Annotated in this window: 50 protein-coding genes and 1 tRNA gene (1 of these 51 cut by a window edge); 13 read left to right on the plus strand and 38 right to left on the minus strand. The window is 39.7% G+C overall.

What is annotated here, in order from left to right; all coding sequences use genetic code 11:
- The 6 genes from ABP870_RS02640 to ABP870_RS02665 form a co-directional block, all read right to left on the minus strand.
- Window positions 1-1,508 carry the 5' portion of an ABC transporter permease/substrate-binding protein gene (locus tag ABP870_RS02640; protein WP_350013940.1) on the minus strand. The gene continues 19 nt to the left of window position 1, outside the view, so 1,508 of the gene's 1,527 nt are visible here — the first part of the coding sequence; its start codon is at window positions 1,506-1,508; the stop codon falls past the left edge of the window.
- A complete protein-coding gene (locus ABP870_RS02645) occupies window positions 1,501-2,229 on the minus strand; it encodes an ABC transporter ATP-binding protein (RefSeq protein WP_350013941.1) in 729 nt (242 codons plus the stop codon). The genes ABP870_RS02640 and ABP870_RS02645 overlap by 8 nt, the downstream gene beginning before the upstream one ends.
- Window positions 2,222-2,677, minus strand: coding sequence for a MarR family winged helix-turn-helix transcriptional regulator (locus tag ABP870_RS02650; RefSeq protein WP_350013942.1), 456 nt, complete (start codon window positions 2,675-2,677; stop codon window positions 2,222-2,224). The genes ABP870_RS02645 and ABP870_RS02650 overlap by 8 nt, the downstream gene beginning before the upstream one ends.
- A 906-nt stretch (window positions 2,678-3,583) precedes the next feature.
- Window positions 3,584-3,901 carry a thioredoxin gene (trxA, locus tag ABP870_RS02655; RefSeq protein ID WP_062711674.1) on the minus strand — a complete coding sequence of 106 codons (318 nt, stop codon included), beginning with the start codon at window positions 3,899-3,901 and terminating at the stop codon, window positions 3,584-3,586.
- 110 nt (window positions 3,902-4,011) lie between these two features.
- The gene (locus ABP870_RS02660) at window positions 4,012-5,049 is read right to left on the minus strand and encodes an oxidoreductase (RefSeq protein ID WP_350013943.1); all 1,038 of its coding nucleotides are present in this window, start codon (window positions 5,047-5,049) and stop codon (window positions 4,012-4,014) included.
- Window positions 5,050-5,996: 947 nt separating this feature from the next.
- Entirely contained in the window at window positions 5,997-6,839 is an 843-nt protein-coding gene (locus ABP870_RS02665) for an undecaprenyl-diphosphate phosphatase (RefSeq protein ID WP_350013944.1), read from the minus strand.
- A gap of 181 nt (window positions 6,840-7,020) precedes the next feature.
- Here ABP870_RS02665 and ABP870_RS02670 point away from each other — a divergent pair, with 181 nt between their 5' ends.
- The 3 genes from ABP870_RS02670 (at window position 7,021) to ABP870_RS02680 (ending at window position 9,879) form a co-directional block, all read left to right on the plus strand.
- Window positions 7,021-8,589 carry an ABC transporter substrate-binding protein/permease gene (locus ABP870_RS02670; RefSeq protein WP_350013945.1) on the plus strand — a complete coding sequence of 523 codons (1,569 nt, stop codon included), beginning with the start codon at window positions 7,021-7,023 and terminating at the stop codon, window positions 8,587-8,589.
- The gene (locus ABP870_RS02675) at window positions 8,582-9,322 is read left to right on the plus strand and encodes an amino acid ABC transporter ATP-binding protein (RefSeq protein WP_350013946.1); all 741 of its coding nucleotides are present in this window, start codon (window positions 8,582-8,584) and stop codon (window positions 9,320-9,322) included. The genes ABP870_RS02670 and ABP870_RS02675 overlap by 8 nt, the downstream gene beginning before the upstream one ends.
- A gap of 437 nt (window positions 9,323-9,759) precedes the next feature.
- On the plus strand, window positions 9,760-9,879 hold the full coding sequence (locus ABP870_RS02680; protein WP_350013947.1) for a putative metal homeostasis protein: 120 nt from the start codon (window positions 9,760-9,762) through the stop codon (window positions 9,877-9,879).
- 57 nt (window positions 9,880-9,936) lie between these two features.
- Here ABP870_RS02680 and ABP870_RS02685 read toward each other — a convergent pair whose 3' ends face one another.
- The 13 genes from ABP870_RS02685 to ABP870_RS02745 form a co-directional block, all read right to left on the minus strand.
- Window positions 9,937-10,824: an SPFH domain-containing protein gene (locus ABP870_RS02685; protein ID WP_350013948.1), complete on the minus strand. Its 888-nt coding sequence runs from the start codon at window positions 10,822-10,824 to the stop codon at window positions 9,937-9,939.
- Window positions 10,825-11,297: 473 nt separating this feature from the next.
- Window positions 11,298-12,968: a DAK2 domain-containing protein gene (locus ABP870_RS02690; protein WP_350013949.1), complete on the minus strand. Its 1,671-nt coding sequence runs from the start codon at window positions 12,966-12,968 to the stop codon at window positions 11,298-11,300.
- A complete protein-coding gene (locus ABP870_RS02695; protein ID WP_062711653.1) occupies window positions 12,968-13,333 on the minus strand; it encodes an Asp23/Gls24 family envelope stress response protein in 366 nt (121 codons plus the stop codon). The genes ABP870_RS02690 and ABP870_RS02695 overlap by 1 nt, the downstream gene beginning before the upstream one ends.
- Before the next feature lie 121 nt (window positions 13,334-13,454).
- Window positions 13,455-13,643, minus strand: coding sequence for a 50S ribosomal protein L28 (rpmB, locus tag ABP870_RS02700; protein WP_017769206.1), 189 nt, complete (start codon window positions 13,641-13,643; stop codon window positions 13,455-13,457).
- Window positions 13,644-14,043: 400 nt separating this feature from the next.
- Complete coding sequence (locus ABP870_RS02705; RefSeq protein WP_350013950.1) at window positions 14,044-14,925, minus strand: class II fructose-bisphosphate aldolase; 882 nt, start codon at window positions 14,923-14,925, stop codon at window positions 14,044-14,046.
- A 244-nt stretch (window positions 14,926-15,169) separates the two neighbouring features.
- Window positions 15,170-15,255 (minus strand) — tRNA-Leu (locus ABP870_RS02710).
- 51 nt (window positions 15,256-15,306) lie between these two features.
- Window positions 15,307-16,227, minus strand: a complete 921-nt coding sequence (locus tag ABP870_RS02715; RefSeq protein ID WP_350013951.1) for an alpha/beta hydrolase — start codon at window positions 16,225-16,227, stop codon at window positions 15,307-15,309.
- Between the two features lie 234 nt (window positions 16,228-16,461).
- Window positions 16,462-17,169, minus strand: coding sequence for an antiholin-like protein LrgB (lrgB, locus tag ABP870_RS02720; RefSeq protein WP_350013952.1), 708 nt, complete (start codon window positions 17,167-17,169; stop codon window positions 16,462-16,464).
- 12 nt (window positions 17,170-17,181) lie between these two features.
- Window positions 17,182-17,634: an antiholin-like murein hydrolase modulator LrgA gene (lrgA, locus tag ABP870_RS02725; RefSeq protein WP_350013953.1), complete on the minus strand. Its 453-nt coding sequence runs from the start codon at window positions 17,632-17,634 to the stop codon at window positions 17,182-17,184.
- Between the two features lie 133 nt (window positions 17,635-17,767).
- Window positions 17,768-18,493 carry a LytR/AlgR family response regulator transcription factor gene (locus ABP870_RS02730; RefSeq protein WP_350013954.1) on the minus strand — a complete coding sequence of 242 codons (726 nt, stop codon included), beginning with the start codon at window positions 18,491-18,493 and terminating at the stop codon, window positions 17,768-17,770.
- The gene (locus tag ABP870_RS02735) at window positions 18,493-20,250 is read right to left on the minus strand and encodes a sensor histidine kinase (protein WP_350013955.1); all 1,758 of its coding nucleotides are present in this window, start codon (window positions 20,248-20,250) and stop codon (window positions 18,493-18,495) included. Before ABP870_RS02735 ends, ABP870_RS02730 begins: the two co-directional genes overlap by 1 nt.
- Before the next feature lie 960 nt (window positions 20,251-21,210).
- On the minus strand, window positions 21,211-21,792 hold the full coding sequence (rpoE, locus tag ABP870_RS02740; RefSeq protein ID WP_062711634.1) for a DNA-directed RNA polymerase subunit delta: 582 nt from the start codon (window positions 21,790-21,792) through the stop codon (window positions 21,211-21,213).
- Window positions 21,793-21,959: 167 nt separating this feature from the next.
- Window positions 21,960-23,057, minus strand: a complete 1,098-nt coding sequence (locus tag ABP870_RS02745) for an iron-containing alcohol dehydrogenase family protein (RefSeq protein WP_350013956.1) — start codon at window positions 23,055-23,057, stop codon at window positions 21,960-21,962.
- A gap of 270 nt (window positions 23,058-23,327) precedes the next feature.
- Here ABP870_RS02745 and ABP870_RS02750 point away from each other — a divergent pair, with 270 nt between their 5' ends.
- Window positions 23,328-24,578, plus strand: a complete 1,251-nt coding sequence (locus ABP870_RS02750) for a threonine/serine exporter family protein (RefSeq protein ID WP_350013957.1) — start codon at window positions 23,328-23,330, stop codon at window positions 24,576-24,578.
- Between the two features lie 181 nt (window positions 24,579-24,759).
- Here the strand turns inward: ABP870_RS02750 and rpsI are convergent, their stop codons facing one another.
- From rpsI to ABP870_RS02810, 12 genes are all read right to left on the minus strand, one after another.
- Window positions 24,760-25,152 (minus strand): 30S ribosomal protein S9, encoded by a 393-nt coding sequence (gene rpsI, locus ABP870_RS02755; RefSeq protein WP_062711625.1) that lies wholly within the window; start codon window positions 25,150-25,152, stop codon window positions 24,760-24,762.
- Between the two features lie 26 nt (window positions 25,153-25,178).
- Window positions 25,179-25,625, minus strand: a complete 447-nt coding sequence (rplM, locus tag ABP870_RS02760) for a 50S ribosomal protein L13 (RefSeq protein WP_018380541.1) — start codon at window positions 25,623-25,625, stop codon at window positions 25,179-25,181.
- A gap of 171 nt (window positions 25,626-25,796) precedes the next feature.
- On the minus strand, window positions 25,797-26,657 hold the full coding sequence (locus ABP870_RS02765) for a DegV family protein (protein WP_350013958.1): 861 nt from the start codon (window positions 26,655-26,657) through the stop codon (window positions 25,797-25,799).
- A 123-nt stretch (window positions 26,658-26,780) separates the two neighbouring features.
- Complete coding sequence (locus tag ABP870_RS02770) at window positions 26,781-27,296, minus strand: NYN domain-containing protein (RefSeq protein ID WP_350013959.1); 516 nt, start codon at window positions 27,294-27,296, stop codon at window positions 26,781-26,783.
- Between the two features lie 21 nt (window positions 27,297-27,317).
- Complete coding sequence (gene rlmB / locus ABP870_RS02775; protein ID WP_350013960.1) at window positions 27,318-28,067, minus strand: 23S rRNA (guanosine(2251)-2'-O)-methyltransferase RlmB; 750 nt, start codon at window positions 28,065-28,067, stop codon at window positions 27,318-27,320.
- A 652-nt stretch (window positions 28,068-28,719) separates the two neighbouring features.
- Entirely contained in the window at window positions 28,720-30,081 is a 1,362-nt protein-coding gene (radA, locus tag ABP870_RS02780; protein WP_350014011.1) for a DNA repair protein RadA, read from the minus strand.
- Between the two features lie 15 nt (window positions 30,082-30,096).
- Window positions 30,097-30,546, minus strand: a complete 450-nt coding sequence (locus tag ABP870_RS02785) for a dUTP diphosphatase (protein ID WP_350013961.1) — start codon at window positions 30,544-30,546, stop codon at window positions 30,097-30,099.
- A gap of 111 nt (window positions 30,547-30,657) precedes the next feature.
- A complete protein-coding gene (locus ABP870_RS02790; RefSeq protein ID WP_350013962.1) occupies window positions 30,658-32,064 on the minus strand; it encodes a PTS transporter subunit EIIC in 1,407 nt (468 codons plus the stop codon).
- Entirely contained in the window at window positions 32,061-33,731 is a 1,671-nt protein-coding gene (locus ABP870_RS02795) for an alpha-glucosidase (protein WP_350013963.1), read from the minus strand. The genes ABP870_RS02790 and ABP870_RS02795 overlap by 4 nt, the downstream gene beginning before the upstream one ends.
- A 124-nt stretch (window positions 33,732-33,855) precedes the next feature.
- Entirely contained in the window at window positions 33,856-34,569 is a 714-nt protein-coding gene (locus tag ABP870_RS02800; RefSeq protein ID WP_350013964.1) for a MurR/RpiR family transcriptional regulator, read from the minus strand.
- Complete coding sequence (locus ABP870_RS02805) at window positions 34,569-35,321, minus strand: MurR/RpiR family transcriptional regulator (protein WP_350013965.1); 753 nt, start codon at window positions 35,319-35,321, stop codon at window positions 34,569-34,571. The genes ABP870_RS02800 and ABP870_RS02805 overlap by 1 nt, the downstream gene beginning before the upstream one ends.
- An 84-nt stretch (window positions 35,322-35,405) precedes the next feature.
- The gene (locus ABP870_RS02810) at window positions 35,406-35,765 is read right to left on the minus strand and encodes a YbaN family protein (protein WP_350013966.1); all 360 of its coding nucleotides are present in this window, start codon (window positions 35,763-35,765) and stop codon (window positions 35,406-35,408) included.
- Between the two features lie 183 nt (window positions 35,766-35,948).
- Between ABP870_RS02810 and ABP870_RS02815 the strand changes: the two genes are divergently transcribed.
- From ABP870_RS02815 to recD2, 6 genes are all read left to right on the plus strand, one after another.
- Window positions 35,949-36,554 carry an NADPH-dependent FMN reductase gene (locus ABP870_RS02815; protein ID WP_350013967.1) on the plus strand — a complete coding sequence of 202 codons (606 nt, stop codon included), beginning with the start codon at window positions 35,949-35,951 and terminating at the stop codon, window positions 36,552-36,554.
- 16 nt (window positions 36,555-36,570) lie between these two features.
- Window positions 36,571-37,818: an NAD(P)H-dependent oxidoreductase gene (locus tag ABP870_RS02820; RefSeq protein WP_350013968.1), complete on the plus strand. Its 1,248-nt coding sequence runs from the start codon at window positions 36,571-36,573 to the stop codon at window positions 37,816-37,818.
- A gap of 88 nt (window positions 37,819-37,906) precedes the next feature.
- On the plus strand, window positions 37,907-38,695 hold the full coding sequence (locus ABP870_RS02825) for a formate/nitrite transporter family protein (protein WP_350013969.1): 789 nt from the start codon (window positions 37,907-37,909) through the stop codon (window positions 38,693-38,695).
- Window positions 38,696-38,773: 78 nt separating this feature from the next.
- Window positions 38,774-39,688, plus strand: coding sequence for a ribonuclease HIII (gene rnhC, locus ABP870_RS02830; RefSeq protein WP_350014012.1), 915 nt, complete (start codon window positions 38,774-38,776; stop codon window positions 39,686-39,688).
- A 10-nt stretch (window positions 39,689-39,698) separates the two neighbouring features.
- The gene (lepB, locus tag ABP870_RS02835; RefSeq protein ID WP_350013970.1) at window positions 39,699-40,292 is read left to right on the plus strand and encodes a signal peptidase I; all 594 of its coding nucleotides are present in this window, start codon (window positions 39,699-39,701) and stop codon (window positions 40,290-40,292) included.
- A gap of 61 nt (window positions 40,293-40,353) precedes the next feature.
- A complete protein-coding gene (gene recD2 / locus ABP870_RS02840; protein ID WP_350013971.1) occupies window positions 40,354-42,855 on the plus strand; it encodes an SF1B family DNA helicase RecD2 in 2,502 nt (833 codons plus the stop codon).
- 25 nt (window positions 42,856-42,880) lie between these two features.
- Here recD2 and dinB read toward each other — a convergent pair whose 3' ends face one another.
- Window positions 42,881-43,975: a DNA polymerase IV gene (dinB, locus tag ABP870_RS02845; RefSeq protein WP_350013972.1), complete on the minus strand. Its 1,095-nt coding sequence runs from the start codon at window positions 43,973-43,975 to the stop codon at window positions 42,881-42,883.
- Window positions 43,976-44,155: 180 nt separating this feature from the next.
- Window positions 44,156-44,563 (minus strand): hypothetical protein, encoded by a 408-nt coding sequence (locus tag ABP870_RS02850; RefSeq protein WP_350013973.1) that lies wholly within the window; start codon window positions 44,561-44,563, stop codon window positions 44,156-44,158.
- A 284-nt stretch (window positions 44,564-44,847) separates the two neighbouring features.
- Between ABP870_RS02850 and pflB the strand changes: the two genes are divergently transcribed.
- Window positions 44,848-47,160 carry a formate C-acetyltransferase gene (pflB, locus tag ABP870_RS02855; RefSeq protein ID WP_405054636.1) on the plus strand — a complete coding sequence of 771 codons (2,313 nt, stop codon included), beginning with the start codon at window positions 44,848-44,850 and terminating at the stop codon, window positions 47,158-47,160.
- A gap of 106 nt (window positions 47,161-47,266) precedes the next feature.
- Here the strand turns inward: pflB and ABP870_RS02860 are convergent, their stop codons facing one another.
- Together ABP870_RS02860 and ABP870_RS02865 are read right to left on the minus strand one after the other, a co-directional pair.
- On the minus strand, window positions 47,267-48,193 hold the full coding sequence (locus tag ABP870_RS02860; RefSeq protein ID WP_350013974.1) for a serine hydrolase domain-containing protein: 927 nt from the start codon (window positions 48,191-48,193) through the stop codon (window positions 47,267-47,269).
- A gap of 6 nt (window positions 48,194-48,199) precedes the next feature.
- Window positions 48,200-48,949, minus strand: a complete 750-nt coding sequence (locus ABP870_RS02865; protein WP_350013975.1) for a CppA N-terminal domain-containing protein — start codon at window positions 48,947-48,949, stop codon at window positions 48,200-48,202.
- A 124-nt stretch (window positions 48,950-49,073) separates the two neighbouring features.
- Between ABP870_RS02865 and ABP870_RS02870 the strand changes: the two genes are divergently transcribed.
- The gene (locus ABP870_RS02870; RefSeq protein WP_350013976.1) at window positions 49,074-49,979 is read left to right on the plus strand and encodes a sulfite exporter TauE/SafE family protein; all 906 of its coding nucleotides are present in this window, start codon (window positions 49,074-49,076) and stop codon (window positions 49,977-49,979) included.
- Window positions 49,980-50,164: 185 nt separating this feature from the next.
- Here the strand turns inward: ABP870_RS02870 and gla are convergent, their stop codons facing one another.
- A complete protein-coding gene (gene gla / locus ABP870_RS02875) occupies window positions 50,165-51,028 on the minus strand; it encodes an aquaglyceroporin Gla (RefSeq protein WP_350013977.1) in 864 nt (287 codons plus the stop codon).
- A gap of 124 nt (window positions 51,029-51,152) precedes the next feature.
- On the opposite strand from gla, the gene ABP870_RS02880 reads away from it, so the two are divergent.
- Window positions 51,153-53,423 carry a Xaa-Pro dipeptidyl-peptidase gene (locus ABP870_RS02880; RefSeq protein WP_350013978.1) on the plus strand — a complete coding sequence of 757 codons (2,271 nt, stop codon included), beginning with the start codon at window positions 51,153-51,155 and terminating at the stop codon, window positions 53,421-53,423.
- Between the two features lie 54 nt (window positions 53,424-53,477).
- On the opposite strand, the gene ABP870_RS02885 is transcribed toward ABP870_RS02880, so the two are convergent.
- Window positions 53,478-54,647, minus strand: a complete 1,170-nt coding sequence (locus tag ABP870_RS02885) for a cation:proton antiporter (protein WP_350013979.1) — start codon at window positions 54,645-54,647, stop codon at window positions 53,478-53,480.
- A gap of 690 nt (window positions 54,648-55,337) precedes the next feature.
- Complete coding sequence (locus tag ABP870_RS02890; RefSeq protein ID WP_350013980.1) at window positions 55,338-56,999, minus strand: peptide ABC transporter substrate-binding protein; 1,662 nt, start codon at window positions 56,997-56,999, stop codon at window positions 55,338-55,340.
- Window positions 57,000-57,671 lie beyond the last annotated feature (672 nt).

The following is a 57,671-nucleotide window of genomic DNA, read 5'->3' on the forward strand; positions in this document are numbered from 1 at the left end:
TCTTTTTCCAAATAATCATGCGCTACTTGTGCTGCATCTTTTCCTTTAACGTCCACTTGATAGTTCATCTCAGACATTTCGGTTTCGGTGATTTTACCTGCTAGTTGTTTGAGGATTTTCTTAAGCTCTGGATGTTCTTTCAAGAATGCTTCTTTCATCAATGGAGCACCTTGATAAGGTGGGAAAAGTTGCTTGTCATCTTCTAAAATGACCAAATCATATTCCTTAATCTGACTATCAGTAGAATAGGCATCGATGATATTGACATCACCAGTCTGAATCGCTTGATAACGCAGAGCTGGCTCCATCGTATTGACCTTAAAATGCAGACCATAGAGTTTTTCTAGACCTGGATAACCATCTGGTCGGTCATTGAATTCCAGAGAGAATCCTGCTACTAGCTTATCTTGTACTCTTGCCAAATCAGAAATTTTTGACAAATTATTTTCTTGTGCAAACTCTTTGGTAACTGCTAAGGCATAGGTGTTCTGATAGGCCATAGGTTGTAGCAGGGCCAAGTCATCTTGTTTTAAAATCTCATCGCGAGCTGCGGTGTAAACCTCTTTAGGATTATTAGAGAGTTTCGGAGGATTTTTCAAAAGACTACCTGTCACCGTCCCCGTAAATTCGGGGTAAATATCGATATCACCTGATTTCACGGACTCATAAAGGAAGCTAGTCTTACCAAAGCTAGGTTTAAGATCAACCTTGAGGTCACTTTGATCCTCAATCAGTTCCTTGTACATGTTAATCAAAATCTCAGGCTCAGCCCCTAGTTTTCCAGCAATAACGACGGTATCATCACGATGGCTGAGATTTTTAAAAATTGCTGGCGCATAAGTCATCAAAAGCCCAAAGACCATGACAGCAAAAGAAAGCAGAATGGTTCTTAGCTTTGCTTTCTCCAAAACTTTCAAGACGGCATTAAAGAGGATAGCCAAAATAGCCGACGAAATCGCCCCTATCAGGATAAGTGAACTGTTATTACGATCAATCCCTAACATGATAAATGATCCTAAACCACCAGCACCGATAAGAGAAGCCAAGGTTGCCGTTCCAATAATCATAACAGCAGAAGTTCGGATTCCCGACATGATGATCGGCATACTAATCGGCAGAATAAAGGTTTTTAGACGTTCCCAACGATTTAACCCAAAAGCTGTTCCGGCTTCAATCAGACTAGGATCAATACTCGCAATAGCCGTCACTGTACTCTGCATAATGGGAAAAATAGCATAGATCACCAAGGCTACTACCGCTGGTAAGGTACCAATCCCCATAAAGGGAATAAAAAGACCTAAGAGAGCCAATGACGGAATTGTTTGAAAGACGCCTGTTACTTGCAAACTAGCTTCTGCCCAACTTTGACGCTTACTGAGAAAGATAGCTAGAGGCACAGAAATGAGGATAGCCACCAACAAGGCAATCAAGGAAATCTGTAAATGTTCTACAAGGGCTGTCAACCAGTCGCCAAATTTGGCTTGGAAAGTCACAATCAAATCAGTCATGGCGAACACCTCCAAATAATTCAGCCACAAAGGCATCTGCTGGTTGATCAAGGATTTCTTGCGGGCTAGCGAGTTGGACCAGTTCCCCCTGATTGAGGACAGCAATACGATCAGCCAATTCTAAAGCTTCGCGAACATCGTGAGTGACAAAGATGGTCGTCATCCCAAACTCTTCATGCAGTTCTTTAGTCAAAAGCTGCAACTGCTCACGACTGATCGGGTCTAGGGCTGAAAAAGGTTCGTCCATCAGCAAATACTGTGGTTCATGAATGATAGCGCGTACAATACCAACACGTTGCTGCTCCCCACCAGACAAATCCTTAGGATAACGATTGAGATACTCACTTGGAGTCAGACCAACTCGTTCTAAAAAGTATTGGGATCGCTCCTTAATTCGCTCTGATGACCACTTTTTCATCTTGGGGATAAGAGCAATATTTTCAGCAACTGTTAGATTAGGAAAAAGAGCAATTTGCTGCAAAACATAGCCCATTGAAAGACGAAGTTGTCGCAAATCCAGTTGATTTTGTTGAGTCCCATCGATGATAATTTTTCCATCTGTTAAATCAATCAAACGATTGAGCATTTTGAGAATCGTTGTTTTTCCAGAACCAGATGGTCCAACTAAGACCAAAAATTCGCTATCAGCTATCGTAAAGCTCTGGTTTTTAAGGACAACTTTGTCGCCAAAAGACTTGCTGACATGATCAAATTCAATCATACATTTTCTCCATTTCTTGTTTGAGGGCTGTATTATATTTTATAGTCAATTTATTCAATAGAACTTGCTCTTCTTTTGAAAGTTCAGCTGTTGCCCGATTCTCCATAGATGATATTTTTTGGTATATATCTTCAGCCCAAAGCTGACCTTCAGGCGTCAACTGAATCGACTTATGCCGCTTATCTATCGGATTTTCCAACAATCGAAGATAGCCCTTTTGTCGCCAAGTTTTAATGGTGGCATTGACCACTTGCTTGGATGAGTAAGTTTTTTGCGCCAAAATTTTTTGAGTAATATAGTCTCCCGTCATCTCAGGATAATGTTTAATCCAAAATAAGATCTGCATAGACTTGCGTTGTAAACCGTATTGACGGGCAAACCATTCATAAAGACTAAACTGCTCATCCATACTTCTAATATAGGGATTAAAAGTGAGATTCTTTGCCATAGTGACTCCTTTAGTCAAATCATTTTACTATATCAAGTTTAGCTAATTATCTTTTATTAGTCAATTTTTTTGACTAATTTAATCTCAGAGAACCGATCTGTTTTTACAAAGTCAGCTAAGACGACGAAGTTACCCACCAACTCTCACTCAAAAGCATCTTATGACACCATCCTTTTTTCGTGTGACTTTAATAGACCAGGGACAGGAATGGCACCAAGCCGTCGACGACAGGATGACCCTTGTGCAAAAAGTTGAAACCTATACTTCCCACCACTACTGGGTTGCAGAAGATCATCATAATGCTCATCCAGCTTCTTCAGCTAATTCAAAAACTACTAGGTAAAATAGAGTGGATTTGCCTTGGTTCTGCCAGATTCACCTTTCCTAATCACAGTCCCTCTGAGATTTCTGAGGCATAGGCGACACTTCTTGTTCTCTAAATTCATTTGGTTTTTTGTCTGATTAACCCCATTTACGGCTAATTAGGGACTACTACAATGGTCGCTTTTAGCTAACTGGAGATTAAGTACAAGAACCTCAATCACTGTTCTTTGTCATAAAACGAGCTCCTAATTGACCAAAATAAGCATTCCATTCCTTGCTATCTTCACTGATAACTAATACTCAATGACAAGCAAAAGCAGGCTAGACAATGCCGATACAGATGGAACTAAAGTTCATCAAATCGAGCCACAATTCAGGTTTTTGATTGTCGAAGAGTATAACCATTTATTTTAACAGTTGTAGTCGCTTCTAGTAATGCTTAGCACATCAAGAGATATGATTTCTAAATGCTAGGACAAAGTGCCGCTACCTTTTTGACCAAGTTGCCTCACTAGTCCATCGCAAAAGCGAAGTCGGCAACCTAAAGAAAAAACGAGCACTCAGGCCCGTTTTCATCTTATTTTATGCACTTAATTCAGCGACAATAGCTTTAATTTGATCTTTGGTGTGGACACCAGCAACTTGCTTAACCACTTGCCCGTCTTTTTTGAAAAGAAGGGTTGGGATAGACATAATGCCAAATGATTGTGCTGTGTGTGGATTTTCATCAACATCCATTTTAACAATTTTGAGTTCATCTTCATCGAATTCTTGGGACAATTGTTCCAAGATTGGCGCTTGCATAAGGCATGGGCCGCACCATGTTGCCCAGAAATCTACCAAAACGAGACCCTCTGCAGTTTCTTTTTCAAAACTTGCATCAGTTACCACTTGTGTCATATCTTACCTCTTTCTTTTTTTAGGCCATCAAGCAAAACTAGCTTTCTAACAGTTAATGTAAAGCTATTTTAACGAATTCTTAAGAAAGTTACAACTATTTGCTACGCCCATTAGGTACCTTGACCGCGCTGATAGGAATGATTATAAACCTTGTAATCATGATCATGAAGTATGGCTGCTGCATCAGCTAACCAATTGACATTGCGTAAAATACCCCGCCCAAGTAAAATCAAATCAGCTTGACCATTTTGTAATAAATACTCTGCTAAGCCAGGATTATCCAAAAGACCAACAGTTGTTACTGGAATAGAGACAGCTTCTTTCATTTTAGCAGTAAAGCTTGCTTGATAACCACCATGAATTGGAATATTAGGGCCAACATCCATGAGGCCGCCTGTGGAAATATCCAAACAAGCTACACCCAGTTCGTCCAGCCATTTTCCCATTTGTTGGTAATCTTTGATGGTATTTTGGACACCAGTTTCATCATAGGCTGACATAGACAAACGCACCCAGATCGGCTTCAAAAAGACCTTCTTAATCTCTTCAACCACTTCTTTCAAGAAACGGAAACGTTTTTCAAGAGAACCACCGTATTTATCACTACGTTGATTAGATTGAGGCTCTAAAAATTGATTAATCAAGTAACCATGTGCTCCGTGAAGTTCAATCATGTCATAACCTGCTCTATCAGCCCGTTTAGCCGCTTCCACAAAGGCATTTTTGACACGTTTAATATCTTCTAAGGTCATTTCACGTGGCACTCTGTAACCACTTCCATAACCAATAGCACTTGGTGCGATAGGATCCATAGCATCATGAGCTTTGCGACCGCCATGTCCTAGCTGGACACCCACTTGCGCCCCTAAATAATGTAAGTCCTCGACAATCTCAGCGAGAGCATTAGCCTGCTCATCCGTCCAAATCCCTAAGTCACGGTTAGTCAAACGTCCATCAGCCTCAACTGCCGTTGCTTCTTGAATAATAAGACCAACACCAGCAATAGCACGCGCTCCGTAATGGGCTCGGTGGAAAGCCGTTGGAAGGCCGTCCTCCTTATGAACTTCATACATGCACATCGGCGACATCACCACACGATTTTTTAAGGATAATCCTGCCATCTCGACAGGTGAAAGTAACATTGTCATTATCTAACCTCCTCTTTCTGTCTACAATTGTCATTATTCTAGCACAATCCTACCAAAACTTCAGTTTTTTGCTATCAAAAGGCTCTAGAACAGATATCTTAAATGAATTCCTTCTTACGTTAAAAAGTAGGTCATCATTAAAAAAGCTGTATAACAGTCCCCATGCAACCAGTGATCAGTGTTTCATTGATAAAGCGTAGTTTGGAGACCTAAAAAATTTAGCACTCGTCGCCTAAGATGATCTTAGCAGCTCTTGTCATTTTAGCATTGTCTGATACGACATTTTCGCACCTCCTCTCTAGCATCAAACATTTTTTGCGAATACTACCTTTTCATACGAATCCAAAATCAAAAAATAGCACGATGTATCGAATAGCAAAATAAAATCCCGCAGTTTAGAGCAAACGAAGTGAGCTTGAAAGGATATTTTCGCGTAGTGATATTATTAGTGACAGTGTTGCTGTCACTAATAACGGAATTTTTTGAAATTAACTGAGTATCAAAAGAGAAACATAGGACAAAGACAGCTTTATCTCAAAAGGAAATATCTTAGACAAAGGCAGGATGAAATCCTTCTCTAACACACTAAAGACAGAAATGATTTTGAGCTCTTGGAAGACATCTTCTTCCCGTGAACGCATTGGAAGTAGCCATTCCAAATGATATTATAGTTAAATGAAATAACAAAGGGACAATACTAACTAAAAAGCATCGTCATTAGATCATACTTTTTGAGTTGTTTTATAAAATCTAGTGACTATTCCATATCAATATGACATGACGATTGTACTGTCTTTGTTTCATATCAGTCAAACTCGGTCACAAAGGAGTTAAACTAACATAAAAAGGACTGGGCTCTGAAATACAGAACGCAATCCTTAGGTTAACGGAGAATCTCCAAACTTTGGGCATAACCTCAGGGAGGGATGTTATCCTACCCGTTGATATTATAAAATGGCGGTCTTGACTAGCGCATAAATAATGAGAATAAGTCCTAAAACAATACGATATTTACCAAAGACAGTAAAATCATGTCGCTTAACATAATTCGTCAAGAACTTAATCGCGTAAAGACTGACGAGAAAAGCGGTAACACTAGCTACCAAGAGGATTAGCACTTGTGACATACTAAGAACATTGCCATCAATAAAAAATTTAACAGCTTTCAAGCCACTATAGCCAAACATGGTTGGAATAGCCAAAAAGAAAGTAAAGTCTGCCGCCACAGAACGACTAGTTCCCAAAATAATGGCTCCTAAAATCGTCGCGCCTGAGCGACTAGTCCCTGGGACAATGGCAAGCACCTGAAAAACACCGATAAGAAAAGCTGTTCTATAAGACATCCTTGCCAAGTCAGTCACTTTTGGCTCTCTCGTTGCATTGCGCCTCTCAATCACAATAAAGGCAATACCATAGACAATCAAGGCAACCGCCACTGGAAGCATAGCATTAAAATGACGCTCAAACCAATCATCAAACGGTAGAGCAACTAAAATGGATGGAATACAGGCTATGACAACTTTTAACCAAAGCTGCCAAGTTAATTGAATTTCTAGCTTCGTTTTTCCAGGTTGAAATGGGTTCAAACGTTCGAAATAAATGACAATAACAGCTAAAATAGCCCCCAATTGAATGACAATATTGAACATATCAATAAAGTCTTTTGACTGATTGAATGCAATAAATTCTTGAACTAAAATGAGGTGACCTGTACTTGATACAGGCAGCCACTCCGTGACACCTTCGACAATACCAAAAAAGATAGCCTTTAAAATTTCTATGATTAGCATGCAAACTCCTATATTTAAATTTGTCTTCTATTATAACAAAACATCCACAAAAATGGCGTAGCAACTATTATTATGAAACGATTATTACATCATTATTCTTCATTTTGAGTGATTTCATATTGAAATAGACTCTGGTTTCTTGTAAAATGGAGAAGACACAATAAAAAATGAGGAGTCTTTCATGAAAAAGATTTTTTTAGGCTGTTTTGCAGCTTTACTCCTGTTATTCGGAGGAGTAACAAAAGCGCAAGCAGATGAGTACTTGCGTGTCGGTATGGAGGCTGCTTACGCTCCATTCAACTGGACACAAGATGATGACTCAAACGGCGCTGCGCCAATCGAAGGAACTAAGCAATATGCTAATGGATACGATGTCCAAGTGGCTCAAAAGATTGCTAAACGCATGGGTAAAAAACTCCTTGTTGTTAAAACAAAATGGGAAGGCCTCGTTCCTGCCCTGACTTCAGGGAAAATTGACATGATTGCTGCAGGTATGAGTCCTACCGAAGAACGCAAAAAAGAAGTTGCCTTCTCAAATAGTTATTATACCAGTGAGCCAGTCATTGTGGTCACTAAAGACAGTGATTACGCTAATGCGACATCCATCAACGATTTCAAAGGTGCTAAAGTGACGGCCCAACAAGGAGTATGGCATGTCGACCTTCTTCCAGATTTAAAAGATGCCAATCCTCAAACACCTATGGGAGACTTCTCCCAAATGCGTCAAGCCCTTTCTTCAGGCGTTATCGATGCTTATATCTCTGAACGTCCAGAAGCCCTAACTGCCGAGGAAGCTAACAGTAAATTTAAAATGCTTACCTTGAAGCCTGGCTTTAAAGTTGACGAGTCAAATGCTGCTACTGCTGTCGGTATGCGTAAAGGAGATAAGCGTATATCACAGGTTAATGACGTGCTTGCAACTATTTCTGAAAGTGAACGCATCAAACTGATGGATAAAATGATTGCCGAACAACCTTCGGATCATAGCGACGGCGAAGCTGCTAAGAGTTTCTTTGGGCAAGTTGCTGACATTGTCAAAAATAACTGGGAACAATTGCTTCGCGGTACCGGTATCACTCTCTTGATTTCCATTTTAGGGACTATCATTGGGACTATCATTGGTCTTTTAATTGGTGTCTACCGTACAGCTCCTAAGGCCAGCAACAAGGGTCTTGCCATTCTGCAAAAACTCTTTGGTTGGCTACTCAATGTTTATATCGAAATTTTCCGTGGTACTCCGATGATTGTACAAGCTATGGTTATCTATTATGGAACTGCCCAAGCCTTTGGGGTCTCCCTTGACCGCACCCTAGCTGCTATTTTCATTGTTTCAATCAATACCGGTGCCTATATGAGTGAAATCGTGCGTGGGGGTATCTTTGCCGTTGATAAAGGACAATTCGAAGCCGCTACTGCACTTGGTTTCAACCATAACCAAACCATGCGTAAAATTGTCTTACCACAAGTCATTCGCAACATCTTACCCGCCACTGGTAATGAGTTCGTTATCAATATCAAAGATACTTCCGTATTGAACGTTATCTCCGTCGTGGAGCTTTACTTCTCAGGTAATACTGTCGCAACACAAACGTACCAATATTTCCAAACCTTCACAGTTATTGCCGTTATCTATTTCGTATTGACCTTTACCGTGACCCGCATCCTTCGATTCATTGAGCGTCGTATGGACGTCGACACATATACTACTGGTGCTAACCAAATGCAAGTTGAGGAGGTGGCACATGACTAATCCTATTTTAGAAATCAAACATCTCAAAAAATCATTTGGTAACAATGAAGTCCTCAAGGACATTTCATTAAGTATCAATAAAGGTGAGGTTATCTCTATCATCGGTTCATCTGGTTCCGGTAAGTCAACCCTCCTTCGTTCGATTAACTTATTAGAGATTCCAACAGAGGGTAACATTATCTATCATGGTGAGAATGTTCTCGAAAAAGGCTACCAATTAACCACCTATCGGGAAAAACTCGGTATGGTATTCCAATCTTTTAACCTTTTTGACAATCTAAATGTTTTAGAAAATGCTATTGTGGCGCAAACAACTGTACTAAAACGCAGTCGTTCTGAAGCGGAAGCAATCGCTAAAGAAAACCTTGAAAAGGTTGGCATGGGAGAACGCTATTGGAAAGCTCGTCCTAGTCAATTATCTGGTGGACAAAAGCAACGTGTTGCCATCGCTCGCGCTCTATCCGTTGATCCAGAAGCCATCTTATTTGATGAACCAACTTCTGCCCTTGACCCAGAAATGGTTGGTGAAGTGCTTAAAACGATGCAAGATTTAGCTAAATCAGGCCTAACGATGATTATCGTAACGCATGAAATGGAATTCGCTCGTGATGTGTCTGATCGTGTCATTTTCATGGATAAGGGAGTCATCGCCGAGGAAGGATCGCCACAACAAATCTTTGAAAATCCTCAAGAAGAACGTACTAAAGAATTCTTGAAACGCTTCTTGAATTAAACATCATATCAGAGAGTTGACACCGTCAGCTCTTTTTTATCTGCTATAAATTAAAGACAACTGTCTTATGCTTCGAAATAATACTCATCTAGAATCAAAAAATAACACGATGTAGCGAATAGCAAAATAAGATTCCGCAGTTTAGAGCGAACGAAGTGAGCTTGAAAGGATATTTTCGCGTAGTGGTATTATTAGTAACAGTGGTGCTGTCACTAATAACGGAATTTTTGAGACCTAGGCTCAAAAAATAGGAATGAAACTCCGAAGGAGCTTGCTTTCGTCCGCACTACTTAAGAAAAGATCAAAAAAGTTTTTTTGAAATTAACTGAGTATAAAGTCAATTTTCAAAGTATCATCTCAAAATACTTTACCAGTTAACTATTTTATGGTATCATGAGATAGTCATTGCAATGAATACTTTTCATAAGGAGGGAAAAATGGCAGAAAAAACAGATCTTTCGTCAGCCTACCGTCGTCTTAAAAGTCCAAACATCAAGACACGTAAACGTGCTCTTAAAATCATCCACGAGTTCAAACGCAGAGGTAAAAGTAACTAATACTATTATGCCGTCAACAAAAAAAGACAAGAGAAGCACATTTCTTGTCTTTTTTGTTTACTTATTTGCTTTTAAAGCTGATAACACCTGAGTTCGAATATCATCGACACCATTGGGCGTATTGGGTAAAAAGATGGTTTGATTACCGTTTGCAGCGAAAGTATTGAGTGTATCAAGGTACTGATTGGTTAAAAGGATAGACATGATTTCTTCCTCATTCAAACTAATATTAGCATCCTTAAGTTCTTGAATAGAATCTGCTAAACCATCAACAATAGCTTTACGTTGTTGGGCAATCCCTACCCCATGTAGACGGTCTTTTTCAGCTTCAGCTGAGGCTGCTGTAACGATCTTAATTTTATCGGCTTCCGCTAACTCCTGTGCAGCCACACGTTTACGTTGAGCTGCATTGATTTCATTCATTGACTGCTTAACTTCAGCATCTGGCTCAACCTTAGTAATCAAGGTTTTAACGATGATATAGCCATACGTTGACATTTCTTCGGCAACTTGATGCTGTACTTCAAGAGCGATTTCATCTTTTTTCTCAAACAATTCGTCCAAGGTCAATTTAGGAACTGATGAACGCAAGGCATCCTCAATATATGATTTAATCTGCGCTTCAGGTTTCATCAATTTGTAATAAGCATCGATAACATTTTGTTCATTGACACGGTATTGAGTAGCAATATTAAGTGTGACAAAAACATTGTCTTTTGTCTTTGTTTCAACAATAATTTCACTTTGAAGTAGACGTAATTGCACACGCGCAGCAATCTTATCGATACCAAATGGTAATCGCACATGAATGCCACTAGTCGATATGGTTTGATATTTACCAAAGCGTTCTATAATAGCCACCGACTGCTGTCTGACCACATAAAGTGTGCTAGCAATTATTGTCAAAATAAGAAGCAGGATGACAAGCGGAAAAATAAGTGCCATAGTAACAGTTCCTCCTAAAACGTTTAATACTATTATTATATCAAGTATGAAATCAATGTCAAATATTCGACTAATAGTTATTAAAAAAATAAGAAAACAATGAATGTGTTAGATGAAGTAGCCCTTTTCATTAAATAAACTTCTAATTTCAAAAATATAAATGTATCAAACAATTTCTTTCGTTCATAAATTAATTTCATATGCTCTAGCTATTATAAGAATAGTATACTCAACTGACACAAGAGCAGGACTCCTTATCCGCTACGCACGACATAGTATCGCGTCCCTGCTCGTAGGTCCGCGATTTCACTATCTTTTCCTTTGACAGTTTCAGCTTCTAGCGTCAAACTTAGGAGTCAGTATTGGGTTCACCGGCAGCTGGTGCCAACGGAAGCCTATCACATGTACGACATGCTCGTTGTACCCAAAAAGCCTGAGTGCCAAATGGCACTCAGGCTTTTTATTTATAATCATCACTCAACACTCATCAAATAAGGGTAAACAGGTTGGCTTCCAATATGGATCTCAACTTCTACATCTTCATGGGTTGCTTCAAGCTTTTCAGCAATTGACTCTGCTAATTCTTGCTCTCCATCTTCCCCAACGTAGATGGTTACAATTTCACTATCTTCATCTAACATTTTTTCAAATGTCGATAAGAGAGCCGCCTCCATATCAGGGGTGGAAACCAGAATTTTACCATCAACCATTCCCAAAATATCATTTTCATGAATTTCAAGACCATCGATTGTCGTATCACGAACAGCTAAGGTAACGCTGCCACTAACAACATCAGATAAACTAGCAGACATAGCTACTACGTTATCCTCCAAAGTTTTAGAAGGATCAAAAGCTAAAAGACTCGTCAAGCCTTGTGGTACGGTACGAGATTCCACAACTGCTGCTGGGATGTCCACAACATCTGCTGCTGATTGAGCAGCCATAAAGATATTTTTATTGTTTGGTAAGATAATAACATTCTTAGCATTAACATCTTCAATAGCTTTAACAATATCTTCAGTTGATGGATTCATTGTCTGACCACCAGAAATAATATAATCTGCACCTTGCGCTTTAAAAATTTCTGACAATCCTTCACCTGCTACTACTGCTATTACGCCATACTCCTTTGTTTCCTTCGGAGCTACAGACGCTTCTGAACTTGTTCTTTCAAGAACTTCATCATGCTGATTACGCATATTATCGACTTTAACTTTAACAAGAGACCCGTACTTTAAGCCTTCTTGCATAACAAGTCCTGGATCTTCAGTATGAACGTGTACTTTAACAATTTCATCGTCATTAACCACTAGAAGTGAATCACCAATCCCACTCAAGTAACCTTGGAATTCTTCATAGTTAAATTCTTTAACATGTGTTGGACCTTTACCAAGTGCTACCATAATTTCAGTACAGTAACCAAAAGTAATATCTTCAGTCGCTACATGACCAGCTACGGATTTATGGTGTTCAGCGTTAATCATCTCAGACATGGTTGCAGGCGTTGCCTGGAAATCTTCCGAAGATAAATATTCACCTGTCAAAGCTGCCAAAAAACCTTCGTAAATGTAAACGAGTCCCTGACCACCAGAATCAACAACTCCTACTTCTTTAAGAACTGGAAGTAAATCGGGCGTTTTTAAAAGAGCTGCTTTTGCACCATCAACAGCTGCACGCATCACTTCAATAGCATCATTTGACACTTCAGCCTTATTTTTAGCTGCTGTCGCCGCACCACGTGAAACAGTCAAGATCGTTCCTTCCACAGGTTTCATAACAGCTTTATAAGCTACTTCTACACCTGATTGGAAGGCATCTGCTAAAGCTTTACCGTCTAGTTCTTCCAAATCTTTGATACTTTGTCCAAAACCACGGAAGAGTTGTGATGTGATAACACCCGAGTTTCCACGAGCACCCATCAATAGACCCTTAGATAAAATCTGACCCACCTGGCCTACAGTTGTCGCAGGCTTATCAGCAACTTCTTTAGCTCCATTATCCATAGTCATCCCCATGTTTGTCCCAGTGTCACCATCTGGAACTGGAAAGACATTTAGGGAATTGACATATTCAGCTTGTTTACCAAGACGTGTAGCTGCTGCTTGCACCATTTCTTGGAATAAACTTGTTGTAATATTTGACACTACTCTTCTCCTACAACCTTGATATTTTGAACATAAACATTCACCGTTTCAGCTGAAATGCCTAGTTGATTTTCTAAATTAAACTTGACACGTTCTTGAATGTTTTTGGAAACTTCACTGATTTTCACACCATAACTCATTACAGTGTAAACATCTACGGAAATTCCTGATTCTGTTGATTTGACAACAACACCTTTTGCGTAGTTTTCTTTACGAAGAAGGGCTTGGAAATTGTCTTTTATAGCACTTTTACTAGCCATTCCAACAACGCCAAAAATCTCTGTTGCCGAACCCCCAACGACTGTTGCAATAACATCGTCTAAGAGTTCAATTTGACCATCTTTTGTATTGATTTTTACAGTCATATTCACTACCTCAAAAAGTTTTTATCACTTCATTTTATCATAATAGAGAGACTTTGTAAAAAAAGATAATACTTTGAGGAAATAAAAAAGCTAGATGACAAGCATCTAACTTCTTTAACTATTAAACGCGCTCAACTTTACCTGATTTAAGGGCACGAGCTGAAGCCCAAACTTTTTTAGGTTTACCGTCGATAAGAACAGTAACCTTTTGAAGATTTGGTTTTGCAGTACGTTTTGTTTTGTTCATCGCGTGTGAACGGTTGTTAGCTGACATAGTCTTACGACCTGTAAAATAACATACTTTAGCCATTTCGTGTTTTCCTCCTACGTAGAATATGTTTGGATGTGCTAGCACCACATACCTTACTATTATAGCAGAAACACCAAAACAAAACAAGATGTTTTTATAATTCTTTTGGTTTTCTGAAAAATAGAATGAAAGTGTCACCTTAAATACAACAGGTTTTATTTGATAAAAAACTAGATTGATGAAAAGTGTTGTGCTAATCCAATCATGCATAAACAGCTGACAAAAACAGTAAAAAACTTCGTCAAAAATTGATTTCTAAAAAAGGAGAACTGTTTAGATTCTAAATTTTCCATACAGTTTTGAACTTCAGTCTAACTGGCATATGAAATTGGACTACTATCTAAAACTTTTGACAGCAAAAAAACCAACCTTACGGCTGGTTTTAGTAATAAATCTTAAATTAAGCTTTATCTGCTGATCCAAACACGTCAATACGTTCTTCAACAGCACCTTGAACAGCTTTGAAACCGTCAGCAAGGAACTTACGTGGGTCGAAGAGTTTCTTACCGTCATAAGTTGCTTCGTCTGCATCATAGGCACGAGCAAAGGCACGTGTCGCATTAGAGAAGGCGATTTGGCTTTCTGTGTTAACGTTAACTTTAGCAACACCAAGTTTGATAGCAGCCGTGATTTGATCATCAGGAATACCTGATCCACCATGAAGTACGATTGGGAAACCAGGTACAGCTTCTGTCAATTTCTTCAAGTGGTCAAGATCAAGACCTGTCCAGTTTTCTGGGTATGGACCGTGGATGTTACCGATACCAGCAGCCAAGAAGTCAATTCCAGTTTCAACCATAGCTTTAGCGTCTTCAATTGGTGCAAGTTCACCGCTACCAATGATACCGTCTTCTTCACCACCGATTGTACCAACTTCAGCTTCTACAGAAACACCTTTAGCGTGTGCCAAAGCAACAACTTCTTTAGCTTTTTCAAGGTTTTCTTCGATTGGAAGGTGTGAACCGTCAAACATGATTGAAGTGTAACCAACTTCGATACACTCAAGTGCATCTTCATAGTGACCGTGGTCAAGATGAATTGCAACTGGTACAGTGATACCCATTGACTCTACAAGGTTAGCAATAAGTGATTGACATACTTTGTAACCACCCATATATTTAGCAGCACCCATTGAAGTTTGAATAAGAACTGGAGCTTGTTTGCTTTCCGCTGCGCGCAAGATAGCTTGTGTCCATTCAAGGTTGTTTGTGTTAAATCCACCTACAGCATAGCCGTTGTCACGAGCTGCTTGGACGAATTTTTCTGCTGAAACGATTGCCATTATAAAGGCCTCCTCTATATTTTTGGGGATTATTTCCCCTTTACGCTCTATATTTTAGCACAAATGAGGTTAAAAAACCAGTTTTCTTCTAAGTTAAGCGTTTTCTAGATCAAAAGAATGAGAAAAATATCACTTATTATGAGACCCTGACCAACTCCTGCTCTAATAACAGTGAGAAATGACTACTTTAGCTAGTGTTTTAGCTGACAAAACAAAAAACCAAGTCAACAACTTGGTTTCACTATGCGGAAAGGGGGACTTGAACCCCCACGACCTAAAGCGGTCACAGGATCCTTAGTCCTGCGCGTCTGCCAATTCCGCCATTTCCGCTGTTCTTAACAACAAAAATTATTATATCAGCTGTTAAGAAATGTGTCAACACTATTTTTGATATTTTTTCAAAAAATCTTCAATTTTTTGGCGATAGGTTTCGGGATTTTTTTCGAAAGATTGTGCGTGTTTGGCACCTTTGGCAATATAAAGTTCTTTTGGTCCTTGACTAGCTTTAAAATTGTCATACACCATATCTGTCAGCACAAACTTATCAGCATCTCCATGAATAAATAATACTGGTAAGTCATTTTTAGCTAACTGTTTAACCGAACTAGCTTGTCCATAAGTGAATCCAGCTAACAGTTTAGAAATTCCTGACACCCCATACAAAATTGGAAATGGTTTTAAGTCATACATGTCTCTGGCTTGATAAGAAAGTTCCTCCCATACGCTTGTGTAGCCACAATCTTCTATTATAGTTGTTACTTGTTTAGGAAGTTTTTCACCGCTAGCCATCATAACCGTCGCGGCACCCATAGAAACGCCAAAGAGAGTGATTTTTTGCTTAGGTTTTCCGGCAATCAAGTTATTGGTCCACTTAATCACATTATCTTTATCATTCCAACCATAGCCGATAATTCTCCCTTGACTTTCACCGTGGGCGACATTATCAGGCATTAAAACATTGTAACCTAACTGATGGAACATATAGGCATATGGTTTCATGTCTGATTTATCATTGGTAAATCCGTGAACAACAATGACTGTCTTATCTGATTTTTTCTCAGCAGGAACATACCAAGCAACCTGTTTTAACCCTTGATTAGTTAAATAACGCTTTTCTTTAGGTAATTGATTAAAGGCTTGTTCGTCTTGATAAAGTGAACTGTCTGGCGTACGAGCCTTGTTGTTAATAAAGTCTTTTTCAGAACGGAATTGTGCCACATAGAAAAAGTAGGCACTAGCGCCAGCTATCATTAATAAAACAAGTGTGATCAAGATGATGAGAGTTATAATCCATTTTTTCATATCCTTATTGTACTGAGAATTTACCAAAAAGAAAAGAGCTATGACTCTAGGCTGAAAAAAGTTCTTTTGAGACCGCTTTTTTGAGTTTTTTAATCATTTTGAACAACGAAAAACTCTCAGCAATTTTTACTAAATCCACATTGCTAAGAGTTCTTTTTTGATCATTGAGTGTCGATCTTTAGAAGAGTCTGAAGATGTGTCTATATTCCAAGAAACTTCACTTATGCTTCAGTCTTACATTAGGATGCTTCCAAAGATTGGAACAACAACAGTAACAATAACACCAACAAGCACGAGAGCAATCGACGCCATTGATGCTTCTACTTCTCCCATATCTTGTGCCACTGAAGCACCAAGTGAATGTCCTGCCGTTCCAAGCGCGATACCTCGCGCGATCGGATCTTTGATTTTAAAGCGTTTCAAGAGTGGCCTTGCTAAGGCATAGATGATGACAGCATTCAAGATACAAGCCAGTGATGTTAATTCCCCTGAACCACCAAGAGCAACTGAAGTTGGCATAGCAATTGCTGTTGTAGCTGCTTGGGGCAACATTGAGGCTGTCACTTGACGTCCCAAACCCATGATGGTTGACACCATATAAATACCATAGACAGCAACAATACTTCCCAGAGTGATTCCACCAACAATTTGGACGCAGTATTTTTTCAAGACATCACGTCTTTTATAAAGAGGAATCGCAAAGGCAATAGTCGCTGGTTCAAGGAAGAAACTAACAATCTGACCACCCTTATTATACTCTTCAAAACTAATACCTGTCGCTAGAAGAGTCACAATCCCTAAGACCATCCCAACAAAGAGTGGGGCAAAAAGGAAGAAGCCTTTTGACTTTTTAAAGAGGACTTGACCGATGAAAAAACTACTGATGGTGAGTAGGACCCCAAACATTGGAGATTCTTTTAAAACATCTACTAAAACATCCATGTGACTACCTCCTTAGTTATTCCAGTATGAGTCGCTTGGTTTTAATCCACTTTGAACACTTGGTTTTTTCTTAGCAAAATACTGCTTAACAGTTGTCACCAGAGTAACAGGATTTGCCGCCATAAGCACTTGAGTCATCCAACCAGTTGCTACCAAGAGAATCAAGGTTGAAAGGAAGATTAAAAGAATATTGAGGATAAAGTGAGTTTTTAAAATACCAAAGGAATTCATCACTGAAATCCCAGCTGGCACAAAGAAAAGTCCAATATTATCAACCAAAGCTGTACCAGCTTTTTCAACTTGTTCTAACTTAATAATGTTTAAGGTCAAGGCCAAGAATAATAAGATAAGTCCAATAACCGATGATGGCATTGTAAATGGCAAGAAGCTTTCAATCACTTTTGAAATAAGAACGATAAGACCAAGGACAACACTTTGGTAGAGAACTGAGTAATGTTTTTTCATGAGTAACTCCTTTTCACTTTTTTCTTGCTTTCGATGGTTTTAGTATAACTAAAAAAAGAGCTCTTTGGCTCTTTTGGGTGTAAAACGCTTTCTTTTTGGTATGAAATACCGTTTTAGCTTCCTAAAATACACTTTATAAACCTAAGCGTTCCTTAAATGCTTTCAGGTATGATCGACTAACAGGAACCTTTCCGCCATTGGTCATGGTAATCTGGTAGGTTTGATTGAACCACGGTTGAATTTCCTTGATTTGGTCCTGATTAATCAAATAACTACGATGAACTTTCATGAAACGATCTGTCGTCAACAACTTTTCTATGGCAGACAGACTGGTATGACTAGTATGACTAGCTGTTTTAGTATAAACAGTTGTTTCCTTCCCTTGCACCTCACAGTAAATAATATCCTCAAAAGGGATCAAGTAAATGCGTTCATCCGTCTCAACCGTTAGACGCTGACTGGACTTTCCAGATGTCTTTTCTGAATATTCCGCTTCAGTTGATAACGTCTGTTTAGCTTTGTTGATAGTCCGTTGAATTCTATCCTGTTCAAAAGGTTTAAGAATATAGTCTAAAGCATTCACCTCAAAGGCTTCCACAGCATGATTGTCATAAGCTGTGGCAAAAACAATCAAAGGCGCCTGTGGGACTGTGCTTAGTCTCTTAGCCAAATCAAGCCCACTCTCGTCTGTCAAATGTATATCTAGAAAAAGCAGATCAGGCTGATGCGTTAAAATCAATTGGAAGGCATCATCGATGGACTCACCTTCCCAAATGTCTTTCACATCATTAGTTTGTTCAAGCAAGTAGGACAATTCCATACGTGCCAAGGGTTCATCATCTATAACAACTACTTTCATCACACACTCTCCTCCACGGGTCTATTGGGTAAAAGGATCTTGAAGCAAGTCCCTGATTGGTCGGAGGCAATGCTAAACTGAGCATTGTCGCCGTATAAGCTTGTAAGGCGACGGTTGAGATTTTCCAAAGCTGATCCTGTTCCTCTTTGCGAAGGCACAACTTCCTTGCCTAATTTATCTTGAAGTTCTTTCGAAATACCAGAACCATTATCACAGACTTCTAAGAGTAAATGGTTCTGGTCAACTGGAGCCAAGTGCACCCAAACGTGGTTATCTTTTTTACGACCTGAAAAGGCGTGTTTTAAAGCATTTTCCACTAAAATCTGAATCACAAATGGCGGAACCCCCGACTGGTATAACTCTTCTGAGACATCAATATCAATCTGGTAACGATCAGGAAATCTAGCCTGTTCAATGGCCAAATAAGCTTGCAGATGAGCTAGTTCATCCTCAACACTAATAACATTTTGACGAGTGCTCTTAATATTAGAACGAAAATACTTTCCTAGTTGAAGGAGCAGGTCGTGTGCTTTTTCATTATCGATACGCATCAAAGCAGAAATAGTATTGATAGCATTAAAAAGAAAATGAGGGTTAACTTGAGCTTGAAGAGATTTGATTTCTGCATCTTTCAATAGTCCTTGCTCCAAAGCCATTTGTCCTAGTTCTAATTGTGATGAGAAGATGTTCCCTAAGCCAGCTGCCAACTGTTCTTCAACATAGGTCAAATCATCTGCGTTGGTAAAATATAATTTAAACGTTCCAAGCACTTTTGTTTTAACCATTAAAGGGACCACGATGGCTGCCGATAAAGGACAATCAGGGTAGCGACAACCAATATCGTGTTTGTGTCTGACCACATGAATTTCTCCCGTTTCAATCACTTCTTTAGATAAGTCAGTGATGATCTTCTTCGTGGGAATATGATGGTCACTGGCTGCTCCAACGTGGGCTAATATGGACTGGCGGTTGGTCACGCTAACTGCTGACACTCGCATAAACCGTTTAATTTCCTCAGCTGCCTTAACTGCCGACTCAGGTGTTAATCCTTGTCTAAAATAAGGCAAGGTCGTGTTAGCTAGCTCTAAAACATCATGAGTCTGAATAGCTTTCATGCTTTCTTCTTGCCGAAGGGTCCCTAAAATAATCGAGAGGAAAATGCCAGTCCCTAAGGCATTAACCAGAACCATTGGTAGGGCAATCGTTTCAATCAAAGCGATAGCATTAGCCTTGTTAGGAAGAAAAATGAAGATACAAAGCATCTGAACCATCTCCATCATGACACCACAAAGGCTACCTTGCCAAATGGCTGGGTAAGTATTTTTACGCAAGCTGATGCGTCCAACAAAACCTGATAAAAGACCAATTAACAGTGACGAGATAAAATAAGTGTAAGGGACACTCCCCCCTTGTAGCCAACGAACCGTCCCTGAAATTAAACCAACAAATACGCCGACAAAAGGACCACCAATCAAGCCTGACATTCCAATGGTCAAAGTCCTAGTATTGGCTATCGAAGCGTGAGCCGTCAAGCTGACTGCATTACCACTATCAATGCTCGTAGGCGATGTCACAAGGACACCTGTAAAATTGGAAATAATAGCAAAGACACTAAAGGTTGCAATCAGCAGCCACTTAGCCTTTGTTTCCTTACGGTGATACATCATTTTTTTATAAAATGGGCTAATCATTAATAGATTAGCCAATAAAATGATGAGCCCCACACGTTCCAGCAAAGGGAGCAATAAAGATGCCATAGCCAACCTCTCTTTAAGATGATAGTCATCTACAATCAAAAGAAGATTAGGCGACGCTGATGAAGATAGAGTTGACGTTCATCAAATCAAGTCAATAACGTCTATTTTTAATTGCCGATGAGTATTCTTTTTTATGATATCAATTTTCTTGATTATTATTATAGCACTAATGTTTTGTCAAATTCAAATCACTTTTAGCTGCGACTAGCAACAGCTTATGTTATAAAAGCGGTGTACAACTCTTCAACAAGATTGGCGCAGATTTGTCATTCTGAATGGTCTGGTCTGCCACTATCCCCTTTTACCAATAGACAATGTCACACCACCAGTCACAATAATGTATGGTCTTCTAAATTAACTTTGATACATCGTCACTTTCGACTTGCCGTACGCGAGTACTGCCTACGTCTTTCTCTTCCTTGTCTAAAGCTAATTCATTTGACTATACTCGGTCAATAGCAGGATAACCCTTCTAAAAAATAACTTACGATGGTAAACAATCTCTAAAGAAACACCAATGCCATCACAATCACACCATAATAGAATAGCTTGAGCAAAAAAATAAAAAATTCTTAAAACTTATTTTCAAAACAAAACGAAAAAGACAATCGTAGGTGACTTCAACTAAGCCGCACACGATTACCTGCAGGCATCGCCCCATTCGAACGATAGATTATCTCATAAGGCATCATAAATTTTAGTCTAGCCAAAATCGGTAAAATCGGCTAAGCACTAGCTTTATAAGACTCTATCAAAAACTCTCAACATACGGTGGTGGTTTTGCATGTCCTTTTAAAACTGTCCAAGATTGCCGTCACGAAAACAGCTTTTGTAGTAGCCTGATAACCTTAACAAATGATAGACAAAAGCTCCCTAGCCATAACTAGAGAGCTTCGCATAACCTCTAAAGAGGTACAAACTGCTATCAATAATGTAAGATTTATCAAGAGAAGCTACCGCTTACTCCTCAACGTCTTCGTCGTCAGAGAACTCATCATCTTCTTCGTTTAAATCAACATCTTCTTCAACAACTTCGTCATCAGAGATGATTTCATTCAACTCAGAGTCGTATGATTCAACCTCTGATTTTTCATCATCTGGGTTTTCTTCATCATACTCGATCGTTTCCGTTGCAGCCGTGTAGTCTTCATCCTCTGGATCATCAGCGTTATAATCAATCGCATCTTCGTCACCATCCATGAAAGCATTAACACGTTTTTTCTTACGTTTTGGTGCATCTTCACCTTCTTCTTCAAAGGTAAGGATTTCTTCGTCAATCTCATCGATTGCATACCATGAACGAAGACCCCAGCGGTTATCACCTAACGGGATAAAACTCCCATCAATGTTCAAATCTGAGTAGAAATATGGGAGAGACTCACGAATATCTGCATCCGTTTTTCCAAGGTAGACTTGGATCTCATTCACCATGTCGCTGAAATACATTTCATTGTCGCGACCACGTTCTTCTAAAATTGCACGAGCCACTTCAATCATTGAAAGTTCGCTCTTTTCTTGACCAGCAAATACTTCTAATTCCAAGGTCTATTCTCCTTATGTTATCATTCCTTTCTATTTTACGCTAAAAATAGTCTTTCGTCAAAACTTTTATTGTAAATTCTCAATAAAGAGACAACTTTCACAATTCTAGCAATCAGTCCTTTAAGTAAGTAAGATTGGTAAGTGAGATTACGCTTTCTCCAATAAGTTTAGTCAGAGACCAAAGACTGCCCCACTTGATCTGCTTCTAGGATGGCTGCTTTAAACCGCTCTGCTTCAAATGGTGTGTGTTTGTACTCATTGGTTGTTAATGCTAATTCAAGCACTGCTGCTATGTCTGTCTCTATCAAACCAATATCGCTCAAGGTTACTGGTAAGCCAAGGGATTTATTGAAATAAGCAACTTTATGCAGCTCTTCTGTTTCATTAAAATAAGCATGAAGTACCATGACACCAAAAGATACTACCGCACCATGAAGATGCTCACCTTCACGTTTAACAACTGTTGTCCCATTATAAAAAGCATGAGCATGGCAAGAATTGAAATAAAAATCAGGTTGGTTAACTAAGTTTGAGGCATAGCCCGTAGAAACAAGGATAGCTAGAGCAATCTCCTCTACTGCGTTTGATGGTCTATTATTTTCGACATCCTTCAAACCCTCCCGACCATATTTATAAAAAGCATCTTTTGAAGACAGGGCTACTGCTCGACCTAAAACACCTGTATGTGACAATTTACCGCCACGCTGCTCATATTCATAAGCAGCACGTTCCACTTCAGGGGCCTTAGAGATCCCATCTCCAATGCCTGCCCAGAAATACTTAACCGGTGCCTCTGCAATCACTTTAGTGTTAATAAAGATATGAGCTGGTGTTTCAGGATAGCCATACTTAAGGAGACTATGATCATCCTTATAAATAACAGCAATAGCTGTCCCGGCTGAGCAATTAGAACAGATGGTCGGGAAGGTCATGATATCTTTTTCTAGTTCATGTGCCACCATCTTAGCCGTATCCAGTGCACGTCCGCCACCAAATCCAAAGATGATATCTGCACGAGCTACATCTGGATTAGCGACAAGTTTGTCGATATTTGACTGTGTCGAATCTGTCCCATAAATAAACTGACCAGTCACTTCATAACCATTTTTTTCTAAAATTGTAATCACCTGGTCAGCTGAACTAGCCAGGGCCTTCTCACCACCAACGAGCGCTACGCTCCTAACATGATAAGACTTCAGAACTTGAGGAATTTCCTGAAAGCAATCCACTCCATAACTGTAATTGGACATATTGTTGGTTGTCATAGCACTCTCCTTGAAAAAAATATTTTTTTGAATTATCCAAAAATTCAAAATGTTATCCTCTATCTTATCACTTCTGCTGATAAAATCAAGAAATTTTTAAAATTTTTAAGGATTTTTAGTTCAAGCATTGTCAAAAAGGAGAGCACCTCTTATAATGTAGATACAATCGGTTTATCAAAAACAAGGTACCAAGAGTAGAGTTGCCATCTAAGTGTATGTTTCTTTACTTTTGAGATATGTTACGAAATAGGAATAGGAGCCAGAAAGCAAATGAAACGACGTCCAATTGCCACCCTTAAAAATGAAATCGATGCCGTCCTCTTTGCTGGACGTATTCTCATGGAGTCAGGAGCCGAGGTATTCCGTATTGAAACCACCATGAACCATATTGCCGACTCTTTAGATATCGAACAATTCGAGGTTTACGTAGTCAATCAGGGCATTATCGCTTCAGGCACCAATCAACTAGGGTATCAAGAATCAAAAGTGATGAATGTTAATGAAACTGCCATGGATTTAGGTAAACTAGAAGCCGTCAATGCTCTTTCTAGAAGCCTGTCGAAAAAAAACAAGGTAACGCCCTCGTATGTCTTTCATCGTTTGGAAGAAATCAACAACAGTGTTTTATACTCTATCTGGACTATTTTGGCAGCCTACTTCTTTGGTGCCGGTGGCTTCTCTCTAGCATTGGGAAGTTCACCTATTGATTCTTTCACAGCTGCTATCGCTGGTCTTCTCGCTGGTTGGTTTATCCAAGTAGGATCTGCTCGAATTCACACCCCATTTCTAACCACTATCCTAGCTAGCTCGATAGTCAGTTTATCTGTCAACTTCTTCTATTTTCTTGGACTCGGAGAAACAAGAAGTATCATTATCTTAGGTGCCTTGATGATTATGGTACCAGGGGGGTTCTTCGTGAACGCCGTGCGAGAGATTTCTCACAATAATTTCTCAATCGGATTTACCCTACTAATGTCTGCCATCATGACCTGTATCTCCATTTCAGCTGGTGTAGCTGGAATGACCGAAATTCTCCCCTTCGCAGATCAAATGACAGGAACTTTCTCAACGGAAACAGTTACAGCGATTGGCTTTTTGCTAAGAACTCTTGCTGCAGGGATTGGCACGATTGCCTTTTCCATTACCTATAATGTTCCCAAACGCTATTTGCTGGATATCGGCATCATTGGTGCCGTCTCTTGGGTACTTTACCTGATTTTGAAAGAAAATTTCGGGATGGATATTATCGCTATTTTCATTCCCGGTCTCTTTGCCACTTTGGTATCAAAAATTCTAGCTGCTAGACGGAAGACACCTATGACTATTTTCCTAGCTACCAGCATGTTCCCTCTGATTCCCGGACTAAGTTTCTACCGCGGCATTTACTTCATGCTAACAGGTTCAAGCGAATTAGCTATGACACATATGAGAACATCCTTTGTAACAGCCTTCGCTATTACTATTGCTATTAGCATCATCCAGCAATTCCCCTTATCACTTTTTAAGAAGAAAAAAAAATAAACTGGTATCCAGTACCAGTGTCATTAAGTTAAGTAACCTATCACATTTTGTGGTAGGTTACTTTTTTCTATACTACACTAAAAAATATAGAAAATTTCAGATAACTTTTTGACTTTAGAACAAAAAAGACACCCAAGATTGAAATCTTGAATGTCTTGAAACGTTGATATATCGCTGATAATTAACGTTTTGAGAATTGTGATGCCTTGCGGGCTTTTTTGAGACCTGGCTTTTTACGTTCAACCATACGTGCGTCACGAGTAAGAAGTCCAGCGCGTTTCAATGAATCGCGGAAGTCTGGGTCTACTTGGAGAAGCGCACGTGCAATACCGTGACGGATCGCACCTGATTGACCACCGTATCCACCACCAATAACGTTTACGAAAACGTCGTAAGAGCCTTCAGTTGAAGTTACTGCAAATGGTTGGTTGATAACAAGACGAAGGTCTGCACGTGGAATGTACTCTTCTACATCTTTTTTGTTAACTGTGATTTTACCAGTACCTGGTACCAAACGAACGCGTGCAACCGCGTTTTTACGACGACCAGTACCTGCATATTGTGCTTGTGCCATGTTTATGTTGCTCCTTTCCTCTTAGATTAGATAAGTCCTGAGATGTCAAGTACTTCTGGTTGTTGAGCAGCATGTGTGTGCTCAGCGCCTGTGAAGACTTTCAATTTCATACCTTGTGCACGTCCAAGAGTGTTGTGTGGAAGCATGCCTTTAACTGATTTTTCGATCAAACGCACAGCGTTTTTAGAACGAAGTTCACCAGCAGAGATTTGTTTCAATCCACCTGGATACATTGAGTGAGTGTAGTAGATTTTATCAGTTGCTTTTTTACCAGTTAATTTAACTTTTTCAGCATTGATAACAATCACAAAATCACCTGTATCAGTGTGTGGTGTGAAAGTTGGTTTGTTTTTTCCGCGAAGTACGCTAGCAACTACTGCAGAAAGACGTCCAAGTGGCACATCTGTTGCGTCAACAACGTACCATTTACGTTCAACTTGGCCTGGTTTTGCCATGAAAGTTGTTTTGTTCATGATTTCTCCTATACGAATTCGTAATATTTGTTTACAAGTGCGGTGGGTGTTCCGTCCCACCAAAGGTATTTGGAAGGTTCCGGGGCCTTTCAAATGGGGTAAACAATACCGTTTAATATCATATCAAAAAACATCGATTAAAGTCAAGTGTTTTTTCTTTTTATTTCCAATTTACCTCGGACTTTTTTTAATGGTGAAAATAGCTAGCGTTCCAGGGCCGACATGAGCTGCAATAGCAGGTCCTAGAGGTAGCTGGATAACACGACTAACACCACTTTTGTCTAATAAGCACTCTTCTATTTTTTGAGCCCCTTCTGTGTCATCAGCATGGGCAACAACGACTGTCGTATCATCTAAATCTTGAAGAGACTTTTCAATCATCTCTCTAATCCCCTTTTTGCGTCCTCTTACTTTGGTTAAGGGTTCCAATTTCCCTTGACCGTTAATCCATAACAGTGGCTTGATATTGATCAAACTACCAATAAGAGCCGAGCTCTTTGAAAGACGACCTCCGCGCATCAAATGATAAAGATCGTCCACTAAAAAATGACTATACAAATAAGGGCTGATGGCTTTCATGTCTGTGACAACCTGATCTAATGACTGACCTTGATTACGTTTTTCAGCCGCTAGCATGACCAAAAACCCTTCGCCACCAGCCGCAGCTAAGGTATCGACAATCTCGATACGAGCCTCAGGGTATTCTTCTAAAATCATCTCGCGTGCCATCACTGCAGACTGATAAGTTCCTGACAATACTGACGAAAAAGCCATATATAAAAGGCTATTTCCTTTCTGAACTTCTTGGCGGAAGCAAGCTTCAAAAGTTCCAACATTGATTTGACTGGTTGTTGGCTTACTCCCAGTTTGCATAGCTGCTAATAACGCTTCTGACGTTATGCGATTATCTCCAACGGTCTCGTAAGTTATTCCGTCTAACCTAATCGTCAAGCCTAAAACTGTTACATCGTTGTCTTTGGCCCAGGTTTCATTAAGATCAGCAGTTGAGTCTGTTACAAGTTTAAAAGTCATTTCATTCTCTTTTCAAATATTTTGAACATCAAAGTTTTTTTTACATTATAACAAAAAAACCATCTAAAAGATAGTTTTCAAAATCTTCTACTTGAAATTTAGCCTCCCCTGCAATCAAGCAATTTACAACTCATCCAAAAGATTTTTCAATTTGGACAGCTGTTGGTCGTCCCATGGTCTCAACCTTGGTTTTTTAAGGTCAATGCTTTGCGACATCTTATCCAAATCAGATTTAACGGTATTGACACGCTCTTCTAACTCACGCGCTGACACTCGAAGCGCCCCTTGTGAAAAAATGGTCCATTGTTCGTTCAGATCACTGGTCGCCACTTCTACTAAGTGAATTGGATTGTTGAGCTCTGCCGCTAAACGCTCGATATAGCTATCTGCCGTCTCATCCTCCTCCGTGAAAATCACTTGAACCCTATATTGATCGTAACGCTGTCGTGTTCCTGGCACAAATTGAGCATCAAAAACACAAACGATATCCAAATGTTCAAAATTAGCATAATTATTGAGCTTACGCAAAAGCACATTTCGAGCATCATCCAGTTGATTTGTCTTAAAAAGCTGTCGTGTCTCCTGCCAAAAAGCAATCATATTATAACCGTCGACTAGGAGAATGCGTTTTTTTACCATCTTTTCTCCTTCTTATATTGCTTACATTTTGTTGCGGAAAACCTCGTACATGAGCACTGCTGCCGCGACACTGGCATTAAGGCTCTGCACATGCCCATCCATAGGGATAGTAATCATTTCATCCACTTGTTTTTTGATATTTTGGGAAATCCCCTTACCCTCATTACCGATAAGCAAAGCAAGTTTTCCACTAGTATTCCATTGGTGAGATGGAGTTCCATTCATATCCGTTCCAAAAATCCAGAAACCCGCTGCCTTGAGCTTATCAAGAGTTTGACTGAGGTTGGTCACACGAGCGATAGGAACGTGTTGAACCGCACCGGTAGAGGTTTTGGAAACCACTGGTGTTACGCCAACCGCACGGTGTTTAGGAATGATGACCCCGGTTACCCCAGTAGCATCCGCTGTTCGTAAGATAGAGCCAAAGTTGTGCGGATCGGTCAAGCCATCCAAAACCAAAACCAGAGGATTGTCCTGCGTTTCTGCCTTTTCAAGGATGTCATCTAACTCTGCATAGGCAAACTCAGAGACACGAAGAACAAAACCTTGATGAACAGCACCGCCAGTCATTTCGGATAGGCTTTTCTTTGGCGTCCAAGAAATAGATACTTTTTTCTTAGCCGCTAGAGCCTTAATATTATCAACATTTTTTCCTTTTAGATCATCTTGGATATAGAGTTTATTACCAGTATTGGCTTCTAAACTTTCAGTGACCGCATGGACGCCATAAACTATATCTTTATTTTCTAGTTCAGTAAGTTTTTCTTTCATATCACCATTATAGCATGGAAAGCAGGAAATAAGCATCCTCGAATAGTCACTCTGTGTTAAATTTACTAACCAAAGTAAGTATAAAACAGTTATTTCCGAACGATAACACCATTAAAAATCGATCATTTCGTTTTTGCTATCATAACAGGTACAAAAACAATGCATCTTATTGACATACAAAAACCGTTATGGTTTCATTCGAACTCTTTCATGACTTTCTCCTACCAAAGCCAGTTACAATAAAAGTGTTATACTAACATTAAGAGCAATTAACTTAAATAGATGGGAGTAATACCAATTGTTTCGCCTTTTAGTCATTATTGGATTCCTTGCCTATGTCGTCACAGGAATTTTACTTATCAAAAATCAATCTAAACTAGCCTTATCAAGACCATTAAAAATCTTGCTATTACTAATTTATCTGGTACTATTAGCTCTAATTGCTTATGCGTCAGTTTTTATTATCATGTTTGGTTACAATTCTTAATAAAAGCAATTACTAAAAAATATCGATTTCCAGGACCAGCTTGAACGTTGACAAACCTTCTAAACGATCAACCTTTAAAAATGTAGGACTTGATTATCAATTAAACAAACTCTTAGAACTGGTAATTTGGTACCCTTCTAAGAGTTTTTCTTCCCTAATAGAACATTAAGGAAACACTCTCTTCAAAACTTCTCCAACGGTTGAAACGCCAACAACCTGAATATTGTCTGGAACATCGATGCCTTGCAATGAATTTTTAGGAGCATAGATCTTGGTAAAACCCAGTTTAGCCGCTTCATTAATCCGTTGTTCGATACGAGTCACACGACGAATCTCACCAGTCAACCCAATTTCTCCGATAAAAGCTTCTTGTGGGCTAGTCGGTTTTTCTTTATAGCTAGAAGCAATAGCCACTGCGACTGCTAGGTCAATAGCTGGCTCATCTAACTTAACACCACCTGCTGACTTGAGGTAAGCATCCTGATTTTGCAAAAGCAAACCGCATCGTTTTTCAAGGACAGCCATAATCAAGCTCACTCGATTAAAATCAAGCCCCGTAGTCGTACGTTTAGCATTTCCAAAAACAGTCGGCGTCACAAGAGCCTGGACCTCTGCCAAAATCGGACGGGTCCCTTCCATAGTGACAACGATAGCTGAACCTGTTGCCCCATCCAAGCGCTCTTCCAGAAAGACCTGACTAGGATTGATAACTTCGACCAAACCGCCTGACTGCATCTCGAAAATGCCAATTTCATTTGTCGAACCAAAGCGATTTTTAACAGCACGCAGAATGCGAAAAGTATGATGACGCTCCCCTTCAAAATAAAGCACCGTGTCCACCATATGCTCCAGCATACGAGGTCCGGCTAAGGTTCCCTCTTTAGTGACATGTCCAACAATAAAGGTGGCAATATTATTGGTTTTAGCTAGGTTCATTAACTCCGCTGTTACTTCACGGACTTGCGAAACCGAGCCTTGCACACTAGAAATTTCTGGACTCATGATAGTTTGAATAGAGTCAATAATAAGGAAATCTGGATGCACCTTCTCGATTTCTGTGCGAATATGCTGCATATTAGTCTCAGCATAGAGGTAAAATTCATTGTCAATATCGCCTAAACGTTCACTACGCAATTTTATCTGCTCAGCTGACTCTTCTCCAGAAACGTAAAGGACTGTGCCTCGACTAGCTAACTGAGTTGATACTTGCAAAAGGAGCGTAGATTTCCCAATGCCAGGGTCGCCACCGATTAGAACAAGACTGCCTGGGACAACACCACCTCCTAGAACACGGTTAAATTCATCCATATCCGTTTTGGTGCGGGCATAATGGATGGAATCCACATCTTTTAACTTGGTGGGACGCGCCTTTTCTCCTGTCAGGCTAATGCGGGCATTTTTAACTTCTTGGACTTCCACTTCTTCGACAAATGAAGACCAAGCTGAACAGTTGGGGCAGCGGCCTAAGTATTTTGGTGAGTTATAACCACATTCTTGGCAAACAAAATTCGATTTTTTCTTTGCGATGATAAGCCTCCTTGACTATTTTCCTGTACTGCCGAAACCACCTGTTCTTGAACCAGTAGCGCTATCACCATCTACAACCAAGAATGGGGCGAAAACGCCTTGAACAATACGGTCTCCTTTTTCCAAACGAACAACTTGTTCAGAGATATTTTGCATTTGAGCAAAGATGTGACCCTCGTTGCCCTCGTTATTATAGTAGTCTCCATCAATAACACCAACAGAGTTGATTAAAACTAGACCTTTTTTTCGGGGATTTGATGAGCGGTCATAAAGATAGAGAACTTCGCCATCTTGCATGTAGGCTTTAACACCAGTCGGTACGAGCACAATCTCACCTGGTGCGATGATGGTTTCTTTTGCTACTTTCAAATCATAACCCGCAGCATGGGCTGTTTCTCGTTTAGGGAGAAGGTCAACTTGTCCTTCAAAGGCTGTTATTAATTCAAATCCACGTACTTTAGGCATTTTATCTTCCTTATCTTTAAAAATCGTCTATTCATTATAAAATATTCGAAAAACAAAAGCAAAAAATAGCCCAGTTAGAAAACTAACCGGGCTGCAAATGGATAACCGAGTTTAATCTTCCACTTTAATGTCTTCTGGAATTGCAAATGTTTTAGTGAGGAAGAAGCAAAGCGCCATACTGATAAGCGATACAAAAAAGTAGACTAAAAGTTGATGACCACTGTAGATGTACATAAGATATGACGGTAACACCGCAAGACCGTAAGAGTTTGATTGAATGTGGAAGAGAGAGAGAAGGGCTGCACCAAATCCAGATGAAATCAACATCATATAAAGAGGTCTCAAGTTATAGCGTAAGTGAAGCCCAAAGAGAACAGGTTCACTGACACCAAACAATTGTGACATGAAAGCCCCCATAACGGTTTGTTTCACTTTAGCACTCTTCGCTGAGGTATAGAAAGCCAAACAAGCACCCAGATTAGCAAAACCATACATAGCACAGAGGGTAATCAATTGGTTGAAACCTGTATTGGCAAGAAGTGATGTTTCAATAACCACATACATATGGTGCAGACCTGTAATAACTGCCAATGGGTAAGTGGCACCAACAAAGAAGCCACCAATACCAAAAGGAAGATTCATGAGCCCCTTAGTAAGAGCAATCAAGCCTGTTTCCAACCAGTGAACAATTGGAGCGAATCCCATCAAGGCAACGACAATCATAACCAACATAGTAATGAATGGTGTCAAAATCAAATCTAGCGAATTTGGCATGACTTTGCGCAATTTACGTTCCAATTTAGCACCAAGGAAACCTGTCAAAATAGCTGTCACAACTGACCCTTGTGCTCCCATGACGGGTAGAACACCACCGACCATAATCGCTTTTGCATCTCCAGAAGCAACTGCATAGGCATTAGGCAAAATGGGAGATACCAACATCAAACCAAGGACTAAGCCAATCATCGGTGTGCCGCCAAAAACGCGGAAGGCTGACATGGTAATCAAGGCTGGCAAGAAGCCAAATGCAGTATCCGTCAAAACACTGACCAATTGGTTAAGGTATGGCGGGAAGATTTCAGTTGAAAGTCCCATTAAGCCAAGGATATTATCATTAAAGACAACTCCTTTAACCCCTAAGAAAAGACCCGTTGCTGCGATAACAGGAACGATTGGTACAAAGATATCACCCAAGGTTCTCATCAAGGCTTTGACACCTTTTTCCTGTGATTTAACGTAGGCATCTTGTTCAGCTTTTGATTTGGTAGAGACATTCAAGGTTTCCACTTCTTCAAACACTTTATTAACAGTACCAGGACCCAGGATAATTTGATACTGACCGCTATTGTAGAAAGTACCTTTGACTTCGTCAATAGCTTCAACAGCTTTTGTATCAATACTCTCGTGGTCCTTAACAACTAACCGTAAGCGTGTTGCACAGTGGGTCGCAGATACAATATTATCTGCGCCAACTTCCTCAACAATCGCTTTTGCAATAGCATTATATTTATTTGTCATTTTAACTCCTCCAAAGCGACAGCCCCAAACGGACTCACTTTAATATAATCTTCTCCAATATACACTTCCGCTTGGTTAGCAAACAAAAGATGTACAGCAGCGTGTTCTACAGCTACTTTTTGTGGTTCACCACTTAAATTAATCACAAACAAAACGGACTTCTCAGAATTCTCCCGACGGTAAATAAAGACATCTTCAGTCCGACGTTCTGGGAAGGAAATGGTCCCATAATCTAGCACTTCTTGATTTTCTCCTTTGGCAAAAGCGATCATGTCTTTATAAAAATTCAAAACGCTGAATGGATCCTTCTCTTGATAGGCGACAGTTAAACTCTCATCACAATTAGCCAAGTCTAGCCAAGGTTGGTGTTTAGAAAAACCCATGTAACCTTTTGTTGACCAAGGCATTGGAACTCTTGAATTATCACGACTGCGGTAGTTAATCACTGCTAATGCCTCCTCTTTGCTCAAGCCTTCCTGCATACCACGATAATACTGGTCAATCGATGAAATATCGTCAAAGTCATCAATACTCTGACGTTCAAAATTCACCAAACCAAGTTCCTGACCCTGAAAAATAAATGACGTCCCTCGCAAGAAGAAATACAACATAGCTAAAGCCTTGACTGCCTCAGGCTTACGTGCTGACTGACCTAAATATTTACTTGCCGCACGGTTCTGGTCATGATTTTCAATGAAGGGGGCACCCCAACCGACTTTTTGAATTGCCAGCTGAGAATCTTCTAGATATTGATATAAGTCTGAAAGCGTCCAATCTACTGGAACAAACCACTCGCTACCACTTTTAACGTCCAAGTCTACATGTTTAAAATCAAAAATCATTGAGAAAAAGCCATTGTCACCGATAAAATCATCTAGCTGGTCATAGGAAACCCCAGGGGCTTCTGCTACTGTCACACAATCGTACTTGGCAAAACAACGCTCATTTAACTCATGAAGAAAGACTTCAATACCAGGTTGGTTGCGACTGACCTTGGTACATTTTGCCAAACCATCAACACCGTCTGGTTCAATGCTTTGAAAACTCAAATCTTTCTTGATAAAAGTGATTGCATCGACACGGAAACCGGCAATGCCAAGCTTTAACCACTGGTTAATCATTTGGTATATCTCTTCTCTTAATCGTGGATTTTCCCAATTAAGATCCGGCTGCTTCTTATGAAAACTGTGATAATAATAAACCTCTTCATCAGGAAGTTTTTCCCAGACAGACCCACCAAAGACGGAACGCCAATTGTTTGGTCTTTTAGTACCTTCCTTAAAAATGTAGTAGTCTCGATAAGGACTTTTGGGATTTTTCAAAGCTTCTTGAAACCAAATATGTTCATCCGAAGTATGGTTGACCACCAAGTCTAAAAGGATTTTGATGTTTTTTTCTTTTGCTTGTAAAATTAATTCTTTGACATCATCCAGACTACCAAAGTCCTCTTGAATGGCAAAATAATCTGAAATATCATAGCCATTATCTGCCATAGGTGATTTAAAAATCGGACAAACCCAAAGACTTGTTACACCCAAGTCTGCTAAATAGTCCAGGCGGTTAATGATACCACGGACATCTCCAATCCCGTCATTGTTGGAATCCTGAAAACTTTTGGGATAAATTTGATAGACAATCTCTGACTGCCACCATTTCTTTTCTAGCATGTTTTCCTCCTGTTTACGCTTACAAAAACATCATAATACAAGAAAAACCTTCAGACAAGACTTTCTGAAGGTTTAGGAAAACGGTTCAATTACGGAGCGCTTTTATCGCAATTGTAAAAATGCGTCAATTTAATTGTAATTTCAAATATAGCATTTCAACTGCTAATGTAAAGGAGGTGATGTGCGGTATAGGCATGAAACTATCAGAATAGAGGTTAGGAATGTAAAAACGTTCATCTGCTAAAATGGAGACTTCTTTAAAATCACTCAAAAGTGCCACAAAAATATTCTTCAACTCCTGTGGATTTTTCAAAACCAAAGGAAATTCCGCTAAGGAATCAATCTTGATCACAACCAGAACTGACGAAGACATCTGGTCAAAATGTTGCATCAGCGACGGGTCACTAGGTAAAATGATAATCACCTTCCCCAATGGGAAAAAAATGCGCTGCATGTCTTTGGCTAATCGCAACTCCAACTCCGACCTTGCGAGCAAAAAAATTTTTTCCGACGACTTAATAGCTTTGAAAAGTCGCGACGTATCATAATGATCAATATAATCTACCACTTGGTGATAGGTTTTTTTGAAATCTTCTCTTGCTAAACCTTTTTTATCAGGTTGAGCATAGAGCATACTCGCTTTCAATTCTGAGAAGCCTGTAAAACCAAGTTTTTGACAAAAACGAAAGATTGTTGTTGTGGATACATGGCATTCTTTAGCTAAAACCTGAATGGTTAATTGGTCAGGCTTCGAATAGTTTGTTAAGTATTGAAAAATCAACCAATCGTTATTGGAAAACTGATTAGCATATTGTTGGACACGTTCTTGTAAAGTCATCACAATACCCCCGTAGCTTGGCAATAATCATAAAATAGTTGATCGATAATAAAATAAAAAGTTGTGCTTAATTCATAAGTTCTTGTCGTTGGTGTAACGATAGATTCAGTGGGAACATAGAGTTGATAATCTGCTAACTTAGCCATACTGTTGTTAGAAGTCTGCGTCATCACCATGGTTTTAAGAATAGAACTACGACTATCTTTCAACATGGCGATAGCTTCACTTGATTCACCCTTATAGGATAATAGAAGCAATAAATCGTCAGGCTTAAATAGCGGTTTTAAATAGTCAAACTCTCCCCTATCAAAAAAGACCACAACCTGCTTCCCAACAGAAGTGAGTAGATGACGTAAGGACTCAACTTCCATTTTTTGAACATTTCCTGTTCCATACAGGTACAAAATGTCCGTTTCTTGTAGCAACTGAACATACAAGCTCAAATCCTGTTTTTCAAAAATTTGATCAATGTATCGGTGATAATTGTTAACAAGGGCTGAAAAATCTGACCTAGCAGACTTTGGCTTAGCCATTTCCTCTCGTAATAAGAACTTCAAAGCTGCAAAATTTGCGATTTCTAGTTTCTTGAGTAAGCGAGAAATGGATGATCTCGACACAAAACAGGCTTGCGCTAACTCCTGACTGGTCATTTGCTGAATATCAGCTATATGTTGATCTAAATAAGCTACGATTTCCCTATCTTGAATCGTCAATCGTTCATCAAATTTGTCTTTTCGCTCCAGCCAATTCATACTCCCTCCTCCAATCTTACCTTCTAACAAACATCATTAGTTAACAGCTATGTCTATCCAGACACCGACCGAGGTACCTCTCTTTTATTTATCCGGAATAACCTTAAATAAATAATAAGTGATAAATACTGTCAGTGCCACAAGCATGAATTTAATTGGTAACAAGGGAGCAAAATAAATCGAAATCCCCATTAACAAATAGATTTGCCAAATTATCTTTTTCTTGCGTTCTTTAGCAATACTTTTGGTTTCTGCATAATCTGCAACATAAAAGTTATAAATCTTACTATTTCGAAGCCAAATCTCAAACGTTTTAGAACTGCGAGCAAAACAAAATCCTGCCAATAGTAACAAGGGGGTTGTCGGTATGATAGGAAGAACAATACCAGCAATACCTACCACTAAGCTAAAGCAACCCACAATCAAATAAAATAGTTTTTTCATAGCACCTTATATTGTACCAAAACTTCTTAACTTTCATAAGATTGATTGTCTAATAAGGCACAAACATAACGGTTGATAGGCTCTGCCATTTTAGGGATTTGATATTGACTTTTTTTACCGTAAACGTTATCATTAGAATGTGAATTATTTTATATTTTTTACCAGAAAATTAAGGAGAATCCTATGAAACTTATCGGACTGGTGGGGACTAATTCCTCTAAATCAACCAACCGCAAGCTTTTACAGTACATTGAAAAACACTTTGCTGATAAAGCAGATATTGAACTTATTGAAGTTAAAGATTTACCAACCTTTAATAAACCTGCAGATAAGAAACTTCCCGAAAGTGTTCTAGAAATGGCAGCCAAAATCGAAGAAGCTGATGGTGTGATTATTGGTACACCAGAATATGACCACTCAATCCCAGCTGTTCTTATGAACGCTTTAGCTTGGTTGTCATACGGCATCTTCCCACTTCTTAACAAGCCTGTTATGATCACTGGTGCTTCTTATGGAACACTCGGTTCATCACGCGCTCAATTGCAACTTCGTCAAATCCTTAATGCTCCTGAGTTAAAAGCCAATGTGCTTCCAGATGAATTCCTTCTTTCACACTCATTACAAGCTTTTGACGCCGAAGGTAATCTCTTTGATTTGGAAACCATCCAAAAATTGGATGCTATCTTCGATGATTTCCGTCTCTTTGTTAAAATTGCCGGAAAACTTTCAAGTGCCAAATCATTGTTGCACAAAGAAGCTGAAAATTTTGACTGGGAAAGTCTAAGCTAAGCGGGAGGAAATCACTATGAAATTTGTAGGTATTGTCGGATCGAATGCAGACCAATCATACAACCGTATGCTTTTGCAATTCATCCAACGTCACTTTAAAATTAAATTTGAACTTGAAGTTCTTGAAATCAAAGATGTGCCGATGTTTAACCAAGATGACGATCAGTCTGAAAACTTTGCACTTCGCTACCTTTATAATAAAATCACACGTGCTGATGGGGTCATCATCGCCACACCAGAGCACAACCATACGATCACACCTGCCCTCAAAAGCACTTTAGAGTGGCTATCATTTGGGGACCTCCATCCATTTGAAAACAAACCAGTTATGATTGTCGGCGCTTCATACTATGACCAAGGAACATCACGCGCTCAAGTTCACTTGCGTAAAATCCTTGATGCACCAGGTGTTAATGCTTATGCCCTTCCAGGTAATGAATTCTTGCTTGGTAAAGCTAAAGAAGCCTTCGATGATGATGGTAACCTTATCAACCAAGGAACTATTGACTTCTTAGGTTCTTGTTTGGATAATTTCATCAAATACGTAGGAGTTGTGAAACAATTGCAAAAACCAAAACCAATTGAACCTGAAGATTTGTACGCTACCAATCCAATTAAAACGACCATCCAGGGTATCGATCCTGATGATCCAGATTGGCTGGACAAAGCAGCTGCTCAAGTCAATGCAGTTGAAGGTGATACTTATGTCAAATTGGATAATGGACTTTTGACAGTCGATCAATTAAACATGTTCCTTAACGCTATGCCATTTGAATTGACATATGCCGATGATAACAACCAATTCTTGTACTACAACAACCAACATCAAGAAGCATCAACTATGCTTGGTAAACGTGTTCGCGAACAAGTTGGTAATCGTTTGGCAACTGTTCATGATACCCTTCCTCCTGCACGTATGAAGAATGTTGAATGGGTTGTTGGAAGCCTTCGCAACGGTAATGAAGAATACGTTCGTACCATTGTTCCGGGTACTCCACCTGAAATCATCAACACCCATAACTATCAGGCTATGTACTATCCAGACGGTTCTTACGCTGGTATCAACGAAATCATTTTTAACTTCAAACCATGGTTAGATTGGTACCTACAAGCAACTGGGCAACACCTCGCGGGTGGTAAGGCTCCTGCTGGGCATGCTGCTACTTCTGCTGACGCTACGTCTGGCGCTTCAGATGCTGGTGGGCATGACGAAGCTCCTGCAGCCACAGAGGCAGATGCTACTTCTGGAGCATCTGAAAGCTAAGAATCCCCTAAAAACGGGAAGGCAAGCTTCCCGTTTTCTTTAGGCTCTAAATCTTTGTAATATAAATCACAAAAAAAGGAAACTATTTATGTCACAATTTAAAGATAAAGTCATTGCTGCCTGTGCCAAAAAAGAGGCACTCTTTAGCGAAAGCCTCGGCCGTTACGCTCTTCGCTCCATGTTTGCTGGTGCTTTCTTAACCATGACCACTGCCGTTGGTATTATTGGTGCTGATGCCATTTCAAGTCAATTTCCTGCTCTCGCCAAGTTTGTCTTTACTTTTATTTTTGCAATCGGTTTGGTCTACGTTCTCATCTTTAACGGTGAATTAGCCACTTCAAATATGATGTATCTCACAACCGGTGCCTACTACAAGGTTATCAGTTGGAAAAAAGTTGTCACTATCCTTCTTTATTGCACCATTTTTAACTTGGTTGGTGCTGTTATCTTGGCTTGGCTCTTTAACCAATCCTACGCATTTAACCAGCTTACAGAACAATCCTTCGTTATCAACACTGTTCAAACAAAACTAGCTAAAGATAACTGGATGGCATTCATTGAAGGTATTACTGCCAATATGTTTGTTAACATCGCCATTCTAGGTTACATGCTCCTAAAAGAAGAATCTGCTAAATTCTTCGTCGTGGTGTCAGCTATCTTTATGTTCGTCCTTATCTCAAACGAACACTTGATTGCAAATTTTGCCTCATTCATGTTAGCTGGATTTAGCCCTGTTGACCAAATCAAAGGCTTTGATTTGCTAAATATCATCCGTCAATGGGTCGTGGTCTTCTTTGGTAACTGGATCGGTGGCGGACTCTTCATCGGTATCGCCTATGGTTGGTTGAATAAAAGCCAAACAAAACACGTTGACTAAAACGATAAGCCTTAAGAAGATTGAAAAATCTTCTTTTCTTTTGTCCTTTTTTAGAGGTGATATGGTAAAATAATGGCTATGAATACTTTGGTTTTCCAATTATCCAAAACAGCTATCCAAAATCTCGTTGAGCAGCTATCCGCTTATCAAACAAGTAACCATAATCCTTATGTCACCTTTGCAGCTAAATATATGAACGCAACCTTTTTAGCCTATACTTCAGGTAAAGTTGTGATTCAAGGCAATGGTGCGCGGGATTTGGCAAGTTATCTCAAATTAGAAGCAAATCATACTAAAAGCACCATACCCCAAAATCCTCTTAAACTAGGTCAAAATCGACCAATGATTGGGACTGATGAGGTAGGAAACGGTTCCTATTTTGGAGGACTTGCTGTGGTGGCCAGTTTTGTCAAACCCGAAGATCACGACTTTCTAAAATCGCTCGGCGTCGATGATTCTAAAAAAATGACAGATCAAAAAATCCAAGCCATTGCCCCTCTTTTGGAAGAAAAAATTCCTCACCAAGCCCTACTATTGTCTCCTCAGAAATACAATCAGGTGGTTGGAAAAGGTTTGAAACACAATGCTGTGTCAGTCAAAGTTGCCTTACATAATCAGGCTATTTTTCTTCTCCTTCAAAAAGGGATTCAAGCAGATCACATTGTCATCGACGCCTTCACGTCGCCAAGTAATTACCAGAAGTACGTTTCCAAAGAGCATAATCAAGTCGCACAGGCCATTACCTTGGAGGAAAAAGCTGAGGGCAACTATCTGGCTGTCGCTGTCTCATCCATTATAGCTAGAGCGATCTTTCTAGAAAACCTCAAAACCTTGGGTGAAGATGTGGGATTTCAATTGCCGAGCGGTGCTTCTGCCAAGTCTGATAAAGTAGCCAGTCAGCTACTAGCTGCTTATGGGATGGAAAGCCTAGCCTACACTGCCAAACTACACTTTGCTAACACCAAAAAAGCACAAGCTTTACTAAAAAAATGAAGGAATTATCATGAAACGTTTTATTAAAGAATGGGGATTATTTACTCTATTTCTAATGGTCTTTTTCGTGACCCGTTGGTTAATCTGGTTCTTTGTTACCGTCGACGGACACTCAATGGACCCAACTTTGGCCGACCGCGAAAAATTGCTAGTGGTAAAAACAGCAACCATCGATCGCTTCGATATGGTAGTTGCTGAAGAAGTAGAAAATGGAACAAAAAAACAAATCGTCAAGCGCGTCGTTGGTATGCCAGGTGATACCATTACCTATAAAAATGACAAGCTTTACGTTAACAATAAGGAAACAAAGGAAACTTATCTCACTGACTACAAGAAACGCTACAAAAAGGATAAGCTTCAAAAAACATACTCTTATAACCCCTACTTCCAATCCTTAGCGCAAGCAAGCGATGCCTTCACTCAAGATAATTCGGGCAAGACAAGCTTTACCGTTAAGGTACCTAAAGACCAATACTACCTTCTAGGTGACGACCGTATTGTATCTAAGGATAGCCGAGCTGTTGGAACCTTTAAGAAAGATACAATTGTTGGTGAAGTCAAATTCCGTTACTGGCCTTTTACTAAAATTGGTACTTTGAAATAAACTACTAAGAGGCAGGACTTCCGTCCCAGCCTCTTTTTCTACTAAACACAAAGGAAACGACATGACAAGTTACTTTTCTGGCACAATAGACCGCATTATCTTTGAAAATGCTAGCAACTTTTTTAAAATTTTACGACTTGAAATTGACGATACTAATAGTGATTTTGACGATTTTGATATTATCATAACAGGAACCATCGGCGATGTCGTCGAAGGTGACACTTATACTTTTTGGGGAGAGTTGGTACAGCACCCCAAATATGGCCAACAGCTCAAGGCAGACCGTTATGAACGAGCAAAGCCAACAGCATCAGGGCTCATCAAGTACTTTTCTAGTGACCATTTCAAAGGAATTGGTCGAAAGACAGCCGAGAAAATTATCGCTATCTATGGCGAAGATCCTATTGATAAGATTTTAGAAGATCCCAGTCAACTGGAGAATATTGCAGGATTATCAAAAGTCAACCGTGAGAGTTTTGTTGCTAAACTGAAACTCAATTACGGCACCGAGCAAGTCTTGACCAAACTAGCCAAGTACGGTCTATCGTCGAAACTTGCCCTCCAGGTCTTTAATCAGTATCAGGATCAAAGTCTTGCTATTGTTGAGGAAAATCCTTACCAGTTAGTTGAGGATATCCAAGGGATTGGTTTTAAAATAGCCGATCAACTAGCGGAACAATTAGGGATTGCTGCTGACGCTACCCAGCGATATCGAGCAGGAATTATCCACACCCTAACAGAAAACTCTATCCAAACTGGGAACACTTATACTGAAGCTCGCGAACTTCTAGAGATGACCCTTTATCTGCTAGAATCTAGCCGTCAAATTGAATTAGAACCAAGTCTGGTTGCTGCTGAATTAACCCATTTAATTGAAGAAGATAAAATCCAAACCATCGGCACCAAGGTTTTCGACAACACCCTTTATTATGCTGAAGAAGGTGTCTACAAACATCTAAGGCGGTTATTAAATAATGATGAAAAACCTCGTTTTCCACAAGACACCATCGCTAAAGAAATTGAGCGCATCCAAGCAAGCCTAAACATCACTTACGATGACATTCAAAAAGAAGCTATCGCTAAAGCCCTTACCAATCGTGTTTTTATCTTAACTGGAGGACCTGGTACGGGAAAGACAACGGTTATCAATGGGATTATTGAAGCCTATGGCAATCTTCATCAGATTGATACCCACAAAAACGAGCCTCCGATTCTTCTAGCTGCTCCTACTGGTCGGGCTGCGCGTCGGATGAATGAACTAACAGGGCTACCTTCTGCCACTATCCATAGACACTTAGGCTTGACTGGGGATAACGATGACTACCAGACTTTGGATGATTATTTAGATGCTGATTTAATCATTGTGGATGAATTTTCCATGGTGGATACTTGGTTGGCTAACCAACTCCTAAGCGCTATTTCTGCTCGAAGTCAGCTTATTATCGTCGGAGATAGCGACCAACTCCCATCTGTTGGACCCGGACAAGTTTTAGCGGATTTATTAAAGGTTCAAGAATTACCCCAGGTTCGTCTAGAGAAAATTTTCCGTCAAACTGATGATTCTACTATCGTCACTTTGGCGAGTCAGATGCGCCAAGGGCAACTTCCAAATGATTTCACAGAAAAAAAAGCGGATCGCTCCTACTTTGAAGCACAAGCTTTCCACATTCCTCAAATGGTGACTAAAATCGTCTCCTCAGCAGTCAAAAGTGGTATTCATCCACAAGAAATTCAGATTCTGGCTCCCATGTACAAGGGAGACGCTGGCATCAACAACCTCAACAACCTGGTACAAAATCTTCTAAATCCACTCGACGATGGTCTAGCATTTACCTTTAACGACCAACAGTTTAGACAAAATGATAAGGTCTTACATCTCGTCAATGATGCTGAAAGCAATGTCTTCAATGGCGATATCGGCTATATCACCGATCTACTCCCTGCCAAATACACAGATAGCAAACAAGATGAAATCACCATCCAATTCGATGCCACTGAAGTGGTCTATCCTCGTAATGAATGGGGTAAAATCACGCTAGCTTATGCCATGTCTATCCATAAATCACAAGGAAGTGAGTTCCAAGTGGTTATCCTTCCCATCACGCGCCAAAGCGGCCGCATGCTACAACGTAATCTCGTTTATACAGCAATCACTCGCTCAAAAAGCAAACTCATCCTCTTAGGCGAAGTAGCCGCCTTTGATAAGGCTGTCCATACAGAAGGTGCCGTCCGCCAAACGTGGTTGGTTCAACGGTTCCAAAACGAGGACAGCTCAAACCAAGTTGTGCACAAGTTATCAACAGATATAGAACAAAAAGTTCACGAAAATGGGGATAGAGGCCCCTCTTCTCCCCTTCAAGATAACACTAAATCGCTTGATAATACTGCCTTTCCAGAAGAGTCCACAAGTTATCAACAAGTTGTGGATAAGGATGTTAATAAACCTATGGATAAGGTGGAAAACTATCGTTTAACAGTTGATAATCTGTTGAGCATTGATCCTATGATTGGGATTACCGAAGAAGACCTCAAGCTATTTTTTAAGACAAACAATAAGAGCTAATCACGAAAATGATTGGCTCTTTGTTTTAAAATAAAGAGGTTTCAACACTCATACCATCCCGCAATCCTGTCACAGTCACCCCTAAAAGCCTAATGCCAGACGATTGGTTTTCCAATTCATCATAGATACGGTGAGCTTCTTGTTCAATCACTTCAAAAGATTGGCTAGCTTCAGCTAAAGTGTGTCGTTTGGTCAAGGTCGTGAAATCAGCATAACGAACTTTGATGACAACCACTTTTCCCAACTTTTCATGTTTAATTAGTGTGTCAGCAACACGCCGAGCATTTTTCGATAGCTCCACTTTGATGTCTTCCTCATTATAGAGTAGTTTTCCATACGTTCGCTCACTTCCAACTGATTTACGAATACGATTGGGCTTAACGCTAGTATTAGAAATCCCCCTTGCCTTGCGATACAAATCATAGCCGAAACGCCCAAAATGATCAATTAAAGTCATCTCTGACAGGGCTAGTAAATCCTTACCTGTCTTAACATCCAACTTGTGTAATTTTGCTACCGTTTTTTCCCCAACGCCGTGAAATTTCTCAATGGGTAGTGTCTCTAAGAAAGCCTGCGCATCTTCTGGTAAAATCAAAGTCAGGCCAGCTGGTTTCTGAAAATCAGAAGCCAGTTTTGCTAAGAATTTATTGTAAGAAACACCAGCTGAACAAGTTAGATGCAGTTCATTCCAAATATCATGTTGAATGAGCTTGGCTATCTTAACAGCTGACTTTAGGTTAAGCTTATTATCCGTCACATCTAAGTACGCCTCATCAATCGACATTGGTTCTACCAAATCAGTATAACGTTTAAAAATATCACGGATTTGTCTGCCAACCTCTCGATACTTGGCGTAATTCCCAGAAATAAAGATAGCTTGTGGACATCGCTCGTACGCTTCTTTCGAACTCATCGCTGAGTGAATTCCAAACGCTCTAGCCTCATAAGAACAAGTAGATACCACACCGCGACCACCAGTTTCCCTCGGATCCTTAGCAATGACAACCGGTTTACCCTTCAGGTCAGGATTATCACGCACTTCTACGGCAGCAAAAAAAGCATCCATGTCAATATGGATGATTTTTCGGCTGGTATCATTGACAAGTGGAAATATTAGCATAAACTCCCCCTTCTGTCATAAAAACCATGGTTGACTATCCTGAACGGCGCTGCGCCTGCCCTTCCTCTTTTATTGCATGAGAAAGTAGCTAACTGACATCTGTGCACTACCACCCTATCAAAAGCTAATTAGAATGACTAGGACGATAAGATCGCCACATCTTTCACGACTTGGGAGCTATCAAGACATTCTAAAAACATCTAAAACCGTCTTGCTTGCCCCCAAAATGATTAGTACCATTCCCCAAAAACTGGAAAGACTTCCTGAAGCGATCGAGATAAAATAAAGGCCAGCTCCCAAAATCATTAAAAAAGGATTTAGCAAGAGCTCATACTTCCCAGCATCTCGGGAAACGGTAGACCAGAGACTAATGGAACGTAGTAAACTAATCCCAAAAATGACTAAGCTACCTATTAGGCCGCTAAAAAAAGACCAAGCGACAAAATGATTTTCTAAACGAACAGACGAAACAAAAAGTCCAAAGCTATACAAAATGACTGCAAGAGCTAACAGACCAAGACTGATCATAATCGCATAGAGCTGACCCTTTTTCCAAAACGTGGGGGATAATTCTTTAAGCAATAGCATTACTTCCTAACATCTATCAATAGTCTTCATTATACCTTATTTTTCATGGAAATGCTCAGCTATCGCTCGCCGATCAAGACCTCTAACCTCTTTATACCCTATCAAGTTAGTTGGTAGCTATCATTCATTTTATAATACAGATCCTCTTATCCGTTTTCAACTGTATTATAAAAGAAATGTTATTAAGTCAAGAAATTTGCTTGTGAAATCGTTTTCTGATTGATATAATAATTTGTGTAAAGTGTAACAGATAGTCTGTTACTAGATTTGAAGGAGAAATTCTTATGGCAACAGTCAAAACAAATACAGACGTTTTTGAAAAAGCTTGGGAAGGCTTTAAAGGAACTGATTGGAAAGAAAAAGCAAGTGTCGCTCGATTTGTACAAGCTAACTACACACCATATGACGGTGATGAAAGTTTCTTAGCGGGTGCAACTGAACGTTCGCTCCATATTAAAAAAATCATTGAAGAGACCAAAGCAGAATACGAAGCAACTCGTTTCCCAATGGACACACGTCCAACGTCAATTGCTGACATTCCTGCAGGATTCATCGATAAAGAAAACGAAGTGATTTTCGGTATCCAAAATGATGAGCTCTTCAAACTTAACTTCATGCCAAAAGGTGGTATCCGCATGGCGGAAACAACTCTTAAGGAAAATGGTTATGAACCAGATCCTGCTGTGCATGACATCTATACTAAACATGTTACAACTGTAAACGATGGTATCTTCCGCGCTTACACATCAAATATCCGTCGTGCGCGTCACGCCCACACTGTTACTGGTCTCCCTGATGCCTACTCACGTGGACGTATTATCGGGGTTTACGCACGTTTAGCTGTTTACGGTGCAGACTTCTTGATGCAAGAAAAAGTTAACGACTGGAATGCAATCACAGAAATCGATGAAGAATCCATTCGTCTTCGCGAAGAAGTTAACCTTCAATACCAAGCACTTGGTGAAGTGGTTAAACTTGGTGACCTTTATGGTGTAGACGTTCGCCGTCCTGCTGAAAACGTTAAAGAAGCTATCCAATGGGTTAACATCGCCTTCATGGCTGTCTGCCGTGTTATCAATGGTGCTGCTACATCACTTGGACGTGTGCCAATCGTTCTTGATATCTTTGCAGAACGTGACCTTGCACGTGGAACATTCACAGAATCAGAAATTCAAGAATTCGTTGATGATTTCGTTCTAAAACTCCGTACCGTAAAATTCGCTCGTACAAAAGCTTATGATGCCCTTTACTCAGGTGACCCAACATTCATCACAACATCAATGGCTGGTATGGGTAATGACGGTCGTCATCGTGTTACAAAAATGGACTACCGTTTCTTGAATACACTTGACAATATTGGTAACTCACCAGAACCAAACTTGACTGTTCTTTGGACAGACAAATTACCATACGCATTCCGTCGCTACTGTATGGCAATGAGCCACAAGCACTCTTCAATCCAATACGAAGGTGTAACAACAATGGCTAAAGATGGTTACGGCGAAATGTCATGTATCTCATGTTGTGTATCACCACTCGACCCAGAGAACGAAGAACAACGCCACAACATCCAATACTTTGGTGCTCGTGTTAACGTTCTCAAAGCCCTTCTTACAGGTCTCAACGGTGGATACGATGATGTTCATAAAGACTACAAAGTCTTTGAAATCGATCCTGTCACTGATGACGTGCTTGATTTTGACACTGTCAAAGCTAACTTTGAGAAATCATTGGACTGGTTGACAGATACTTACGTAGATGCTCTTAACATCATTCACTACATGACTGATAAATACAACTACGAAGCTGTTCAAATGGCCTTCTTACCAAGTCACCAACGTGCTAACATGGGATTCGGTATCTGTGGATTTGCTAACACTGTTGATACATTATCAGCTATCAAATACGCTACTGTCAAACCAATTCGCGACGAAGATGGCTACATCTATGACTACGAAACTGTTGGGGAATTCCCACGCTGGGGTGAAGATGATCCTCGTTCAAATGAATTGGCTGAATGGTTGATTGAAGCTTATACTACTCGTTTGCGTAGTCACAAACTCTACAAAGACGCAGAAGCAACTGTATCACTTCTTACCATCACTTCAAACGTTGCCTACTCTAAACAAACTGGTAACTCACCTGTTCACCGTGGAGTATATCTCAACGAAGATGGCACAGTAAACACTTCTAAAGTTGAATTCTTCTCACCAGGTGCTAACCCATCAAACAAAGCCAATGGTGGATGGTTGCAAAACCTTAACTCACTTGCAAGCCTTGACTTCTCATACGCTGCTGATGGTATCTCATTGACAACTCAAGTATCACCACGTGCGCTTGGTAAATCATTCGATGAACAAGTGACAAACTTGGTAACAGTTCTTGATGGTTACTTTGAAAACGGTGGTCAACACGTCAACTTGAACGTTATGGACCTCAACGACGTTTACGAAAAAATCATGGCTGGTGAAGACGTTATCGTTCGTATCTCTGGTTACTGTGTAAATACTAAATACCTCACACCAGAACAAAAAACTGAATTGACACAACGTGTCTTCCACGAAGTTCTTTCAATGGATGACGCTATCCAAGCTTAATTCCTCAAAATCTTACCTTCGGGTAAGATTTTTTGTTTGAGAAAATGAAAAAAGCCAGCTCCATTTGAACTGACTTTTGATAAACTCATATCCTCAAAATCATTAGTTAACTTAGCTCATCAATGATGACAGTCATTAACTCCTTTCGTTTAGCAATCCATTCTGGACGGTTATCCTTTTCATAAGTCCGATTCGTCAAAAAGATAACGGCTTGCTGAGTGCTGCGATTAGCCATGATAAAGGGACCAGTGTAACCTGTATGATCGATCCAATGTCCATCTAAATTCCAGCCTAAGGCACGTGTTTTTTCAGGCGATGGACTGAGATTTTCCCACAAATCTTTGGCAAAATCATCTTGTAAATAATGCTCTAAGAAGGTTTCTAAATCCTTAACTGTCGAAAATAAACCCGCAGAACCTGCATGTTCTTTTAGAACTTTAGCTTTCGGATCGTGAACGAATCCATCTGAAATCCCTTTAACTGTTGGAACCGCTTGGCTATTTGGACCAAATCCTGTCTGAGTCATCTCCCAAGGTTTGAAAATCGTTTCCTCAAACAGTTGATCCAAAACCAAGCCAGTCATCTCTTCTAACATAAATCCCAACAACAAGAAATTGAGATCAGTATACAAGAACCTTTTTTGATCCGTCACCTCAATCTGATTAATCGCTGCCTTTAGTTCAGCCGCATCTAGTTGGTCACGGTTTGGGATAAAAGGATTAATGCCAGAAGTATGGGTTAACAGCTGACGAACCGTCACATTATTAGTTTGGAAATCTGGGTAATAAACTGACAAGGACTCATCTATATCTAACTTGTCCTGATAGACTAAGAAAGCAGCTATGGTAGCAACACCAACAACCTTAGAGACACTAGCCAAATCATACACTAAATTTGACCTAACAGGACTTTCTCCATCAATCGTCCCTAAATAATATTCCTGCCAATAGCCATCATTTAAAATAGCTACACTTGCACCATGATAAAGATTCTCAGCAATCTGTTGATTGATTTTTTCAAGGATTTTTTCCATAAACACTTATTTGCTAAACCAAATTTCAATATTACTTGGGTCAGAAACAACAACCACTCGAGCTTTCTTATCAATATAAGGCGCTAAATCCTTAGCATCTAGATAGTCATACAAAGCAAGCAAATCGTAGTCTTCTGGTACCTGGAAATCAAAGAATTCGATATCCCAAGTCATTTGAGGTTCAATGGTCAAGTCCGGTCCTTCTGCAGTTTCAAAGCTCAAATTAAGCGGTAACTGTCCTTCAAAAGCCTCTTGATAAAAGGCTTGACTGGCTTCTGGATCTGGTACGTTTAAAACGACCTCTTCAACATGGAAATCTGATAAGCCCTTAAATGCTGGATCAATGTCTGCCTCAACAGAAGTCACTTGTTCCAAATCTTCAATAGCCTTTTCAGCATGAATTAAAATGGCATCTCCCTGTGGAGATACCGTTTCAAAAGCATAGCCTTCCTTACCTTTAAAGATATAACGAGTTTCAGTGCCATGAACTAAAAGTTGTGCAATCTCAGCAGCTTGTGCTTTGATGACTAAACAGTTTAACTTCTTAGTCCCTTCAACTGCTCTTGTACGGTAGGTTGGCGATTCTTCTATAATGAAACGGATTTCTTTGGATGCATGACCAGATAAAAAAGCCAAGGCATTTTCTTCACTGACGAGTTTCATGCCAAGATTTTTTTGTAAGAATTCTAAATTTCTATCTCGTTCTTCAACCCTTATAACTGGTGATCTGAAGGTAATATCTGTAAATAGTGACATAACGTCCTCCTTGTTCTTATTTATTGTATGCGAAAATATCTTTTTTGACAAGAAATTATATGTAAGCTAAGCGATTTTAATGAGAGATATTTACATTTCATCATTTTTTCAGTAAACTGGTAGAATGACTGATAATACGATCTTACATCTCATACAAATTTTTTTAGTAATAGCCATTATCACCATTGCAAGTTACCTCATTTTTCATATCAAGAAGAATCATATTAATCCCTTCAAACGTTTTTGGACTGGTTTTGGTATTGGCTTGACGACCGATTTATTAGACACACTTGGTATTGGTTCATTTGCTACAACAACAACCTTGTTCAAAGCAACTAAAATGCTTGATGATGATAGTCAACTTCCAGGAACTATGAATGCTGTGCATGTCATCCCTGTATTAGTGCAATCGCTTTGTTTTATTTTAGTTGTTAATGTGGAACCTCTTACCTTGGTCAGTATGGCAGCCGCTTCTTTCGTGGGAGCTCTTTTTGGTACTAAAATCACTCAAAACTGGCATACTCCAACTGTCCAAAGAATACTAGGAACCTTGCTTATCGTTGCTGCCTTTATTAGCATTTACCGTATGTGGAGCAACCCTGGTTCCGATATTGTCGAAAGCGCCCATGGCTTGGAGGGGATTTGGCTAATCGTCGGTATCATTTTTAATCTAATCATTGGGGTATTGATGACTATGGGGCTTGGTAACTATGCGCCTGAACTCATTTTCTTCTCACTCATGGGGCTAAGTCCTGCAGTTGCGATGCCTGTTATGATGCTTGATGCTGCTATGATTATGACGGCATCAACCACTCAGTTTGTCAAAAATAATCGTATCAGTTGGAATGGCTATGCAGGAATGGTTTTAGGAGGGATTGTTGGTGTCTTAATTGCAGTTGTTTTCTTGTCAAATCTCAACCTCAATAGCTTAAAAGTTCTGGTCATTATTATCGTGCTCTTTACTGGAAGCATGCTCATTCGATCATCTTTAAAACCCCAGCTAAAAGACAAACAAACTCGACCTCACTAGGCATGAAACAGAAGAGACAGTCAGCTATGCTTGCAAAGCACAAAGAGATGGCTGTCCCTGCTAAAACGTCAATAATCGTTCTATGAAACAAGAACAAGACACAATAGCTCAAATAGACGACATGCTATCATACACAAAAAGAAATCCTTGAAATGACTATTCAAGGATTTCTTTTTATTTTTGAATTAAGCGTAAAGGAGTTTGTAAAGAGCTACTGCTGCAATACTTGCAAGAATAGGAGCTACTACTGGAACCCAAGCGTACCACCATTTTGAATCTGATTTGTGTTGACCAAGAATTGATTTTGGCAACAAGTGGTGAAGCAAACGTGGACCGAAGTCACGTGCAGGGTTTAGTCCAGGACCCGTAGGACCTCCAAGACTCGTCACGAGTGCCATTACAAGGAAACCAAGAGCCATGTGAGAAACTGCTGAACCTGCTGAAGTAGAAGCAATCAAGCCCCCTTGCAATTTTTGTCCTGCATGAAGGGTTGCTACATCTACACCTTGCTTTGAGATGAACTGAATAGCTTCAGCACCAAAGTAATTTTTGGTCATTGCAACGGCACCAAAGAAAAGGACGAATGAACCAAAGAATTCGTTGATGAAACCGTTGATGGTAGCACCTTTGCGAGTGTCAATGATGCCATTGTCACGTGATGAAATGGTAGAGAATGAGCCAAGAATCGCATTTGATTCTTCTGTCTCCATATAGTAAGGACGGTGAGTAGCAACTACTACTGCTTGACCCGCCATTGCTCCAAGGATTTGAGCAATAATGTAAGGAGCAACTTGAGCCCATGGGAAGTATCCTGACACAGCTAATCCAAGTGTGAACGCTGGGTTGATGTGGTTACCAGACACGTTACCAAACATCAAGGCTGGGATCATTACCCCCATACCATAACCAATAGCGATGGTTAACCAACCACTAGCGTGCCCCTTGGTTCCTTTAAGTTCAACATTGGCAACAGCACCATTACCAAGAATGATAAGAATTGCTGTTCCCAGAAATTCTGTAATATACTTTACAGTCCATGTAACATCCATGTTTTGTGTAATCCTTTCAATTTAGCGATTTTTTTATTTTCGACAACCTTCATTTTATCAAGTATAATGAATAAAGTAAAGGTAATCTTAACAATTAAAACGTTTACTTAAAGGAGCTCTTTTTATGAAATATAATCAATATAGCTATATACCTACTTCTCCTGAAATAGCCCTTGAAGAACTGTGTGATCTCGGATTTGCAGTCTCGAGCCAAGCTAATCTCAAACAAAACCTTGAAACTTTTGTGCGTCATATCCTGTCATTACAGTATCAAGATACCAATTATGCCTTATCGTTATTGATTTCAGATTTTGAAACGGACTTACTCACTTTCTTCCAATCAGATGACGACTTAACTCAAACGCATTTTAATACCATAGCCCTTCAGCTACTAGGATTCATTCCAAACGTTGACTTTACAAATACTGAGCAATTTATCAAGGAAATCGCTTTTCCAGTGGTATTTGAAGACAGCATCTTGCCACTACATCATCTATTAGCCACTCGTACTAAATCGGGTAATACCTTAATCGAGAGCCTTGTTGCTCAACATCTTATTCCCATAACTAATCAGTACAGGTATTTCAATGGTAAGAGTTTGGCAAGCTTTGATACTACTGATGTCATTCGTGAAGTGGTCTATGTAGAGGCTGGCGTTGATACTGATAAGGACGGACAGGTGGATCTTGTTAAAGTCTCTATCATCAGGCCAAAAACTGACCTAACATTGCCTACCATGATGACAGCTAGTCCCTATCATCAAGGAGTCAATGAGCCAGCCAGCGATAAATTAACCCACAAAATGGAAGGTGAACTCCTTAAAAAAGAGGCTGGTAACATTTCTGTCGAAACTCGAGAGATTACTATTTTAGCATCGGATAACACGGTCGATGAAGTCCAAAAAACAGAAGAAACTTTCCTTTATCCAAATAGTTACACACTCAACGATTACATGCTCGCGCGTGGCTTTGCCAACATTTACGTATCAGGTATTGGTACCATCCAATCTGACGGTTTTATGACAACAGGTGATTATCACCAAGTTCAAGCCTACCAATCAGTCATTGATTGGTTGAATGGACGTGCTCGTGCTTTTACAAGTCACGATCGTAAGCGTAGTATTAAAGCTACTTGGGCGACTGGCAAGGTGGCCACAACTGGTCTCTCTTATCTGGGAACTATGTCCAATGCTCTGGCGACGACAGGCGTTGAAGGACTTGAAGTAGTCATTGCTGAAGCTGGTATCTCATCATGGTACAACTATTATCGAGAAAACGGCCTTGTTACCAGTCCTGGTGGCTATCCTGGTGAAGACCTAGACACCTTGACTGAATTTACCTACTCTCGCAATCTTTCTGCTGGAGATTACCTCCGTCAAAATACTAAGTATCAAGAACAACTCAAGGAACAAAGCGCTGCTATTTCTCGAGAAACAGGCGATTATAATCAATTTTGGCATGATCGTAACTACTTAGTACACGCCGATAAGGTCAAAGCACATATGGTCTTTACCCATGGTACTCAAGACTGGAACGTCAAACCAATCAATGTTTACAATATGTTCAACGCTCTTCCTGAAACAGTGTCAAAACATCTCTTTCTCCACCATGGTGCCCACGTTTATATGAATGCTTGGCAATCCATAGACTTTAGAGAAAGTATGAATGCTCTCTTGAGTCAGGTTATTTTAGGACAAGAAAATCATTTTGACCTACCAGCTGTGATTTGGCAAGACAATACAAGTGACCAAACTTGGCAAGAACTTGATAGCTTTGGCAGTGCTGATTATCGACGCTATCCATTAGGTTCCGATTTGAAAACCATTGACAACCGTTACCATGACGACGATTTTTCTCGTTATGGAAAAGACTTTAATAGCTTTAAAACGGATTTATTTAGCAACAAAGCAAATGCAGTAACCATTGATTTAGACCTTCCAAAATCTCTACGCATCAACGGTCGCATCAAACTTGAACTCAAGCTTAAATCAAGCACTGACAGAGGCCTTCTTTCCGCTCAAATCCTTGAAGTAGGAACCCAGAAATACCTCCAAGCTATCCCCGTCCCTAGCGGCAACAGTGTTGATAACGGTCGATTCTTCCAAATGGAGGCTCTTAAGGAATTACCTTTTAAAGAAGCCACATCCCGTGTCGTCACTAAAGGACACATCAATCTTCAAAATCGTCATGACCTACTGACAGTTGAAGACATTACTCCTGATGAGTGGATGAATTTCTCACTAGAACTTCAACCAAGTATCTACGCCATCAAGGCTGGTGCTAAGTTGCAGATTATTTTGTACACAACCGATTTTGAACACACTATCCGAGATAATTCGGATTATCAATTAACTGTTGATCTTGAACAGTCTCAGATCGTTATTCCCTGTGATTAAGCACTCCATTCAAAAATCCCTAACACCTTATAGTGCTAGGGATTTTTAAATTGTTTAATAGCTATCTGGCGAATTCAACCTTTTTTGGGAATCCTTAGAACTTCTAAATGAATACTTCAAAATAAAGGGGGCAATAATGGTAGAAGCAATGGTAATGATGACCAGCTCTGAATAAACTCTATTACCAATAATATGCGCAGCTTGCCCCACACCAATAATAATCAAAGCCATCTCGCCTCGACTAACCATCCCCCCACCAATAGTTAGGGATTCCAATTTAGAAAACTTGAAGCCACGGCCTACAATATAACCAGGAATTAGCTTTGTTAAAACAACTAGAGCGGTGAAACCTATAATCATTGGTAAGTGTTCCAGCAATCCAGTAAATCTCAAAGGGAAAGCGATGGAGGCAAAGAAAATTGGGATGAAGAAACTGTAACCAAATGACGTGACACGTCTCATCACAGAATGACCTTGATCTGTCTGACCAATAGCCAAGCCTGCAAAGAATGCCCCGACAATAGCACTCATCCCTACCTGCTCAGCTAACCAAGACAGTGAAAAACAAAGAATCAAAGCCATATAAAACATAAGATTCTTAGATGCAATCACTTCCAAACGTTTTATCTCCCAAGGGATTAGAACCTTGATAGCCAACCATAAGAAAACAAAGAACAATAATTGTGCTATCAATTTAAGGCCGATATGCTCTGCTGATCCTAGTGACGATACGAAGAAACTAAGCAGCAAAACTGCGATGAGGTCATCTGCAACGGCTGCACCGATAATAATGGCGCCAACATCCGTAGATAGCTTGTCATACTCTTGAAGAACTTCAACAGTGATGGAAATACTTGTTGCTGCAAAGACTAAACCGTAAAAAATAGATTGACTCACATTGAATTGCATCGCTTGTGTTAGAAAATAAAAAACCAACAGAGGAACGATAACTCCCGTAATAGCCACCAGAAAGCTAGGTTTGAGGTGCTTTTTCAACAAGCTAAAATCAGCTCCTAAACCAGCCATAAACATAAGCAGAATAACGCCAAGCTCTGATAAGAAGTGAAGAATTTCACCATCATGAACCCATCCTAAAATAGGCGGACCAATAATGATACCAATCAACAGTTGTCCAACAACGCCAGGGATATTCAAGCGTGAGGAAATAGCTCTCGCGAACAAGCTAGCTACTAAGATAATAACAATTTCTAATAATGCATGCATTAAAACTTCCCTTTCTGTCAATAAATTTCTTGATAGGTTTCACTGCGACGCTACAATAGCAAAGAGAACAAAAATGGACAAGACTCCAAAAGCTTTCTTCTAGACAGCAATCGCTCGCCCCATCAGTTACCTTTACCATCACTATATCACAAGTTCCAGCAAAACGCTCACTACTCCATAATAACAGAAATAAATAAAAAGTTAACCTAAATCAGCAGAATCGACTTTTTTGACATAGGTTCATGTAGCTGACATCGCTTAAAAAACCAATCCTCACAGGACTTAGAGCGATTTAACATCATCTGACATTCTCCTAACCTAAAAGACTGATTAAAACTCAGCCGTGTCGTCGATTGAAATAGCAACAGGATAACAGGACTTCAAGAAAAGTAAAACAATTAGGTAATCCTTTTCGGAGCTATTTTACGAAAATCTAGTCAAGAGCTCATATCAATCTTATATCCGAGTTGTACTGTTTCTATTTCCATTCGCTATATTAAAACCATAATACTAGCCAGACGACTTTTCATCTGGTCAGCAATGATCCCTTTCTATACAGGCAGCTACTAGGAAGCCTAACAGGATTTCTTATTTCTCCCATCCAATTGTTAATCATTTTCCTACTGACAACTAGCTGCTGCTAATTGACTTAAAAAACGCTAGATTTTTCAATCTAACGTTTTTTAAATTTTATTTGTGCGCGTGAACAAAATCTACTGTTAGTCCGGTTGAATTGCGGACCAATTCTTTCACGTCTGGATTTTGTAAGCCTTGTGAGTTGAGGTAGTAAATCGGATTGTAAAGGGCTTTATCATACAAAGCTTTCTCGGCAGCTTTATAGTTTTCGGCAGCTTTTTCCGGGGACATAGCATTTTCAGTGATGGCTGATTGGTAGGCCTTATCATAATCAGCACTTGAGAATTTACCATAATTGTAGGCCGCATCCGAAGTGAAGAGTCCATAGAAAGTTGAACCTTCTGGGTAATCACCTCCCCATGAAACAAGAGCGACTTCAAAGTTTTGGTTCTTTGTGTCTTCCAAACGTTGTTTGAAGGTCACAAATTTTTCTTCAACGGTCAATCCAGGAAGGGCTTCTTCCCACGTACTCTTGAGGTAGTCAACAGCATTTTTAGTCGCTGGTGAATCTGAATCAGCTGTCACTGTCAATGTTAAAGAATCTTGGCCAAGTTCTTTTAAGCCTTCTTTGAAGAGTTTCGTTGCTTCTTTGGCATTGTATTGATAACCAGGTGCTACAAAATCCGTTAAGTCTTCTCCATTTTCTAAGGTTTGAAGTCCAGTCGGTGCAAGAGCTGTCGCTGGAATTGACCCTGTATCAACAGCGGCTTCGACAACCCCCTCACGGTCAGTCGCAAGGTTAAGTGCTTGACGAACCTTATCATTCATCAATGGTTTAACATCGCCAGTTTGGTTGTAAACAATGTAAGTTGTACGCGCAGATGGTACATCAACGACATCTTTATTTTTCTTATTGGCATTGTAGATAGCTGAGGTTCCTGAGATGTCAGCGAAGTCTAAATCGCCTTGTTTATACATTTGTACAGCAGTGTCTGGTTTCTTGATAACATCAACATTGACCGTTTGCGTTTCAACATTTTTGGCATCCCAGTATGCTTTGTTTTTAACTAGCTTGAAACCACCATTTGAGCCGTTCCACCCTTCAACTTTGTAAGGTCCAGAATAAAGCATATCTTTTGATGTAGTGGCATAATTCTCACCAGCTTCTTCTACAAATGATTGTTTCTGTGGTAAGAAGTTAGAAAAAGCAAGGTAGTTTATAAATTGCGGTGCTGGATTGGTCAGAGTGAAGATGACCTTATTGCCGTCTGCTTTGACACCAAGTTTGTTGAGATCTTTTTCCTCTCCGCTGTTAATCTTATCCGCATTCTCTAAGTGAGCCTCAACGGCTAAATAGGCATACTCTGAGGCTGTTTTAGGATCAACGATACGTTGCCATGAGTAGACAAAGTCTTCTGCAGTTAACTCACTACCGTCTGACCATTTAAGCCCATCACGAAGTGTCGCTGTGTAAGTCAAGCCATCTTCAGAAACGTCAACGGTTTTGGCTAAATCAGGACGAGTCCCATTTTTTCCGTCTAAGCGTAATAAGTTACCCCCTGAGTTTCCAATAGCTACATTTGAGTATTGATCTGTATTTTTGGAAATATCTAGCGTCGAAATATCCGTCGGGATATACCAATTGATCGTATTTCTTGACTCATCAGAAGACTTAGAAGAACCATCATTACCACAAGCTACCAAAATAGCAGCAGAGGCAAAGGCTACTGCACCATATCCTAAACGTTTCCAAATTGGTCTCTTAAAAAGGGCCATACGCATCTCTCCTACCTTTTATCTCTTGATGAAGAGACAAAATTTTCTAAAAATTAATATGTTAGCTAGTTTAACACAACTTTTGTTAAAAAGGAATACTTTTTGATAATTTTCTGAATTTTAGTTTTATTTTATATTTAAAAATCCAAAAAAACATATCGTTGCATATAAGTTGATTATATCAATTGGTAGTTGCATAATAAAACATTTCGATGCAGTTTATAACAATTTTGAACTAAACTACAAACATGATATAATAACAGTTAGACATCCGCTAAACCCTACCTAGTTATAGTGGAAACAGCTCTAAAAGAAACAAGGGCTAACCCCTTGATACGAAAGGAATCTAGAAAATCTTATGATGAATATGCAAGACTTGTTCCACGATTTTTTAAGTCTTGTAATCGTTCAAAACATTGATTCAATAGAATTTTAGATTTCAATAAATCTTACAAAATGTACTATTTTTTTCAAAGGTGGTCACTTTTTGGACACGCACACACTAGCATTTTGGAGTACAAACTAAATATTCTTATTCCTCTACTATCTAGCTCAGCCTATTAGATTGAGCAGAGGAATTCAAAAGGCAGGTATGGTGAAACCTGCCTTTTCCTATTGAATGCTCCAACTTCATATAAATATAATACCAATTTTCAACTCATCACGTTCAAA

The organism is Streptococcus jiangjianxini (assembly GCF_040225085.1).
GTDB classification, from domain to species: Bacteria; Bacillota; Bacilli; order Lactobacillales; family Streptococcaceae; genus Streptococcus; species Streptococcus jiangjianxini.

What these genes read in the sequence shown, in the direction of transcription:
- rlmB (WP_350013960.1), bottom strand. Translation starts at nt 28,067, where the DNA reads ATGAAAGAAAAACTTACTGAACTAGAAAATAAAGATATAGTTTATGGC.
- gla (WP_350013977.1), bottom strand. Translation starts at nt 51,028, where the DNA reads ATGGATGTTACATGGACTGTAAAGTATATTACAGAATTTCTGGGAACA.
- rnhC (WP_350014012.1), top strand. Translation starts at nt 38,774, where the DNA reads ATGAATACTTTGGTTTTCCAATTATCCAAAACAGCTATCCAAAATCTC.
- ABP870_RS02695 (WP_062711653.1), bottom strand. Translation starts at nt 13,333, where the DNA reads ATGACTGTAAAAATCAATACAAAAGATGGTCAAATTGAACTCTTAGAC.
- ABP870_RS02785 (WP_350013961.1), bottom strand. Translation starts at nt 30,546, where the DNA reads ATGCCTAAAGTACGTGGATTTGAATTAATAACAGCCTTTGAAGGACAA.
- ABP870_RS02750 (WP_350013957.1), top strand. Translation starts at nt 23,328, where the DNA reads ATGAAACGACGTCCAATTGCCACCCTTAAAAATGAAATCGATGCCGTC.
- ABP870_RS02705 (WP_350013950.1), bottom strand. Translation starts at nt 14,925, where the DNA reads ATGGCAATCGTTTCAGCAGAAAAATTCGTCCAAGCAGCTCGTGACAAC.
- ABP870_RS02730 (WP_350013954.1), bottom strand. Translation starts at nt 18,493, where the DNA reads ATGAAAGTAGTTGTTATAGATGATGAACCCTTGGCACGTATGGAATTG.
- ABP870_RS02765 (WP_350013958.1), bottom strand. Translation starts at nt 26,657, where the DNA reads ATGACTTTTAAACTTGTAACAGACTCAACTGCTGATCTTAATGAAACC.
- rpsI (WP_062711625.1), bottom strand. Translation starts at nt 25,152, where the DNA reads ATGGCACAAGCACAATATGCAGGTACTGGTCGTCGTAAAAACGCGGTT.
- lrgB (WP_350013952.1), bottom strand. Translation starts at nt 17,169, where the DNA reads ATGGATGTTTTAGTAGATGTTTTAAAAGAATCTCCAATGTTTGGGGTC.
- dinB (WP_350013972.1), bottom strand. Translation starts at nt 43,975, where the DNA reads ATGCTAATATTTCCACTTGTCAATGATACCAGCCGAAAAATCATCCAT.
- ABP870_RS02825 (WP_350013969.1), top strand. Translation starts at nt 37,907, where the DNA reads ATGTCACAATTTAAAGATAAAGTCATTGCTGCCTGTGCCAAAAAAGAG.
- ABP870_RS02805 (WP_350013965.1), bottom strand. Translation starts at nt 35,321, where the DNA reads ATGAATTGGCTGGAGCGAAAAGACAAATTTGATGAACGATTGACGATT.
- ABP870_RS02680 (WP_350013947.1), top strand. Translation starts at nt 9,760, where the DNA reads ATGGCAGAAAAAACAGATCTTTCGTCAGCCTACCGTCGTCTTAAAAGT.
- ABP870_RS02675 (WP_350013946.1), top strand. Translation starts at nt 8,582, where the DNA reads ATGACTAATCCTATTTTAGAAATCAAACATCTCAAAAAATCATTTGGT.
- ABP870_RS02660 (WP_350013943.1), bottom strand. Translation starts at nt 5,049, where the DNA reads ATGACAATGTTACTTTCACCTGTCGAGATGGCAGGATTATCCTTAAAA.
- ABP870_RS02670 (WP_350013945.1), top strand. Translation starts at nt 7,021, where the DNA reads ATGAAAAAGATTTTTTTAGGCTGTTTTGCAGCTTTACTCCTGTTATTC.
- ABP870_RS02790 (WP_350013962.1), bottom strand. Translation starts at nt 32,064, where the DNA reads ATGACAAATAAATATAATGCTATTGCAAAAGCGATTGTTGAGGAAGTT.
- ABP870_RS02770 (WP_350013959.1), bottom strand. Translation starts at nt 27,296, where the DNA reads ATGGTAAAAAAACGCATTCTCCTAGTCGACGGTTATAATATGATTGCT.
- ABP870_RS02865 (WP_350013975.1), bottom strand. Translation starts at nt 48,949, where the DNA reads ATGTCACTATTTACAGATATTACCTTCAGATCACCAGTTATAAGGGTT.
- rplM (WP_018380541.1), bottom strand. Translation starts at nt 25,625, where the DNA reads ATGAACAAAACAACTTTCATGGCAAAACCAGGCCAAGTTGAACGTAAA.
- ABP870_RS02870 (WP_350013976.1), top strand. Translation starts at nt 49,074, where the DNA reads ATGACTGATAATACGATCTTACATCTCATACAAATTTTTTTAGTAATA.
- pflB (WP_405054636.1), top strand. Translation starts at nt 44,848, where the DNA reads ATGGCAACAGTCAAAACAAATACAGACGTTTTTGAAAAAGCTTGGGAA.
- ABP870_RS02860 (WP_350013974.1), bottom strand. Translation starts at nt 48,193, where the DNA reads ATGGAAAAAATCCTTGAAAAAATCAATCAACAGATTGCTGAGAATCTT.
- ABP870_RS02665 (WP_350013944.1), bottom strand. Translation starts at nt 6,839, where the DNA reads ATGCTAATCATAGAAATTTTAAAGGCTATCTTTTTTGGTATTGTCGAA.
- trxA (WP_062711674.1), bottom strand. Translation starts at nt 3,901, where the DNA reads ATGACACAAGTGGTAACTGATGCAAGTTTTGAAAAAGAAACTGCAGAG.
- rpmB (WP_017769206.1), bottom strand. Translation starts at nt 13,643, where the DNA reads ATGGCTAAAGTATGTTATTTTACAGGTCGTAAGACTATGTCAGCTAAC.
- ABP870_RS02735 (WP_350013955.1), bottom strand. Translation starts at nt 20,250, where the DNA reads ATGGCATCTTTATTGCTCCCTTTGCTGGAACGTGTGGGGCTCATCATT.
- ABP870_RS02685 (WP_350013948.1), bottom strand. Translation starts at nt 10,824, where the DNA reads ATGGCACTTATTTTTCCGCTTGTCATCCTGCTTCTTATTTTGACAATA.
- ABP870_RS02820 (WP_350013968.1), top strand. Translation starts at nt 36,571, where the DNA reads ATGAAATTTGTAGGTATTGTCGGATCGAATGCAGACCAATCATACAAC.
- ABP870_RS02650 (WP_350013942.1), bottom strand. Translation starts at nt 2,677, where the DNA reads ATGGCAAAGAATCTCACTTTTAATCCCTATATTAGAAGTATGGATGAG.
- ABP870_RS02880 (WP_350013978.1), top strand. Translation starts at nt 51,153, where the DNA reads ATGAAATATAATCAATATAGCTATATACCTACTTCTCCTGAAATAGCC.
- ABP870_RS02715 (WP_350013951.1), bottom strand. Translation starts at nt 16,227, where the DNA reads ATGAAAAAATGGATTATAACTCTCATCATCTTGATCACACTTGTTTTA.
- ABP870_RS02890 (WP_350013980.1), bottom strand. Translation starts at nt 56,999, where the DNA reads ATGGCCCTTTTTAAGAGACCAATTTGGAAACGTTTAGGATATGGTGCA.
- ABP870_RS02810 (WP_350013966.1), bottom strand. Translation starts at nt 35,765, where the DNA reads ATGAAAAAACTATTTTATTTGATTGTGGGTTGCTTTAGCTTAGTGGTA.
- ABP870_RS02795 (WP_350013963.1), bottom strand. Translation starts at nt 33,731, where the DNA reads ATGCTAGAAAAGAAATGGTGGCAGTCAGAGATTGTCTATCAAATTTAT.
- recD2 (WP_350013971.1), top strand. Translation starts at nt 40,354, where the DNA reads ATGACAAGTTACTTTTCTGGCACAATAGACCGCATTATCTTTGAAAAT.
- lepB (WP_350013970.1), top strand. Translation starts at nt 39,699, where the DNA reads ATGAAACGTTTTATTAAAGAATGGGGATTATTTACTCTATTTCTAATG.
- ABP870_RS02745 (WP_350013956.1), bottom strand. Translation starts at nt 23,057, where the DNA reads ATGACAACCAACAATATGTCCAATTACAGTTATGGAGTGGATTGCTTT.
- ABP870_RS02815 (WP_350013967.1), top strand. Translation starts at nt 35,949, where the DNA reads ATGAAACTTATCGGACTGGTGGGGACTAATTCCTCTAAATCAACCAAC.
- ABP870_RS02800 (WP_350013964.1), bottom strand. Translation starts at nt 34,569, where the DNA reads ATGACTTTACAAGAACGTGTCCAACAATATGCTAATCAGTTTTCCAAT.
- ABP870_RS02850 (WP_350013973.1), bottom strand. Translation starts at nt 44,563, where the DNA reads ATGCTATTGCTTAAAGAATTATCCCCCACGTTTTGGAAAAAGGGTCAG.
- ABP870_RS02645 (WP_350013941.1), bottom strand. Translation starts at nt 2,229, where the DNA reads ATGATTGAATTTGATCATGTCAGCAAGTCTTTTGGCGACAAAGTTGTC.
- lrgA (WP_350013953.1), bottom strand. Translation starts at nt 17,634, where the DNA reads ATGAAAAAACATTACTCAGTTCTCTACCAAAGTGTTGTCCTTGGTCTT.
- ABP870_RS02885 (WP_350013979.1), bottom strand. Translation starts at nt 54,647, where the DNA reads ATGCATGCATTATTAGAAATTGTTATTATCTTAGTAGCTAGCTTGTTC.